The sequence below is a fragment of the Clostridium sp. DL-VIII genome, assembly GCF_000230835.1.
Lineage (GTDB): Bacteria > Bacillota > Clostridia > Clostridiales > Clostridiaceae > Clostridium.
This window is the reverse complement of record NZ_CM001240.1, coordinates 2,366,390-2,424,060: the sequence shown is the minus strand read 5'-3', so window position 1 is coordinate 2,424,060 and position 57,671 is coordinate 2,366,390. Positions and strand designations below refer to the sequence as shown.

56 protein-coding genes (1 of these 56 cut by a window edge) are annotated in these 57,671 nt (G+C 28.9%); 9 read left to right on the top strand and 47 right to left on the bottom strand.

Annotated elements, in window-relative coordinates; translation table 11 throughout:
• Positions 1-450 precede the first annotated feature (450 nt).
• Entirely contained in the window at positions 451-1,275 is an 825-nt protein-coding gene (locus CDLVIII_RS11070) for a RelA/SpoT domain-containing protein (protein WP_009169544.1), read from the bottom strand.
• A gap of 301 nt (positions 1,276-1,576) precedes the next feature.
• The gene (locus CDLVIII_RS11065; RefSeq protein ID WP_009169543.1) at positions 1,577-3,028 is read right to left on the bottom strand and encodes a UDP-N-acetylmuramoyl-L-alanyl-D-glutamate--2,6-diaminopimelate ligase; all 1,452 of its coding nucleotides are present in this window, start codon (positions 3,026-3,028) and stop codon (positions 1,577-1,579) included.
• A 187-nt stretch (positions 3,029-3,215) separates the two neighbouring features.
• Here CDLVIII_RS11065 and CDLVIII_RS11060 point away from each other — a divergent pair, with 187 nt between their 5' ends.
• A complete protein-coding gene (locus tag CDLVIII_RS11060; protein ID WP_009169542.1) occupies positions 3,216-4,088 on the top strand; it encodes an AraC family transcriptional regulator in 873 nt (290 codons plus the stop codon).
• 32 nt (positions 4,089-4,120) lie between these two features.
• Here the strand turns inward: CDLVIII_RS11060 and msrA are convergent, their stop codons facing one another.
• The 9 genes from msrA to CDLVIII_RS11020 all read right to left on the bottom strand — a co-directional run bounded on the left by msrA (position 4,121) and on the right by CDLVIII_RS11020 (position 12,435).
• Complete coding sequence (msrA, locus tag CDLVIII_RS11055; protein WP_009169541.1) at positions 4,121-4,594, bottom strand: peptide-methionine (S)-S-oxide reductase MsrA; 474 nt, start codon at positions 4,592-4,594, stop codon at positions 4,121-4,123.
• A 373-nt stretch (positions 4,595-4,967) separates the two neighbouring features.
• On the bottom strand, positions 4,968-5,108 hold the full coding sequence (locus CDLVIII_RS31225; protein ID WP_009169540.1) for a hypothetical protein: 141 nt from the start codon (positions 5,106-5,108) through the stop codon (positions 4,968-4,970).
• Positions 5,109-5,193: 85 nt separating this feature from the next.
• Positions 5,194-6,438, bottom strand: a complete 1,245-nt coding sequence (locus CDLVIII_RS11050) for an MFS transporter (RefSeq protein ID WP_009169539.1) — start codon at positions 6,436-6,438, stop codon at positions 5,194-5,196.
• A 193-nt stretch (positions 6,439-6,631) separates the two neighbouring features.
• A complete protein-coding gene (locus CDLVIII_RS11045; RefSeq protein ID WP_009169538.1) occupies positions 6,632-7,672 on the bottom strand; it encodes a galactose ABC transporter substrate-binding protein in 1,041 nt (346 codons plus the stop codon).
• 409 nt (positions 7,673-8,081) lie between these two features.
• Positions 8,082-8,387 (bottom strand): hypothetical protein, encoded by a 306-nt coding sequence (locus CDLVIII_RS11040; protein ID WP_009169537.1) that lies wholly within the window; start codon positions 8,385-8,387, stop codon positions 8,082-8,084.
• A gap of 144 nt (positions 8,388-8,531) precedes the next feature.
• Complete coding sequence (locus tag CDLVIII_RS11035) at positions 8,532-8,969, bottom strand: ACT domain-containing protein (RefSeq protein ID WP_009169536.1); 438 nt, start codon at positions 8,967-8,969, stop codon at positions 8,532-8,534.
• A complete protein-coding gene (gene thrB, locus CDLVIII_RS11030; RefSeq protein WP_035301736.1) occupies positions 8,969-9,865 on the bottom strand; it encodes a homoserine kinase in 897 nt (298 codons plus the stop codon). The genes CDLVIII_RS11035 and thrB overlap by 1 nt, the downstream gene beginning before the upstream one ends.
• 12 nt (positions 9,866-9,877) lie before the next feature.
• Entirely contained in the window at positions 9,878-11,335 is a 1,458-nt protein-coding gene (gene thrC / locus CDLVIII_RS11025; protein ID WP_009169534.1) for a threonine synthase, read from the bottom strand.
• Positions 11,336-11,496: 161 nt separating this feature from the next.
• A complete protein-coding gene (locus CDLVIII_RS11020; RefSeq protein WP_009169533.1) occupies positions 11,497-12,435 on the bottom strand; it encodes a hypothetical protein in 939 nt (312 codons plus the stop codon).
• 383 nt (positions 12,436-12,818) lie between these two features.
• Between CDLVIII_RS11020 and CDLVIII_RS11015 the strand changes: the two genes are divergently transcribed.
• Positions 12,819-13,793 carry an alpha/beta hydrolase gene (locus CDLVIII_RS11015; protein ID WP_009169532.1) on the top strand — a complete coding sequence of 325 codons (975 nt, stop codon included), beginning with the start codon at positions 12,819-12,821 and terminating at the stop codon, positions 13,791-13,793.
• 82 nt (positions 13,794-13,875) lie between these two features.
• On the opposite strand, the gene CDLVIII_RS11010 is transcribed toward CDLVIII_RS11015, so the two are convergent.
• From CDLVIII_RS11010 to hemA, 8 genes are all read right to left on the bottom strand, one after another.
• The gene (locus CDLVIII_RS11010) at positions 13,876-14,427 is read right to left on the bottom strand and encodes a DUF3867 domain-containing protein (protein ID WP_009169531.1); all 552 of its coding nucleotides are present in this window, start codon (positions 14,425-14,427) and stop codon (positions 13,876-13,878) included.
• 101 nt (positions 14,428-14,528) lie between these two features.
• Positions 14,529-15,161, bottom strand: a complete 633-nt coding sequence (locus tag CDLVIII_RS11005; protein ID WP_035301735.1) for an epoxyqueuosine reductase QueH — start codon at positions 15,159-15,161, stop codon at positions 14,529-14,531.
• A 95-nt stretch (positions 15,162-15,256) separates the two neighbouring features.
• Entirely contained in the window at positions 15,257-16,549 is a 1,293-nt protein-coding gene (gene hemL / locus CDLVIII_RS11000; protein WP_009169529.1) for a glutamate-1-semialdehyde 2,1-aminomutase, read from the bottom strand.
• Positions 16,550-16,586: 37 nt separating this feature from the next.
• Positions 16,587-17,555, bottom strand: a complete 969-nt coding sequence (hemB, locus tag CDLVIII_RS10995) for a porphobilinogen synthase (protein WP_009169528.1) — start codon at positions 17,553-17,555, stop codon at positions 16,587-16,589.
• A 218-nt stretch (positions 17,556-17,773) separates the two neighbouring features.
• Positions 17,774-19,234, bottom strand: a complete 1,461-nt coding sequence (gene cobA, locus CDLVIII_RS10990) for a uroporphyrinogen-III C-methyltransferase (protein WP_009169527.1) — start codon at positions 19,232-19,234, stop codon at positions 17,774-17,776.
• Positions 19,235-19,288: 54 nt separating this feature from the next.
• Complete coding sequence (gene hemC / locus CDLVIII_RS10985) at positions 19,289-20,167, bottom strand: hydroxymethylbilane synthase (RefSeq protein ID WP_009169526.1); 879 nt, start codon at positions 20,165-20,167, stop codon at positions 19,289-19,291.
• 36 nt (positions 20,168-20,203) lie between these two features.
• A complete protein-coding gene (locus tag CDLVIII_RS10980) occupies positions 20,204-20,887 on the bottom strand; it encodes an NAD(P)-dependent oxidoreductase (protein ID WP_009169525.1) in 684 nt (227 codons plus the stop codon).
• Positions 20,845-22,056, bottom strand: coding sequence for a glutamyl-tRNA reductase (gene hemA, locus CDLVIII_RS10975; RefSeq protein WP_009169524.1), 1,212 nt, complete (start codon positions 22,054-22,056; stop codon positions 20,845-20,847). The genes CDLVIII_RS10980 and hemA overlap by 43 nt, the downstream gene beginning before the upstream one ends.
• A 721-nt stretch (positions 22,057-22,777) precedes the next feature.
• Here hemA and CDLVIII_RS10970 point away from each other — a divergent pair.
• Both CDLVIII_RS10970 and CDLVIII_RS10965 read left to right on the top strand, forming a co-directional pair.
• Complete coding sequence (locus tag CDLVIII_RS10970; protein ID WP_009169523.1) at positions 22,778-23,419, top strand: undecaprenyl diphosphate synthase family protein; 642 nt, start codon at positions 22,778-22,780, stop codon at positions 23,417-23,419.
• A gap of 183 nt (positions 23,420-23,602) precedes the next feature.
• Positions 23,603-23,875, top strand: a complete 273-nt coding sequence (locus tag CDLVIII_RS10965; RefSeq protein ID WP_009169522.1) for a DUF1294 domain-containing protein — start codon at positions 23,603-23,605, stop codon at positions 23,873-23,875.
• Here the strand turns inward: CDLVIII_RS10965 and metA are convergent.
• A complete protein-coding gene (metA, locus tag CDLVIII_RS10960) occupies positions 23,862-24,776 on the bottom strand; it encodes a homoserine O-succinyltransferase (protein ID WP_009169521.1) in 915 nt (304 codons plus the stop codon). The genes CDLVIII_RS10965 and metA overlap by 14 nt on opposite strands.
• A gap of 349 nt (positions 24,777-25,125) precedes the next feature.
• Here metA and CDLVIII_RS10955 point away from each other — a divergent pair, with 349 nt between their 5' ends.
• Together CDLVIII_RS10955 and ade are read left to right on the top strand one after the other, a co-directional pair.
• Complete coding sequence (locus CDLVIII_RS10955; protein ID WP_009169520.1) at positions 25,126-26,184, top strand: beta-propeller fold lactonase family protein; 1,059 nt, start codon at positions 25,126-25,128, stop codon at positions 26,182-26,184.
• A gap of 199 nt (positions 26,185-26,383) precedes the next feature.
• The gene (gene ade, locus CDLVIII_RS10950; RefSeq protein ID WP_009169519.1) at positions 26,384-28,153 is read left to right on the top strand and encodes an adenine deaminase; all 1,770 of its coding nucleotides are present in this window, start codon (positions 26,384-26,386) and stop codon (positions 28,151-28,153) included.
• Between the two features lie 138 nt (positions 28,154-28,291).
• On the opposite strand, the gene CDLVIII_RS10945 is transcribed toward ade, so the two are convergent.
• Together CDLVIII_RS10945 and yidA are read right to left on the bottom strand one after the other, a co-directional pair.
• Entirely contained in the window at positions 28,292-29,410 is a 1,119-nt protein-coding gene (locus CDLVIII_RS10945) for an HD domain-containing phosphohydrolase (RefSeq protein WP_009169518.1), read from the bottom strand.
• Positions 29,411-29,508: 98 nt separating this feature from the next.
• On the bottom strand, positions 29,509-30,324 hold the full coding sequence (yidA, locus tag CDLVIII_RS10940; RefSeq protein ID WP_009169517.1) for a sugar-phosphatase: 816 nt from the start codon (positions 30,322-30,324) through the stop codon (positions 29,509-29,511).
• A gap of 262 nt (positions 30,325-30,586) precedes the next feature.
• Between yidA and ytaF the strand changes: the two genes are divergently transcribed.
• Both ytaF and CDLVIII_RS10930 read left to right on the top strand, forming a co-directional pair.
• On the top strand, positions 30,587-31,213 hold the full coding sequence (ytaF, locus tag CDLVIII_RS10935; protein ID WP_009169516.1) for a sporulation membrane protein YtaF: 627 nt from the start codon (positions 30,587-30,589) through the stop codon (positions 31,211-31,213).
• Between the two features lie 407 nt (positions 31,214-31,620).
• Positions 31,621-32,679 (top strand): HD domain-containing phosphohydrolase, encoded by a 1,059-nt coding sequence (locus tag CDLVIII_RS10930; RefSeq protein WP_009169515.1) that lies wholly within the window; start codon positions 31,621-31,623, stop codon positions 32,677-32,679.
• Positions 32,680-32,784: 105 nt separating this feature from the next.
• On the opposite strand, the gene CDLVIII_RS10925 is transcribed toward CDLVIII_RS10930, so the two are convergent.
• The 23 genes from CDLVIII_RS10925 to CDLVIII_RS10815 form a co-directional block, all read right to left on the bottom strand.
• Positions 32,785-33,300, bottom strand: a complete 516-nt coding sequence (locus CDLVIII_RS10925) for a hypothetical protein (protein ID WP_009169514.1) — start codon at positions 33,298-33,300, stop codon at positions 32,785-32,787.
• Between the two features lie 16 nt (positions 33,301-33,316).
• Complete coding sequence (locus CDLVIII_RS10920) at positions 33,317-34,816, bottom strand: cobyric acid synthase (protein WP_009169513.1); 1,500 nt, start codon at positions 34,814-34,816, stop codon at positions 33,317-33,319.
• 105 nt (positions 34,817-34,921) lie between these two features.
• A complete protein-coding gene (gene cobD / locus CDLVIII_RS10915; RefSeq protein ID WP_009169512.1) occupies positions 34,922-36,007 on the bottom strand; it encodes a threonine-phosphate decarboxylase CobD in 1,086 nt (361 codons plus the stop codon).
• 51 nt (positions 36,008-36,058) lie between these two features.
• A complete protein-coding gene (locus CDLVIII_RS10910; RefSeq protein WP_009169511.1) occupies positions 36,059-37,003 on the bottom strand; it encodes a cobalamin biosynthesis protein in 945 nt (314 codons plus the stop codon).
• A gap of 12 nt (positions 37,004-37,015) precedes the next feature.
• On the bottom strand, positions 37,016-37,624 hold the full coding sequence (locus CDLVIII_RS10905; protein WP_009169510.1) for a phosphoglycerate mutase family protein: 609 nt from the start codon (positions 37,622-37,624) through the stop codon (positions 37,016-37,018).
• Positions 37,625-37,640: 16 nt separating this feature from the next.
• Positions 37,641-38,015, bottom strand: a complete 375-nt coding sequence (locus CDLVIII_RS10900) for a bifunctional adenosylcobinamide kinase/adenosylcobinamide-phosphate guanylyltransferase (RefSeq protein WP_009169509.1) — start codon at positions 38,013-38,015, stop codon at positions 37,641-37,643.
• A 48-nt stretch (positions 38,016-38,063) separates the two neighbouring features.
• Positions 38,064-38,822: an adenosylcobinamide-GDP ribazoletransferase gene (locus CDLVIII_RS10895; protein ID WP_009169508.1), complete on the bottom strand. Its 759-nt coding sequence runs from the start codon at positions 38,820-38,822 to the stop codon at positions 38,064-38,066.
• Positions 38,806-39,348 carry a bifunctional adenosylcobinamide kinase/adenosylcobinamide-phosphate guanylyltransferase gene (locus CDLVIII_RS10890; protein ID WP_009169507.1) on the bottom strand — a complete coding sequence of 181 codons (543 nt, stop codon included), beginning with the start codon at positions 39,346-39,348 and terminating at the stop codon, positions 38,806-38,808. The genes CDLVIII_RS10895 and CDLVIII_RS10890 overlap by 17 nt, the downstream gene beginning before the upstream one ends.
• Before the next feature lie 7 nt (positions 39,349-39,355).
• Positions 39,356-39,886 (bottom strand): cob(I)yrinic acid a,c-diamide adenosyltransferase, encoded by a 531-nt coding sequence (locus CDLVIII_RS10885; protein ID WP_009169506.1) that lies wholly within the window; start codon positions 39,884-39,886, stop codon positions 39,356-39,358.
• Between the two features lie 14 nt (positions 39,887-39,900).
• Positions 39,901-40,992 (bottom strand): nicotinate-nucleotide--dimethylbenzimidazole phosphoribosyltransferase, encoded by a 1,092-nt coding sequence (cobT, locus tag CDLVIII_RS10880; protein ID WP_035301734.1) that lies wholly within the window; start codon positions 40,990-40,992, stop codon positions 39,901-39,903.
• A 31-nt stretch (positions 40,993-41,023) separates the two neighbouring features.
• Positions 41,024-41,986, bottom strand: a complete 963-nt coding sequence (locus CDLVIII_RS10875; RefSeq protein WP_009169504.1) for a glycoside hydrolase family 73 protein — start codon at positions 41,984-41,986, stop codon at positions 41,024-41,026.
• Positions 41,987-42,335: 349 nt separating this feature from the next.
• Positions 42,336-42,515 carry a transcriptional regulator gene (locus CDLVIII_RS10870; RefSeq protein ID WP_009169503.1) on the bottom strand — a complete coding sequence of 60 codons (180 nt, stop codon included), beginning with the start codon at positions 42,513-42,515 and terminating at the stop codon, positions 42,336-42,338.
• Positions 42,516-42,683: 168 nt separating this feature from the next.
• Positions 42,684-43,445, bottom strand: coding sequence for a cobalt-precorrin-6A reductase (locus CDLVIII_RS10865; RefSeq protein WP_009169502.1), 762 nt, complete (start codon positions 43,443-43,445; stop codon positions 42,684-42,686).
• 40 nt (positions 43,446-43,485) lie between these two features.
• A complete protein-coding gene (locus tag CDLVIII_RS10860) occupies positions 43,486-44,055 on the bottom strand; it encodes a GNAT family protein (RefSeq protein WP_009169501.1) in 570 nt (189 codons plus the stop codon).
• Positions 44,056-44,083: 28 nt separating this feature from the next.
• Complete coding sequence (gene cobJ / locus CDLVIII_RS10855) at positions 44,084-44,818, bottom strand: precorrin-3B C(17)-methyltransferase (RefSeq protein WP_009169500.1); 735 nt, start codon at positions 44,816-44,818, stop codon at positions 44,084-44,086.
• A 279-nt stretch (positions 44,819-45,097) separates the two neighbouring features.
• The gene (gene lon / locus CDLVIII_RS10850; RefSeq protein WP_009169499.1) at positions 45,098-47,488 is read right to left on the bottom strand and encodes an endopeptidase La; all 2,391 of its coding nucleotides are present in this window, start codon (positions 47,486-47,488) and stop codon (positions 45,098-45,100) included.
• A 119-nt stretch (positions 47,489-47,607) separates the two neighbouring features.
• Positions 47,608-48,174: a TetR/AcrR family transcriptional regulator gene (locus CDLVIII_RS10845; RefSeq protein ID WP_009169498.1), complete on the bottom strand. Its 567-nt coding sequence runs from the start codon at positions 48,172-48,174 to the stop codon at positions 47,608-47,610.
• Between the two features lie 142 nt (positions 48,175-48,316).
• The gene (locus tag CDLVIII_RS10840) at positions 48,317-48,688 is read right to left on the bottom strand and encodes a four-helix bundle copper-binding protein (RefSeq protein WP_009169497.1); all 372 of its coding nucleotides are present in this window, start codon (positions 48,686-48,688) and stop codon (positions 48,317-48,319) included.
• Positions 48,689-48,828: 140 nt separating this feature from the next.
• A complete protein-coding gene (locus CDLVIII_RS10835; RefSeq protein WP_009169496.1) occupies positions 48,829-50,091 on the bottom strand; it encodes a S8 family peptidase in 1,263 nt (420 codons plus the stop codon).
• Positions 50,092-50,337: 246 nt separating this feature from the next.
• The gene (locus tag CDLVIII_RS10830) at positions 50,338-50,715 is read right to left on the bottom strand and encodes a hypothetical protein (protein WP_009169495.1); all 378 of its coding nucleotides are present in this window, start codon (positions 50,713-50,715) and stop codon (positions 50,338-50,340) included.
• A 322-nt stretch (positions 50,716-51,037) separates the two neighbouring features.
• Complete coding sequence (locus tag CDLVIII_RS10825; protein WP_009169494.1) at positions 51,038-51,568, bottom strand: hypothetical protein; 531 nt, start codon at positions 51,566-51,568, stop codon at positions 51,038-51,040.
• Between the two features lie 41 nt (positions 51,569-51,609).
• On the bottom strand, positions 51,610-52,611 hold the full coding sequence (locus tag CDLVIII_RS10820; protein WP_009169493.1) for an acyltransferase: 1,002 nt from the start codon (positions 52,609-52,611) through the stop codon (positions 51,610-51,612).
• Between the two features lie 233 nt (positions 52,612-52,844).
• Positions 52,845-54,320, bottom strand: coding sequence for a methyl-accepting chemotaxis protein (locus CDLVIII_RS10815; protein WP_009169492.1), 1,476 nt, complete (start codon positions 54,318-54,320; stop codon positions 52,845-52,847).
• Between the two features lie 310 nt (positions 54,321-54,630).
• On the opposite strand from CDLVIII_RS10815, the gene CDLVIII_RS10810 reads away from it, so the two are divergent.
• Entirely contained in the window at positions 54,631-55,629 is a 999-nt protein-coding gene (locus CDLVIII_RS10810; protein ID WP_009169491.1) for a 3-oxoacyl-ACP synthase III family protein, read from the top strand.
• Between the two features lie 151 nt (positions 55,630-55,780).
• Here CDLVIII_RS10810 and amrS read toward each other — a convergent pair whose 3' ends face one another.
• Positions 55,781-56,767, bottom strand: coding sequence for an AmmeMemoRadiSam system radical SAM enzyme (gene amrS / locus CDLVIII_RS10805; RefSeq protein ID WP_009169490.1), 987 nt, complete (start codon positions 56,765-56,767; stop codon positions 55,781-55,783).
• Between the two features lie 65 nt (positions 56,768-56,832).
• On the bottom strand, positions 56,833-57,671 hold the 3' portion of the coding sequence (gene amrA, locus CDLVIII_RS10800) for an AmmeMemoRadiSam system protein A (RefSeq protein ID WP_009169489.1). Its footprint extends 577 nt past the window's final position; the window shows 839 of its 1,416 coding nt (coding positions 578-1,416); the start codon falls outside the window, past its right edge — the gene reads right to left on this strand; it ends in the stop codon at positions 56,833-56,835.

The following is a 57,671-nucleotide window of genomic DNA, read 5'->3' as shown; positions in this document are numbered from 1 at the left end:
CCTTAATTATAAAAAACTATCCAGTTAAGCATATTAAAGAAAATAATATCTCAAGGATACAATTTGCACCAGAATTTAAATGCGCTGATAACTTATTATTAATTTTAATATAACTTATCACTTTCGCACTTTTCTTATAAAATTACTATGTAATATACATGTTTTATTATAACAAAAAAATATTATCTGCATAGTCTTTTTTAGACATGCAAAAGAAAATATTAATTTACTTTTTTTAATTGTGCCTAAATAAAGCAGCAAATAAGGATTTCTTATTTACTGCTTTTACGAGAGAGAGAGAAAATTATTAAAGGGTAATCATTGAATATTTATTAGGGTTACCATTAGTATATCATATTTTGACAAAATCAAACATGTTTTTTATTGAAAAAAACACTTTTTAATGGAAAATTTATTATTGTTTTTTAGTATTACATTTAAATTTATATTTTAAGAATTATTTTCAAGATCTATCCATGTCATTTTACTTTTTAATCTATTTATTTCAGCTTCCTGCTCTTGTATTAATTTCTTATAATTCACTTCCTTTTCACCCCATTCCTTGCTTATATTATTTATCAATGATGCCATTTCATCTGCACTTCCTACTATTCTATTAAACAGCAATAAATTCGATTTAAGAATCTCTGGAATTTCATCATGCGAATATCTTAACCTATGATCTATCTCTCCATACCCTTCTTCAAAAATAGTCCTAACTTGTATTTCTGCAATAACTTTTTTATTGGTTGGATAAAATTCTACTAAATAGTGAACCGAACGATACCCAGAAGCTTTTGATCTTACTTCAATGTTTGGATCATCAAAAACCTCAATATTATCACCTTCTCTAACATTAGCAGTAATCTCGATAACCTTCCATGTTTTTAAAATAAATTCATGTATTCCCTGCCATTGATCTTTAAATATATGTATCACTCTAATTCCAATTAAATCATTTATTTCGTTCTTATAATTATCTACTGTAAATTCAAAATCATTCCCATATTTATTTTTTCTGTCTTCAGTTTTTCTTATTATCTTTTCTATCAATCTCTCTGGATCTTTAATTCTTGATTTAACCGAATGTACATTTTTTTGCGAACGTAAAATATTTGCTATAAATCCTGCCTGGTTTTCATAAGAATTCTTATAATCTATATAATCTTCATAGATTTCTTTCAAATTATCGCTATCAATACTATTTTTTAAAATCATTTCTTTCGTCTGAGGATATTTTCCTAAAAACTCATCTATGTTGAAACCTTTTCTCATTCAGCCAATTCCTCCATGCAACTCTATTAATTTTATTATTATCTAAATTATACTACATTAACTTAAAATCATAATTCAAAAACATTATTTTTTATAATTTTATATTCTCTAATATTATAGACATACTAATTTTTTATATAAAAATAAACTGCACAAATTGGATACGATACTTTGTCTTCTATATCTATATTCCTAGTACAGCTTAAAAAAATTCATCTAAACAAACATTACTTTAATATCCTTATTAACTTCAAAATAAGCATCTCACTTATATCAAATGACCTCTTCCAATAAGAATTACTTATCTTAAAAGTTCTTTAACTACTTCTCTATCATCAAAATGTATTCTCTCTTTTCCTATTATTTGATAATTTTCATGTCCTTTTCCTGAAATTATCAATAAATCCTCATCTTTTAATAGTTTTAATCCTCTTTCAATAGCTTTTCTTCTATCAACAATCTTCTCATAAGTTGAATTTATACTAAGCATCCCTTCTTCAATATCTTCTATAATCCTCATGGGCTCTTCACTTCTTGGATTATCTGAGGTTATAATGCAGTAATCAGATAATATTCCTGCTGCCATCCCCATTACTTTTCTCTTGGACTTATCTCTATCTCCTCCACAACCAAATATACTTATAATTCTTCCCCGTGTAGTCTCTCTTGCCATCATCAATAATCTCTCTAGGGCATCTGGTGTATGAGCATAATCTACTATTACGCTTTTATTCGCACTGTTTTTTATCATTTCAAGCCTTCCGGAAACATATTTGATATTTGGCATTGCTTTTACAATATCAGAAATACTCACTCCAAGGCCAATACACCCTCCTATAGCCGCCAAAACGTTATAGACTGTTACTTTTCCTGGAATGTTTACTTCTACTTCTTTCGTTACATCCTTAAAGTTAACTTTAAATAAAACTGAATCATTTGTATACTTGATATCCGTAGCTTTAATATCTGCCTCTTTATTTATTCCATAAGTTAAAATTTTACACGTAGCTTTTTTTATAGTTTCTTCAGAGATTTTATCGTCTAAATTTATAATTCCTATTGAGCATTTTTTAAACAATTTTATTTTCTCATTTTTATAGTTTTCCATTGTGCCATGTTCGTCAAGGTGGTCTTGAGATAAATTTGTAAATACCCCAACATTAAAATTACAATTCTCCACTCTATATTTTGCTAGAGCTGAAGATGTTACCTCCATGATAACATTCTCCGCACCTTTATTCTTAAATTCTCTAAATAATCCTTGTAGTTCTAATGCTTCAGGTGTCGTCGGATTAACTTTTTCTATATTTGCCTCTTTTTCTTCAAATTCATACCCTAAAGTTCCAATTATAGCCGTTCTCTTTTTATTAGCTTCTAGTATATCTTTAATATAATGTATTACTGTAGTTTTCCCATTAGTTCCTGTAACTCCAACTAAATTAATTTCTTTAGATGGCTTATTATAGAATGAACTAGCTAAACTTGCTAACGCTATCTTTGAATTTTCAACCTTTATCAGTGTTATATTTCTACTTTTAAGTTCTAATTCTTCATCAATCACTATTGCTAAAGCGCCTTTCTTAATCGCCTCTTTTATATAATCATGTCCATCTACATTAGCCCCTTTTATGCATACAAACATCGAACTCTCTATTACCTTCCTGGAATCATAACTTATATTAGCAACATCTATATCAACATTTCCACTAATCAACTCATATTTCATATCCTTTAACAACTCATATAGCTTCATTTTACTTCCTCCAATCATTTTATTAATTTCGCTATATTCTCATTATATACAACATTTCCACAGTAAGTAGTGTATATATTGCTTGATATGTTGCAAAAAGTGCTTTATCATATAATTAAATAGTATGTGTTCTAAATGCAGTGCTACATAGAATTAACTACATTCATGACCAAAGGGGATTTTATTTATGAATAATGATTATATCAAAAATAAATCAGGTTATTTAAATAAAGATTTTCAATTGTTTCATTTGAAAGATAAGAAAAATCAGGAATTTGAATTTCATTATCATGATTTTAATAAAATAATAATATTTTTATCTGGGAAAGTGACTTATTTGATTGAGGGTAAAGCTTATAATTTGAAACCTTGGGATATTTTGCTTGTGAATAATAATGATGTTCATAAGCCAATTATCGATCCTTCAGAAATTTATGAACGTATAATAATTTGGGCTGATTCCAATTTCATCAAAAATCATAACTATGATAATTGTGACCTTTTGACATGTTTTAAATTAGCAAATGAAAAGAGCTTTAATCTCATTAGACTTGAAAGCAAATTACAGAATAATATAAAGTTTATAATAGAATCTCTTAAGACTTCTTTTAATTCAAATGAATTTGGCAGCAAACTTTTAAGCAACTCATTATTTATTCAACTGCTTATATATTTAAATAGAGTTCATTTGAGTAATATGTATATAACTGAAGAAGATTCTCTTAAATATGACAAACAAATTGAGAAGATTTTAAAATATATAAATAATAATTTAGCTGAAAATTTGTCTACAGAAGCTTTATCTCAAATATTCTATATAAGTAAATATTATCTTATGCATAAATTTAAGAAAGAAACCGGCTATACGCTCCACAATTACGTAAACCAAAAAAGATTATTAATGGCAAAAGATTTAATATCAACTGGAGAACCTATTACCAAAGTCTGTATGCAATGCGGCTTTAATGATTACTCATGTTTTCTCCGCTCATTTAGAAAACTATTTTCAAAATCACCTAAAGAATTTTCTCCAAAACAAAATAAGGACCTGTCGCACTAGCGGATTAAAATCTTTAGTGCGACAGCTCCATATTAGTTAAATTTAATATGACAATATCCAGTAGGATTTTTCTCTAAGTAATCTTGATGATATTCTTCTGCTGTATAATATTTTTCTAGTGGTTTAATTTCAGTTACAACTGGTTCTTTATATTTCTCTTGAATTTTCATTTTGCTTTTATTAATTATATCAATATCAGAATCATCAATGTAGTAGATTCCACTTCTATATTGAGTTCCAACATCTCCTGCCTGTTTATTTACTGTTGTAGGATCAATAACACTCCAAAACTTATCTAATAAAGTATCTAACGAAACTGCTTTTTCATTATATGTTATGTAACATACTTCTACAAAATCTGTATCATCTTTGCATACTTCTTCATAAGTTGGATTTTCTGTTTTTCCATTTGCATATCCTACTTCTGTTTCTACTACCCCTGGTGTCATTGAGAAGAGTTTTTCTACTCCCCAGAAGCAACCTCCACCTAAAACTATTTTCTTCATATAGTATCACATCCTTCACTAGAATTATAACCTTATGCAAATATCTATTACAACCAATTTATATAATTTGACATACATTTTTTCGCTGAATTTAAAGTGTCTCGAAAGTTACACATAACAACCTAATCCTCGAGACATTTTAAATCTTTTTTTAATATAGTACAGAGTATCTTTTTATAAGCATATTATCTTAATATCTTTCTTGATATATCCTCTTATCTATTTACCACATAGGTATTGCCTTAACTATTTGTTCTTACCTTTATTATCTTCTACTTTGGATGAATTTTTATTGCCTTGTGAATTTACATTTTTATTTTCCTTTTTATTATTTTACATATATCTTAGATTTCTTCCATATAAAAAAGAGCCTTTATTTAGGCTCTTTCCTTACTGGTTTATATTTTGAATTTGTTTTGTCATTTGGATTTATATAATCATAATCACCATTTTCAGTTTTCTTTAATCCTAAAGAAGCCATTTGTTTTTGAGTAACTTTACGCTTATTAACCATAATTAATCCTCCTTACATATTTTTATATTTACCATGCAAATAGAATTTTATTCTTGATTTTAGCACCCAAAAAATATATTAAAATTTAACAAGCAGCATCTCTTTCACATTCCTCATTTTTCTCATTTTTTGAATCATATATATGTAATATTGTCATAAGACATACTCCTATGCAAACTACAATAAAAACTAATGACCATACTTTATTTATTCCATAAGAATCTATATATTTTCCAACGAGAGAAGTACCTAATGCAGTTGATAATGCGTAAGTTAAATTGCTGGCTGCACTAATTCTTGCTCTAAAATTTTTAGGACTATTATTAGCTATATATACTCCATTATTAGTTGAAGATATTATTTCACCTATTGTCCAAAGTATAGTTGAAACTATATATAAAGGGAAAGAGCTTCCTATAATACCTATCATCCCAAATCCTATAGCATAAAAAATTCCTGAAAAAATTACATTTGTAAGAGTTTTGAATTTTTGAGTTATTGAAATAATCATCACTGTTAAAAATATTACAGTAATAGCATTAATGCTCATTAAATAACCGAATTTTTCAGTTCCTTCAGCTCCAAAAACTTTATTCAGCATCATTGGTGCTGCAAATGAAATTTGAGTATATGCAAAAGCATAGAACATATTAAATATCATAAAAAAAGTAAGCCTCGGCCTCTTTAATAGTATCTGGACTAAATTCCCATGCTCCTCTCTTTCATTCGTATTTTTCTCTTCTTGAGCTCCTGTTTTAGGCTTTGTTTCATCAATGTAAATATAAAAAATTATTATTGCTAAAAAAGACGTTAGAGCATCTAATATAAAAAGAAGAGACAGATAATTATTAAATAAAAATCCTGCTACTATAGGACCTACTGCAACGCCTATATTTATTCCCAAATAAGTTAATGACGATCCAATCTGTCTTTTTTCAGGAGTTAATTCATCTGCTATTATTGCTGAAAGCGTTGGCCTTACAAAGCCATTAAAAAATGCTGAAATAATTACTAGCACAACAATTAGTAATGGATTTCTTATTAACCCACACAAGAAAATAGCTAAAGCAGCAACACCTTGCCCCATAAAATAAGTTTTTCTTCTGCTTACCTGATCTGCAAATTTTCCACCTAAAATTGCTGCAGGCATTGAAACTAATGATGTCACCATTACAATTATTCCTGTCATGGAATAAGAAAAATCGAGTTTTTGCGTTAACAACAAAGATAAAAAAGGAAATACAAAGTCACCAAACCTATTAATTATCTGTACCGCAAATAGTGCATATATACTTTTAGGCAGTCCTTTGTAAGTATTAAAGATATTCAATTTTAGCCCCCCTTAAAATGCCTAATAAAAAATAAAGCTCATATTATATGAGCCAACTTTATTTATGTAATTATACACTAATCCTTACAGTAAAAAAAGAGCTAACATACATTTTTATTCTTTTTATTATAAAAAATACCATAAAATGTTAATCTCTCTAGTTTCATCTTATTATAATTTATCAAATCACTTCTTAGCTTGGATTATACTTTTTATATGGAATTCGAATTACAACTCTTGAATCGTCAAATTTATAATTTGTTCCATCAAGTGGTTTCTTGTTGGATGCCAGGTTCATTCCTGTAACATATAGTGCCTCTGCCATTCCATATGCATCTTGAATAACAGTTCCAGTCATTATTCCTTTATTAACTAGTTCCCTTGCTTCTGGTATTGCATCAACACCTACAACTAGAACTGTTTTTTCCTTTATTCCTGTGTTATAACCTGCTGCCTGCAGCTCTTGTATTGCTCCTATTGCCATATTATCATTAGTTGAAATTATAGCCTCTATTTTATCACCATACCTAAGTAAAAATGATTCTGTTATTCTTTTAGCTTCTTCTCTATCATTCCAATCAGAATAGCTTGATGCAAGCTCCACAGCCTTTATTCCATTATTTTTTATAGTTAATACTGAATATTTCGCTCTTGCAATTGCTTCTAAATTATCTTTGGGTCCATTTAACATAATATATTGCATTGTTTGGTCTTTATTTCTATCTATATGTACTTTATTTTTATTCCATTCATTAACTAGAATTTCACCTTCAAATATTCCTGCCTGCTCTAATTCAGTTCCAACAAATATTGATTTATTATAAGATTGAATAGCACTTTTTTTAGGTGGCTCTCTATTAAATAATATTATCGGAATATTATTTTCTTTTGCAATATTAATTACATCATAGGCTGAATTCACATCAACTAATGCAATAAACAAAATATTAAATTCCTTCTTTTTAACTATTGTATTAACAATTTCATTTTCTTTAGCTTGTTTATTATTACTATCAAAAAATGTAAATTCAACTTTTTCTGCATTTTGTGCTTGAATGTCTTTTAGATTTTTTATAACTTCTGACATATAAGTAGCATTGGTATCATAAACTATCACCGCTGCTTTAATAATTGTTTTATTGTCAGCTAATATTATAACAAAATTACTTTCTATTAGAATGCAACCAGTTAAAGCGATTAAAATAATACTTATTAATCTTTTAACCAGCCTCATAATAATATCCCTACCTTCTAAGATCATCAACAATTTATTAATATAATCCAATTCTTTTACTGTCTAACAAATTTAGTTTATACTCTAATGTAGTATTTATACCAATATGTCTAATTAGAAAATCTTATTCTATTCACTGTAATAAATTATTTATATATATGTTGAATAATAAAATTACATTTAGGATATCTAGGCGCTAAGTAAATATCTGAATGTTAATTGTAGAAAATCAATTGCAACATATATATTAAAAACACCTAACAAAAGTGTACTATACCCATGTTTACTTCACTCAATATTTAAAGTAGACTAAAAAAGTATAAACACACATTCTATTAAGTGTTTTTTATAGATAACTATTTTAAGAAAACGTATATACCTAATTGTCATTTAAATCAATAAATTTGATTTAGAAACAACAACGTCTAGAACATCTTCTTCTGCCTGCAAGATTTAAAACGGCCTGCCTTGTTCTAGCATTAGCATCTTTTACGCCTTGCCTATACCCTTCAATAACCCCCTGGTCTCTCCCACCTGTAAATCCATCATTGTAGCCATCATTATAGCCTTCTCTATATCCTTGATTGTACGTATCTGCTAATGTACCTGCTAGAATGTTGTCCCTTCTGCAATTACGATTAACATTTTCTCCAGCTGTCTCTCCAAACGGATTTGAATTATTACATCTGCATCTTCTATAATTTCTATTTTCCATTTTTTCTCTCCTTTGTATTTTATCAATTTCTATATAGTATATTATGATTATTTATTTTATTTGTTATTGATTTAGGTATTCATAAATATTTATTAATTTACTATTTTATATAAAAAAAATAGCGAGGGCCCCACCTCGCTATTTCTATTCCATACCTACAAAATCAACTTTTTCTACATTTTTAATATTAAGCAATCCATTTGTTAAAGTTTTTATGTCACAATCCACAGTTGAAAGATCTATTGTTATACTTAAATTAGCATAACCATTAAGAGGTATACCTTGATTTATTGTCAAGATATCTCCACCTTTTTCTGAAATATAATTACTAATAATAGATAAAAGTCCTTTTTCATTTCTAAAAATGATATTATAAGTGATTTTTCGCCCCTCTGAAGTTTCTGCAAAATCAAATACAAAATCCTTATACTTATAATATACACTTCTACTTATCCCTGCTATTTTTACAGCTTCTGTTATTTCTTTTACTTTGCCGTCTTTTAAAAGTTTTTTAGCATATAAGACTTTTTCATAAACATCGGGTAATACCCGTTTATCTATAACTAAGTAATCTCCACTCATTAGTTTCTACCTTCTATAATGGTTGCCCCCGCATTATCCAAAGATAACTCTAATATATTCCATTCCAATCCTTTTATTTTTAAAAATTCCCTAAGCTTATTGCTAAAGCGCTCATCCTTTTCGTCGATAATCGCCATGATTGTCGGACCTGCACCACTTAAGTAGCACCCCAATGCTCCTAATTCATAGCTCTTATTATACACCTCTTCAAAACCAGAAATCAATTTGCTTCTGTAATTTTGGTGAAAGGCATCTTTACATGCATACTTAATTAATTCATATTTTCCACTTGAGAAACTTGCTACCATAAGAGCAGCTCTTGAAACATTATAAATCCCATCTTTCAAGCTTATTTCTTTAGGAAGTACACTTCTTGCTTTTGATGTGGATAATCTAAAATCTGGAATTATAGAAATAAACTTAATCCCTTTTTTTACATCTACCTTATCATAAAAAGTTTTATTTTCATCAACTATTGCAACCACCATACCACCAAGTAATGCTGGTGCAACATTATCTGGATGACCTTCAATTTCTACAGCCATCTGTAATAATTCATCTCTTGAAAACCTTCGCCCTAAGATCTCATTTGCTCCTACTAGTCCCCCAACTATACATGTAGAACTGCTCCCAAGACCTCTAGATACTGGTACATCTTGTTTTATTTCACTTATTTCAAGTCCTTTTATTTTATAGCCCGCCTTATCAAAACAATATTTCATTGCTTGATATATTATATTGCTTTCATTACAAAATTCTTCTGGCATTCCACTGAACTTCAAACCATCTTCCAATTCCTTGAATTCAAACTCATTATATAAGTTTAATGCTATTCCTAAAGAGTCAAATCCAGGTCCCATATTAGCTGATGTAGCTGGTATTCTCACTTTTATCATATGCATATTCCCCTATGCATTTAAGTAAGAAAGTAGAGCATTTTTCATCTCATTCTTATCCCATACTTCATCATGAAGTACCTTAGCATTTTCCAAAATACTTAAGCTATCTGGCACTTTATTATCAGTTGCTTTTGATAATTCTTCTAATACCTTAAAATCATTTAATCCTTCTACATCAATATTAAGAGCATTACAAATGCTTCTTGGAAATTTGAATGGACTTGCCGTTGAAAGTATTAAAGCTGGTTTGTCATCCTTAGTTTCTTTTACATACTTCTCTTTAACAACATATGCTACAGCAGTATGAGTATCCATTAAATACTTATCTTTTTCATAAACTTCTTTTATTGCTGCATATACTTCCTCAGTTGTTGCAAAATTTCCATAAAACTCTTTTATAAAGGTTTTTATTTTTTCATTTACTTCATAAATACCTTTTGTATTTAAATCCTTCATTAATTCACTGACAACTGCTGTATCCCTTCCGCTTGCTTCAAATAATAATCTTTCTAGATTTGATGAAACAAGTATATCCATTGATGGTGATTCCGTTAAAACAAGTTCTCTTTTCTTATCATATACTCCTGTTTCAAAGAAATCTGTTAAAACTTTGTTTTCATTTGATGCACAAATAAATTTATCTATTGGTAACCCCATTTGCTTAGCGTAGTATCCTGCTAAGATATTACCAAAATTTCCTGTTGGAACTACTACATTTATTGCATCATCTTTTTTTATTATTCCTTGATTTACTAAATCAAAGTATCCATAAAAATAATACACTATTTGAGGTACTAGTCTTCCAATGTTAATTGAGTTTGCTGATGATAAAATGAATCCCTTTTGAGCTAGCCCTGCTCTAAAATCATCATCTCCAAATATTTCTTTAACTCCAGTCTGAGCATCATCGAAATTGCCCTTTATTCCGATAACTTTAACATTGTTTCCTTCTTGACTTGACATTTGTCTCTCTTGAATTGCACTAACTCCATTTTTAGGATAATAAACTACGACTCTAAAGTCTTCAACATTCTTAAACCCTTCAAGCGCAGCTTTTCCAGTATCTCCTGACGTTGCAGTAAGAATTGTTATATCCTCTTTAACCTCACAAATTTTCTTAGCCCTTTTCATAATTTGTGGTAAAAATAACAATGCTGCATCTTTAAATGCGCATGTAGGTCCATGATACAATTCCAAAAAGTTATTTTTCACTTCTACACTAAACCTATCATTATATGCATCATTAATCGCCCCTATTAATTCCGCATCATCAATGTCAGTGAAATACTCATTGATAATTTTAAATGCTAACTCTTCATATTTGATGTGTGTATCCTGTTTCAGCTCATCATAAACCTTAGGAAATTCATCTGGAACATATAATCCTCCATCTTTAGAAATTCCATTAATTATCGCTTTAGCAGATAGTATGTCTTTTTCTAAACCTCTAGTACTTCTAAACTTCATCTGATCTCACCTCAAAATTGTATTAAATATGAAAATATATTCCTCTTTTACTGACAAATTTAAATATATAAAAACATATTCCACTTGTTATATATATTATCATGTATTTTATAGATATACAAGTGTTTTTCTGTAAAATACATGATAATATATTTATTTTTTTACATGTAAATGTTTAAAGGCATAATTTGAATCGCACATTCATTTATTCTCAAATCTGGACACTTTGGTACAAATATATCATTTTTCTCTAAACACTCTAAAAGAGGTTTACATTTTTCAAAAAAATTTTCATAGAACTCCTCTTGCCCTGTTTTTCTTAAGAGACTTATGGAATCACATTCCTCAGTGCAAGTTTTAATCACTTTTCCAATAACCCTGCAAGGACAGTTTACAGTATCAAATATGTTATACCTATTATTCATAAAGTTTTCTTTATTTACAGTTAAAATTGCTGTTCCTTTTCCACTGTTCATTATTAAATCCAATGTATTGTTATATGTCAAAACACTTTTCACATATGTTAACATCTTCAAGAACATGGTAAAATTAATATTTCCAGGACAATTCTTAGCTAAATCATCTAGATATTCACTTCCAAATATAGATATTAAATTTATCAATGTATCAACAAAAGGCAGAATACCTTGATTTGTAACTGTTCCTCTAAGTTCTATTAAATCTCCTGGATATATATTATTATTCTCTATATCATTTTCAGTCTTATGCTGCAAATGCTTATTTTCATCAAAATAATCAATTAAATTTCTATTTAATACAAAAGTAGTATAAGTAGTTTTAACTTGTCTTTCTTCTCTTATACATTGCTTCGCATCTATGTCTTTATCCATATGATGACTTTCCATATTATTATTAGCATCTAATTTATTTTTATCCCTATATCCTTTTCTTTCAATTCTTGCAATACTTCCCTGATTAGAATTTTCTATTCTATCTCCTTGGTGCAATCCAGCTGATAATGTTCTATCAAAAGCTTTAGTATTAGTTATTGTTTCTATAAATCCTGTTAACACTAAAGAAGATAAATTTCTAACTAAATTTTCGTCTAAATAAACAAGTACATCAAAGGAATTATTCATAAATGCTCCTTCCCTTCAAAAGGATTACTAAATAAATGTTCTTCTTATATATTATTCATATTCATATCACCATAAAATATTATTTCTATTTTTATTCTGATATTTCCTAATTAATTACATAATTCTTACATTTAGAACTTTTTTAATTTCTTATGATATAATTTACTGTATAATTCTTTATTAATGTAGAAATTCTAATATAGTCTTTACTTCACTCTATTACAACTTAACACGTAAACTACTTTGATTTCCACGTTAGTAAATCACTTCTAGTAACACTCACATAAGAAAGGAGGATGCTAAGGCATATTTAAAAATATCAATAGTATGCCTAATTTTTGATAAACTATATAATTTCTAGTTTATTGCTAGCATATGTTTTAATGAAGAAATTTTTTAAAAGATCATTTTTAATTCTTATTGCTGTAACTATTATCTTTTCTATAATATTTCGTACACGAATTATGTTTTGCTACAGAATTGCAGATAAATATATTGCTTTAAAAAATAATCAATGGGACTTACAACTAACTAATCCCCAAAAATTATCAAACTCTGTAACTTATAAAGATGTTGTATATAAGAACACTAATAACGTTCCTCTAAAATTAGATATTTATGAACCAATAAATCAAATATATAAGTCTTCACCTGTACTTTTATATGTTCATGGTGGAAGCTTTGTTTATGGCGATAAAAATATTCCTGATACTTTAAGTCCAATATTAGATACATTAAGAGAACAAGGTTATACAATCATAAGCACTTCCTATGAACTTATGAAAGATAAAGAAAATTTCAACAAACAGATTTGCGATATTAAGGATACCATTAGATGGATCTATAAAAATAAGTCAACTTATAACTTCAATACAAACGAAATAGGAATCATCGGTATTTCATCAGGTGCTCATCTTTCACTTATGGCAAGCTATAGTGATGAGAATAAATTTGTAGATGATAAAGACTTAAGTAATTATCCTTCGAAAATCAAGTATTTAATTGATTTTGCGGGTCCAACTGATTTAAGCCTTTTAAATACTAGTAATTTAAATTATGATCTCTCAAAAATATTTTCTTCAATTTCAAATAAAGAAGAAGTAATCAAAAAATACAATCCTATAAACTATGTTAATAAGTCAATTCCAAATACATTGATAATACATAGCAATTTTGACCCTACAGTTCCTTATGAAAGCTCAAAGGAACTTTATGATGCAGGTGTAAAAGTACATGCTGGCGTTAAGCTAATCACTCTAAATAGCAGTGTTCATGATCTATCAAGTATTTCAAATAACGATATCACTTCAATTTCCAAAGGATTATTGGAATTTGTAATATTCAATTCACCTCTATGATATTTTTTATTGAATTTAAATACTTATATATTAAAATAAAGGATGAAATTTCTTTAAAATTTCATCCTTTACAACTTATCTATTAATATTCATAGTTTTTTATATTTTCGCATAAGACTATATTTATTTTTTTATCCTCTATTACTTTCTTATACGAGCATAAAAATTCATTTAATTCATTATCATTTAAATCTATGCTCTTTTCACTTGCTAATATGACATCACTTTTTTCTATAAGTACTTTCAAATCATTTTTATCATTTTTTATGAAGTACTCAGACATAACCTTATTTGCCATCCTGCTTTTATACTTTTCTTGAAAGCTCATATTTTTCTTCATAGTATCATAATTTGAATTATCAATACTTAATCCTGGAATCTTAAACTGCTCTTCTATCATAGAAGGATCTACTCCATATCTCTCCAAAAACTTCTTTTGTATATTAATTAATTTGTCTTGAGATATATTATTTTCCTCCATATAAGTCATTATATTTTTGGAAAATTCAGCCATATTCATTTTTCCTTCAGCCAATTTATAATACATAGAATATATATAATCTTCAAACTTATCTACATCTTTGTCTTTAACTTTATTCTTTAACTCATTAAAATCTATAATCTTATCAGACATATTAATCCTCTCCTTTATACTATTATATAATAACAAGTATTTATCTGTTGTAAATTTTTTATTACATTGTAATGCATAAGAAAAAATGATCATTGCCTAATTCATTCTTTATTCATTTGTGATCTTTCATTTTTTGAAAATACGCAGCCACAATAATCTTGTCTATATAAATTGTATTCATTTGAAAGTTCTATGGAACGTTTATAGCCTTCTTTTTTTTTGAAATCTGAATACAAATATTTTATATTATATTCTGTACTTAATTTTTGGCCTATTTCATTTAGTTTTTGTGCATTCTTATGAGGACTTATCGATAATGTTGTTGTAAAATAATCATAACCTTTATCTTTAGCTATAGCAGCTGCCTCTTTAAGTCTTAATTCATAGCACTTAAAACATCTCGTGCCACCTTCCCTTTCGTTTTCTAAACCTTTAGATATTTCATAGAAATTTTCAGTATCGTATTTTCCCTCAATAAAATCTATTTCATGCTCAACTTTAAGCTCTGAAATAAATCTTTTTTGTTCTACTACTCTTCTTGAATATTCCTCTAAAGGATAGATATTGGGATTATAAAAGAAAATCGTTATTTTAAAATATTTTGATAAATATTCTAATACGTAGCTGCTACATGGTGCACAGCAGCTATGTAACAATAATCTTGGAACCTTTTTATCATTCACTAACTTTTCTATTAGTAAATCCAATTCCTTTTGGTAATTAATTTTATTCATCATAAGCCATTCCTTTAATATTACGGACCTATCCTTAAAAGGGTATAGTCCACAATCTCTTTAAATATTCTATTCTTAGTCTATATAAATTTTCACTATTTATTACGACTTTCGTTAATTGCAAATTCTTCGAAAGCATTTAAAAATCTATCAATATGTATTTCTTCATGTTTTACACTTAAAAATACTGCTTCAAATTGAGATGGTGCTATATTTATTCCTTTTCTTAGCATGTGCTCAAAATATCTATTAAATCTTTCCACATTACATTTCTTAACATCTTCGTAAGTTCTAACTTCCTCCAAGTCAGTAAAGAATATTGTCATCATACCTCCAACTCTGTTCATTACAATTGGAAGATTGTATTTTTTTGATATCTTTACTACACCTTCTTGAAGCTTTGCTCCTATTTTTTCAATATGATCATAATAATTTAAATTATTTTTTAATTTATTTAAAGTTGCAAGTCCTGCTGCCATGACTATTGGATTTCCAGACATTGTTCCTGCTTGATATACTCCGCCAAGTGGTGATAATTTCTCCATTATCTCTCGTCTTCCGCCATAAGCTCCACATGGAAGTCCACCTCCCATAATCTTAGCGTATGTAATCAAATCTGGTTTAACATTAAACAAAGCCTGAGCACCTTTAAATGTAACTCTAAATCCATTCATTACCTCATCGAATATTAATAACGCTCCATATTGTGTACAAAGATCTCTTAGTGTCTCCATAAAATCATCTTCTGCTTTTATTACTCCCATATTTCCTGCAACTGGTTCAATAATGACACCTGCTATTTCATTTCCATACTTCTCAAATAATTCTGTAATTTGCTTTTTATCATTATATATACCTATTAATGTATTCTCTATGCTTTCATTTGGAACACCAAGTGAACCTGGAATTCCTCCTGTCATTACCCCTGAACCAGCTTCTATTAAAAATCCATCAAAATGCCCATGATAGCATCCTGCAAATTTCACTATTTTCTTTCTATTAGTATATCCTCTTGCCAGCTTTACTGCACTCATAGTTGCCTCTGTACCAGAATTAACCATTCTAATCATTTCAACATTGTCTAAATTAGTGCACATAAACTTAGCCAAGTCTAATTCTAATTTTGTTGGTGCTCCAAAAGCTAGAGCTTCTGAGCTTATTTTTTGAATAGCCTCGACAACATCATCATCGCAATGTCCAAGAATTAGCGGCCCCCAAGCTAAAACAAAATCAATATACTCATTATCATCTTCATCTTTAATTATTACACCTTTTCCAGACTTTATAACTGGAGGGTTTAATTTAACACCTTTAAATGCTCTAACTGGGCTATTAACTCCACCTGGCATATATTTTTCTGATTCTTTAAATATTTCAAGGTTTTTCATGTCTTTTCCTCCTAGGTCTTATATTATTTATATATATTTATCGTCCATTTAAAATCTTTGATGCTTCTAATGCATGATAAGTAATAATTATATCAGCTCCAGCTCTCTTAATTGAAGTTAAGGTTTCCATCATTACTCTTTCCTCATCAATAAGCCCAAGTTTTCCTGCTGCCTTAATCATAGCATATTCTCCACTTACATTATAAGCTGCAAGCGGCATATTAAAGTTTTCTCTACAATCTCTTATTATATCCAAATAAGAAAGTGCTGGCTTAACCATAATGAAATCTGCTCCTTCTTCTATATCCATTTGTGTTTCACGAAGAGCTTCCATTCTATTAGCTGGATCCATTTGATATGTTTTTCTGTCTCCAAATTGTGGTGCAGAATTTGCAGCATCTCTAAATGGTCCATAATATGCAGAACAATATTTTGCTGAATAACTCATTATACTGATATTTTTAAATCCATTTTCATCTAATGCTTTTCTTATAGCTCCAATTCTTCCATCCATCATATCAGATGGTGCAATTATATCTGCTCCTGCTTTAGCATGAGATACAGATATTTTAGCTAGATATTCTAAAGTTTCATCATTATCTACATATTCATCATGAATTATTCCACAGTGGCCATGAGAAGTATACTCACACATACAAACATCTGTTATAACAAGCATGTCTTTGTCTAGCTTTTTAATTTCTCTTATTGCTTGTTGAACAATTCCATTATCATTATAAGCCTCTGATCCACATTCATCTTTATGATCTGGTATTCCAAAAAGCAATACTCCTGCAATATCAGCTTCCTGAATGTCTTTAATTACTTCATGTAATCTATCAATAGAAAAATGATAATTTCCTGGTAATGAAGAAATTTCATTCTTTATATTATTTCCTTCTACAACAAAAATAGGATAAATAAAATCCTTTGAATTTAATATTGTTTCTCTAACCATATCACGAATGGCTGGATTTACTCTAAGTCTTCTTCCTCTTTTAATCATAATAATACATACCTCCACTAATTCAGTTCACAGCTCGCAAATATCAATTAACAGTTTCAAATGAAAATCCATGTTTACAAATATAAACTTATACATTCAGTTTTCTTTTAAAATCTCTAAATTAATCTCTTCCACTTGCATAACTCTTCCAATTTCCATTTATATTTATGATTACTTTCAAGTAATACTTTAATCTTTTTATTATTAACTTCTAATTATTAGATAAATGCTTGTATTTCCTTTAAAAAGCCCTCTTCACTATGTTCTGTGCATACATAAGCCTCTATTCCTAATTTTTCTAATGGCTCATTTGTTTTTGGTCCTATTGCTATAATCTTCTTCTTTTTGATTTCTTCTATACCTAACATCTCTATCATATTATTAACAGTTGATGGACTTGTAAAGAATACTATATCAGCTTCGTCAAAAGACTTTTTATTAACCACAGAACCGCAAACAGTATCATAAATATATACTCTATCAACCTCTATACCACAGCTTGTAAGCTCTTCATATATATACTTTCTGCTCTTAGCTGAGCATGGTAAAAGTAAAGTCTCATTTTTATTTAAATATGGCTTTAATATATTTAATAGACCTTCAGATGCAAATTCCTTTGCTTTTGCAAAACACCTAATTCCTCTTTGCTTTAAAGCTTTCTCTGTTGCATCTCCAATAACTGAAATTTTTGCCTTAATTCCTCTTATATCATAATCTTTTTCTATTAAATAATCAAAGAATACTTCAACACTATTTACCGAAGTAAACACTATATGATCATACTTTCCTAATTTATCTATATAATCTTTTAGATTATCTGCCTCATTTTTTATCTCTATTGCATTGAAGCTTGTAACTTCTGCTCCTAATTCTACTAATTTATTTTTTAAATTTACCGATTGTTTCCTTGAGCGTGTAATACATATATTCTTTCCGAACAAAGGTTTATTCTCATACCAATTTAAATCTTCACTTAAATTTACTACTTCCCCAACTACAATTATACATGGAGATTTTAAATTAGCAGCTTTTACTTTTTGGGAAATATTATCTAGAACTCCTATTACTTTTTTTTGCTTAGCTGAAGTCCCTCTCATTATGACACCACATGGAGTAGCTGAATCTTTTCCATTTTTAATAAGCTCACTAACTATATTATCTAAATTACTTAAACCCATCATAAATACCAAAGTTCCTTCTTCAGATGCTAATGCCTTGAAATTCACCTTTAGATCTTTAGCAGATTTACCTGTTATAACATGAAAGCTTTGAGCTATCCCTCTATGAGTTATTGGAATTCCTGCATAATTCAAAACTGCAATTGGAGATGTTACTCCCGGAATTACTTCAAAGGATATATTTTCTTTTTTTAAAGCTAATACTTCTTCTCCGCCTCTTCCAAACACATATGGATCTCCACCTTTTATTCTTCCAACTATATGTCCTTTCTTAGCTAGCTTTACTAAAAGTTCATTAATTTCATCCTGAGTTTGAGAATGAGCCCCTGGTTCTTTGCCACAATAATAAACCTCACAGTTTTCACTTAAGTAATTTAATATATTATTTGAAACCAATCTATCATAAAGTACAGCCGTACATTTTTTCAACGCTTTAACAGCTTTTAAAGTTAATAACTCTTCATCTCCTGGTCCTGTTCCTATTATATATACTTGCTTCATAACATGCCTCCTAATTAGATCAATTAACGATTATTAATAATAAAACCTATCAATCTATACACTTATTATCTTTTCAGCTAATTTTTTTCCTAAGATAATATGCTCATCTTTATTTCCCAAAATATCTTTTTTTACTATTTTCCCTCCAATATCATATATACCAATCATATATAAATCATTTCCTTGAATTTCTGAATACGCCCCAATAAGGCTGTGACAGTCTCCATTTAGTCTTCTCATAAAACTTCTTTCTGCTTCAACTGTCAATTTAGCATTTGAATCCTCTAACATTTCAAAGTAACTTTTAGCCTTACTTGTTTTTAAACACTCAATTCCAATAGCCCCCTGAGCAACTGCTGGTAGGAACTCCTTAGGATTAAAATATTCAGTTATTAAATTTTCTTCATTTAATCTTTTAAGACCTGCTGCTGCAAGTATTATTCCATCTAAATTTTGATTTTTCATTTTTTCAAGTCTCGTTTGAACATTTCCCCTAATTGAAACTATTTCTATGTCATCTCTTAAGATCTTAAGCTGACAAGCCCTCCTAATGCTGCTGGTCCCTACTATTGCTCCTTTTTTAAGTTCCTTAAAAGGTATATTATCCTTTGAAATAAGGACATCTCTTATATCTTCCCTTTCAGTTATTGCAGCAATTTCAAATTCCTCACTTAATTCATAAGGAACATCTTTCATACTGTGAACTGCTCCATCTGCTCTTTTCTCTAAAAGTGCACGTTCTATATCTTTGACAAATAATCCTTTACCACCAACTTTAGCCAAAGAAACATCTAATTTTCTATCGCCTTCTGTTACTATAAGCAGCTTTTCACTTTCTACATTAAATTTTTCCTTTAAGCTTTTCATTATAATTTCTGTCTGTACCTGAGCCAATCTGCTTTTTCTTGTTGCCACTATTATAAGATTATTCATTAATTAACATTCCTCCGTAATTATATGTAAAAATTATCATTTAAAATCCAATAAGTACTCAACAATTTCTTTTGAAAATTTAGACCTAAGAGCACTTTCACTTTCTCCTTTATCAAATGAGTCTTTAAAAGCTTCATCACCAATAAATTCAAGTATATCTTTTTTGTATTGTGGTACTTTTTTTGCTTTATCTCTAATTCTGCTTGTAAATTCAATAAATTCATCATATTCTTCTAAAAAATTTTTCACTTTATTTGAAAGTAAAATTGTACCTTTTGGATTTCCCTGTTTTGTATTAAGCGCAAAAGTTATATTTTTAGTGCTCCTCTCAATTGGAACTGCTCCCATTCCGTCTTTAAAGCACGCTGAATCTATATAAAGTTTATAATTATCGTCACAATATTTTTTAATTTTATTTCTTAAGCCTTCATCATCTAGCGCGATTATAATAAGATGCTTATCTTCTAAAAATTTAAAATTAAAGTTATCAGTAATTAACTTTAGCTTTTCAGGTTCACATTCTGCTAATTTAATTATATTATTATCAAAAGTCCTCGATAGTATCTCAACATAGCATTTACTATTTACAAAATGTCTAGCTTTTATTTCACCGGCTTTTCCACCACCAATTATTCCAACCCTGAGCTTTCTAGATATTAATGCAATATATGAAAAATCTACTTCGTCATCATAAATATCTTTTCCATTATTTTTGTCCATTCTTCACCACGTCCCTTTAAAGTTTCTTCTTTGATAACTTCAATGGCTCTATTTATATAAAAATCTGATGTACTTTTAATTAGCTTATCAGCTAAGGCAATGTCTTTTTTTTCATTGCTCTTATGTGAAAAAGTTTCAATTCGCTTTTCACTCACTTCGTTACCTAAGTCTCTTAATTTTTTCATTGTAGGTGCAATGCTTCTAATTTTAAGCCAATCTTCATATTCTTTTATGTATTTGGCCATAATATATGTATGCTCTTCCATTCTTTCTTTTCTAAGCTTCTTATTCTTATCATCAATTCGACTTATGGTATCAATGTTATAGACTTCAGTCCTATCTAATAGTGCAACTTCCTTTTCTATATCTCTAGGAACGGATAAATCATATATTATAAGTTTATTTCCATCTTTTTTAATATCTTGTCTTCTAACAACTGGATGAGGTGCTGATGTACAACCAATTATACACTCTACTTCATCTATATAATTGTTTTTTTCTTCAAAATTTATTACTCTGACTCTTTCATCACATATTTCATCTTTGATTCTATTATTCCTAACTACCAAGTAAATGACTTCTACATTATGAGAAAGAAGATATTTCACGATTAATTGTCCAACTTCCCCATATCCTAAAACCATAAATTTAGTACATTTATGATCGATTGCTTCATTTGCTACTATTGACGCTGAGGATACTGGAATTTCAAATAATTTAGCATCCCTTCTAAATTTCTTTCCACAAGTAATGGCTTCTTGAAATAATCTATGCAATTCTAAAGAAACACCTTTAATATTTAATGATTCCTCATAAGCATCTTTAACCTGCCCTAAAATCTGATCCTCACCTAATATTTTAGAATGAAATCCACAACAAACTTCAAATAGATGCCTATAAGCATCTTCATCTGCTTCTATGAATATATGGCTTTTATATTCATAGTCCCAGTCAAAAATTTCAAATATATTTTTTAATAATTCCTCTTCACTTTTATTTGAAGAAAGATTAAAATAAATTTCTGTCCTATTACAAGTCGCCAAAATTACTACTTCTTTCAATTCTTCAAGTAGTTTTTCAACATATTCATTATGTTTTCTAGCTTTTATTATAAATTTTTCTCTAATTTCTAATGGAGTATTTTTCTTAATACCTATTAAGCCTATCATCCATTGTCACCTCACATGTCTTTTCAATTAAAATGCTAACTTCCTTATTTCCTTGATAAACTCTCAGCTTACAAGAATAAGCATAAATTAGGTTTCCAAAGTAAACTTAATTTATTATAGTATATCTTCAGATAAATGCAAAATTTTGAGTCTATAAACCCTGAGTAAGTTCGAGTGGCCAAATACAAGATTTGGACTCTTAGATGAAACTCGACTCGCATTCGCTCACTGAGTAAGTTCGAGCAGCCAAATGCAAGATTTGGACTCTTAGAGGAAACTCGACTCACATTCGCTCCCTGAGTAAGTTCGAGTAGCCAAATGCAAGATTTGGACTCTTAGAGGAAACTCGACTCGCATTCGCTCCCTGAGTAAGTTCGAGCAGCCAAATGCAAGATTTGGACTCCTAGAGGAAACTCGACTCGCATTCGCTCCCTGAGTAAGTTCGAGTGACCAAATACAAGATTTGGACTCTCACTTAAGTTTATCAAATAAGTCGTACTTTTTCCAACAAATAAATTTTATAGTATGATAATATTTACTTATAACACGTATTAATGACATATCATATATCCAATATAAGAACTAGATTTATAACTTAGAATTCAAATATAGACATTCAATCACCATATATAGCTTATTCGCATTTTCAAGAATGTATTTTTTTAAAATTACTTGGTTATACTCTTAATGTCAATACTAATACAAGAGGTGAAATAAAATTATGCGAATTCCAAAACATATCGGCATTATTCCTGATGGTAATAGGCGTTGGGCTTTATCTAATTCATTAAATAAAGAAAATGGCTATGATCATGGAATAAATCCTGGACTTGAAGTATTTAAACTATGTCAAAAAGAAAATATTGAAGAAGTAACCTTCTATGGATTTACAATAGATAATACTAAACGTCCTAGAGAACAAAAAGCAGCCTTTACAAAAGCCTGTATTGACTCAGTTATGCTTTTAACAAAAGAAAACTGTGAAATTTTAGTACTTGGAAACACTGAATCCAGCTGCTTCCCAGAAGAATTATTACCCTTTACTGAAAGAAAAAAATTTGGATTAGGTGGAATAAGAGCAAATTTTCTAATAAACTACGGTTGGGAATGGGATCTAAATTTATTAAAAAACAGTGATGCATCCAAAAAGCACATTCAGCCATATCTACGATCAAAAGATATTTCAAGAGTAGATCTTGTAATAAGATGGGGTGGTCGAAGAAGACTTAGCGGTTTATTACCGGTTCAGTGCGTATATTCAGACTTTTATATTTTAGATAATTATTGGCCTGATTTTAAAGATGAAGATTTTTATAATGCCTTAGCTTGGTATAATGAGCAAGATGTAACTTTAGGCGGCTAAAATCAGTTCAGAATAATATCATCATTTAAATACATATGACAATGAATAAAATTATAATCATAGCTATTATTTCAAATATAAATTTCATGGACTTTAACATATTTATGTTCTAAAATAAATTAGGCACACGAAAATGAACAATGTGCCCTATTATCATAAATAATTTATATTGGAGTGAAATTTATGCTAAAGACCGTTTTGATATATTTACTACTAATTAATTTTATTGGATTTATTATCATGCTTATAGATAAGCAAAGAGCTATTCATAAAGAATGGAGAATACCTGAAAAAACTCTTATTTTACTTTCAATTTTTGGAGGTTCAATAGGAATGCTTGCTGGTATGTCTACATTTAGGCATAAAACAAAGCATAAGAAGTTTACAATTGGAGTGCCATTTATACTTCTTATGCAGATTTGCTTAATAATGATATTATATTTTAAAGCTTATTAAGATCAAACGGTGTATTTTGATATACACAATAATTGAGCCAGTTTCCAAAAACTATACTTGCAGGTCCTCTCCATATATATTGAGGTCTTTCATTTACATCATCATTTTTGAAATAGTTTTTAGGTATTGCTATATCTTCGCCTTTTTCCTTATCTCTTACATATTCATCTTTTAATGTGTCTCTATCATATTCCATATGACCTGTAACAAAAATTTTTCTTCTATCTTTGGTTGCTACAATAAACACTCCAGCTTCTTCAGATTCAGATAAAATTTCAAGCTCTGGAACCTTTTCTATATCTTCACGTCTTACTTCAGTATGTCTGGAATGTGGCGCATAAAATATATCATCCAATCCTCTTGTAAGATCAGCTTTCTCATCATTCACCCAATGGGAAAATACTCCAAACATTTTTTCTTTCAAATCATATTTAGGTATATCATAATGATAATACAATCCTGCTTGCGATGCCCAGCATATATAGAAAGTGGAAAATACGTTAGTCTTACTCCAGTCCATTATTTCAGTAAGCTCGTCCCAATATGTGACTTCTTCAAATTCCATCCTTTCAACTGGAGCTCCAGTAATTATAAGCCCATCAAATTTTTCATTTTTTATATCCTCAAAATAACAATAGAATTTATTTAAGTGCTCCGATGATGTATTATGAGAAATATATGTTTTAGTTTGAATAAGTGTTATTTCTACTTGTAGCGGCGTATTAGATAAATATCTGAGCAATTGATTTTCAGCCACCACCTTTTTAGGCATTAGATTAAGAATTGCTATTTTTAGTGGTCTTATATCTTGTGTATTAGCTCTCTCATTATTCATTACAAATATATTTTCATTTGATAAAACCTGAAATGCAGGTAATTCTATAGGAATTTTTATTGGCATTCCTATGCTCCCCCCTTTATTGTAGTACTTCTTATTGCTATATTTCTTATTAAAAAATTTTTTTCAATCTTATTATTTATAGTTATTATTATATCAAAATTCTATGCCTTAGCAATATCTTAGCTTAATATATATGTTGCAATAATAAAATCACACTTGGACAGCCTATAGGCTAAGTAAATATCCAGATGTAAAATATATAAAACCAATTGCAGCATATATATAATATTTGAATTAATTTTAGCAGTTAAATTCTCATATAATTTATTAGTATAGCATAAATTCAAGAAAAAATTTTCTATAATTTATGCTATACTAATAAATATATTAATACTAGGGGGCATACGTAATGATATTAACAAAAGACACTACAATTGGATTCATTGGAACTTATACAAAAAATAAAAGTAAAGGAATTTATAGAATTAAGTTCAATACTAGCAATGGGCATATTGAAGAAAGCAATCTAGCTTACGAAATCGAGAATCCTACATATTTGTGTATTGATAAGGAAAGACATATACTTTATTCTACTTGTAAAATTGATGAAAAATCTGGGGTATCCTCATTTAAATATTGGAATGAAAAAAGCAAGCTTAATTTAATTAATTATAATCTCTCTGAAGAAAAACAACCTTGTCATGTCAGTCTAAGTGATACTAACAATATATTAATTTCATCAAACTACCATGAAAATAAGATGCTTGTCTACAATACCTTGGATGGTTTTATTTTAAACCCTCCTTTGACTGGAAGCCATTCTGGCCATAGCCTACATACCGAAAGACAAGAGAAACCGCATATTCATTGTTCAATGTTCACAGATGATCAAAAATATATTGTATCAATTGATTTAGGAATTGATAAGATGATGATTTATACTTTAGAAAACGGCAAACTTCTAAAAAAAGATGAAATCAGTCATTCATTTCCTGCTGGAACAGGCCCTAGACATATTACTTATTCAAAACTAAAGCCATTTTATTACGTTTTAAGTGAATTAACTTCAGAAATTTTTGTTTTAAAATATAATTCTGAAGCAGAAACTCCTTTTGAAAATATCCAAACTCTAAGTAGTTTACCTAAAAACTATAATGATAAAAAATCTGGTGCTGCTATTCGTATACATAAAAACAATAAATTCTTATATACTTCAGATAGAGGAAATAATACTTTAAGTTTATTTATTATAAATCAGGAAAATGGAAAACTGACATTTGTAGATGCTTGTTCTTCCGAAGGAAATTCACCCAGGGATTTTCAAATTGATCCAACAGGAAATTTCCTGCTTTGTGCAAACGAAAACTCTGATAATATATCTATATTCTCTATTGATCAAACAACCGGCAGCCTAACCTATATTAAATCTGAAAATATTCCTACACCTACCTGCATAGAATTCGCATAGTATTATATTAACAAGGTTACATTACTTATGTAGCCTTGTTCTATATAAATAATATACTATTCTAAAATAGATATTTATCATTAAGCAAACCTTTTCTATTTTTGTCAATATTAATTTATTTAAATAATGATAAGTAAATATATCTTAAAGAGAGATTATACATATAATAATTTCAACTTTAGAAAAGGAGGATCTTATTTTGAAAAGAGAAAATCTAATTAATCATATTAAGGCTTCGAATAAAAATATTAAATGTGATTTAACAATAAAGAATGTTACTATAATCGATGTTTTTAATAAAGATTTGTTTATAGATAGCATTGGAATTAAAGATGGTTATATTGTTGGTATTGGAGAATATGAGGCATGTAAAATTGTAGATGGTACTAATAAATATATTTGCCCTGGACTTATTGATGCTCACTGTCATATTGAATCAAGCCTTGTAACTCCTGAAGAATATTCTAAATTAGCTTTACTAAATGGAATAACTTCTGTTATTGCTGATCCACATGAAATATCAAATGTATTAGGTACTGATGGAATAAATTTTATGCTTGATTCTTCAAAAAACATTCCTTTTGATATATATTTTATGCTCCCTTCTTGCGTTCCTGGTACCAGTTTTGAAAATTCCGGTGCAATTTTGTTAGCCAAAGACTTAATAAGTTATTATAAAAGCAATAAAGTTTTAGGTTTAGCTGAAATTATGGATTATCCTGCAGTAGTAAATTGTGAAAAAAACATGATAGATAAAATTTACGATGCTATAAATAATAATAAAGTCATTGATGGTCACTGTGCAGGTTTTTCCCCTATGATGACTAATACCTATAGAATCGCTCAAATTTTAACAGATCATGAATGCACTAATGCTGAAGAAGCAATTGAAAAAGTTAAACGAGGGATGTACGTTTTAATGAGAGAGGGCACTGTAGCTAAAAACTTAAAGGAGTTATTGCCTGCTGTTAATGAACGTAATAGCGATAGATTCTGTTTTTGTACTGATGATAAACATATTGATGATATTGCTCATAATGGATCAATTAATAGCTCAATAGTTTATGCAATAAGAAACGGTTTAAGACCTCCAACTGCAATTCAAATGGCTACCATTAATCCAGCCAATATATACAAGCTAACTAATAAAGGGGCAATAGCGCCAGGTTATATAGCTGATTTTATTCTACTTAGTAACTTAGAGCAATTTAAAATCTCTCAAGTTTACAAAGAAGGTAAGCTTGTTGTTGATGATAATAAACTAATGGATTATGATAATGACTCAAATAGATATTTTTATAAAAATATCTATACCAGTAATTCTGTAAACCTTCCAAATATAAATACAGATAATTTTAGAATTGATATAGAAAATAAATCTTCTAACTTATTAAATGTAATCAAAATAATTCCAAACAAGCTTGAAAGCATGCATTTAAAACTTAACATTTCGAATATTGACTCAATAAAAAGTAATAATTCTAAATATTTTACCTCATCTTTAAAAGATGATTTAATAAAAATTTCAGTCATAGAAAGACATAAGGCTTCTGGAAATATAGGACTTGGAATATTGAATGGTTTAGGACTTAAAGAAGGAGCAATTGGAACCACCATTGCCCATGATTCCCATAACTTAATAATTGCTGGAGTAAATGATAATGACATGTTATTTGCAGCTAAAGAGTTAGAGAAAATGCAAGGTGGAATTATAATTGTCAAAAATCAAACTATTCTAGCACAAATAAAACTTGAAATTGGCGGCCTTATGACAAGTAGAAAATATACTGAAATTCAAACAGATTTGCATAATCTTCATTCGGCAATTAAAATAATAGCTCCAGATATTACTTTTAATCCATTTTTAACTTTATCATTCTTATCATTACCTGTAATACCTGAATTAAAAATTACAGATAAAGGACTATTTGATGTTGTTAATTTTAAATTCATAGATATTTGTGAATAATAAGTGTACAAATAAAGCCTGCTTTTAATCTATTAATAAAGAACAGTAGAAATTAATTAAAAATAAAATCTCCTTTTTAAAAGTTCGAAAATATAAAAACTTAGAATTTCGAGCTTTTAAAGGAGATTTATAATGTAATCACTCTAACTGATGTTTTACTCTAGTAATTACAATTGAAATTTCTTTAATCAATTCAGTTTTATCATCAATTCTGCTTACTCTAGAGCTTTCAATTATTCTTACTGTTGGCCTTAAGGGAAAGCCTGGTTTCGTTTCCTCAACTATAGCTGTTTCACCTGTGCTTAGCTCTACTATAGTTCCTTTTGGATATGGGATAACTATTTTGCAAAAAACATTGACAATATCATGGTCAAACATTGTTCCGGCATTAGACATCAAATATTCTAAAACATCACTTGGAAACATTGCCCTCTTTCCTGGCAAATCTGTTGATAAATTATCATAAGCATTTGCAATACTTACAATATTACTTAAATCAACGATATTTTCTTTGCTTAAACCATCTGGGTAACCTTTACCATCAATTCTTTCATGATGCTGCAAAACCACTATCTTGCTTAAACTATTTATGTTATATGTGTTTGATAGATATTTATATCCAAGCCTCGGGTGGTTCTTTACTAGTTCTTCCTCTTCTTCAGTCAGTTCACAGTGACTATTCTGTTTCCACAAAATCTCTTTTGGTAACATTGACTTTCCAATATCATGAATCAAAGCTCCTATGCAAAGTGCCTCTAGCTTCTTCTTTGGAAATTGAAATGCAATTCCTATTGTAAGTGAAATTACAGCAACATTTACTGAGTGTGAATACGTATAATTATTCATACTTCTTATATCCACCAGTGCAAGTAATACGTCTTTGCGTTTCAATATATCTTCAACTATGCTGACTGCCATTTTTCCTATATTATAAAAATAACTTTGCTCCTGCCACGTATAATCGCTCTCTTTATTTCTTAATGCATCACCGCTATTAAGCCTTCCTATATTTGAGAAAGCCTCTTTTATAGTCATAATTGTCTTCTGCCTTATTTCCGGCTTAATGATATCTTCAATTTCTTCATTGCTATATTTATCAACTATATATATAGATAAAATATTTATCTCTTTTATCTTTGCAATTGTATTTTCTCTTAAAACAACTCCAGCTCTAAGTAAAACTCTTCCCTCAACATCATATAATGTTTTGCCTAGCACTGTATTAGGTTTTACGCTTTCAATCGGGACTAATCTCACATTTTTCCTCTCCCTTAAATTGTTACAACTTATCCATTTTTTATAACTTTCAATAATCGTACATACTTTTCTTTAGTATATTTAATTATAATACTTTATTATACAGATTCATTTAAAATAAATTTTTCTATTACATTTGCAATACCATCTTCGTCATTTGATGTAGTAATAAAGTTTGCAGCCTCCTTAACTTCTTTGGTTGCATTCTCCATAGCAACTCCAAGCCCAGCATATTTTACCATTGATAAATCATTTCCTGCATCTCCACAGGCTATAATTTCTTCCTTCTTTATTCCAAGATACTCGCCAAGTTTCTTAAGCCCAAGTCCTTTATCTACTTCTTTATTGGTAAACTCTAAGAAAAATGGTGCACTTTTAAATACACTGTACTTCTCATAAAGTTCAGCTGGTAATTTTTTTATAGCTGGATCTAATATTTCTTGTGGGTCTATCATCATAACTTTTATAATATCTTCTTCATCATCAATTTCATTAAAATCTCTTATATTAATTTCAATTCCATTTATATCTGCCTCATGTTCTGTATATTGACTGATTTTAGGTGTGATCAATCCATCTTTTGCAGAAAATGCATGAATATTAATATTAAGCTCTTTGCTAATCCTATATATATTCTTCAAATCCCTTCCTTTTAATGGAAGTTTAGATACAACTTTCTGAGTCTTCGTATTTTGAACTAATCCTCCATTAAAGCTAAGTACATAATCGTCATCTTTTAATAAATCAAGCTCATTTAAATATTTAGTTATTCCAATTAGAGGTCTCCCTGATGCTAATACTATCTTTACTCCCTTTGCCTCCGCTTCCTTTATCGCTGCTTTGTTTTTTTCTGAAACTCTCTTATCTGTTGTAAGTAGTGTTCCATCCATATCTAGTGCAATTAGTTTATACATATTTTTCCCCCATTTGTTAGTTATTTATTTTATTCTTTCAGTTAATTACAACAAATCTCTGTCTAAATTATAACATGAAATTCATTTTCTTAAATATTAACTTTCATATATTATTATTAATTTGATTTACTAAACTGATTAATTGGCTTAATAACTGTCTCAACATGTATAATTCACTTGTTATATACATACTAATTTTGTAACTAATAATATCTTTTTTTCATATCATGAATTGTATCTAACACTTTATGAGGTAATATTTATGCTCGAATCTCTATTATTAGTATCCTCTTTATGTATAGATTCTTTTGTTGCAAGCATTGCTTATGGTACATCAAAAATTCGTATTCCGCCTCTATGTATACTAATAATTAACTTAGTCTGTACCCTTACTCTTGCTTGTTCCTTATTTATTGGATCTATATTTAAAAACCTTCTTCCAGGTAATATTCCAATGCTTTTAGGTTTTTTTCTTTTAATGCTGCTTGGGATATATAGATTATTTGAATATATTTTTAAAGCATATATTTTTAAATGTTCAAAATCTGACAGGCCTCTCACTTTTAAACTTTTTGATTTTCAATTTGTTTTACAGGTATATGCAGATGAAATTAAGGCTGATTTTGATAACTCTAAATGTTTAAATGTTAAGGAATCTTTTTATTTAGCCTTAGCTTTATCTCTAGATAGTCTTACCGTAGGAATTGGTTCAAGCTTATGCAATATCAATTACATTCAAGTTCTTATTTTATGCTTTATCATGGGAACTCTTTTAGTATCCATCGGCGTTTTTCTCGGAAGAAGATTCGCACAAAAAATTCATTTCGAATTATCCTGGTTATCCGGAGTACTACTCATATTATTAGCAATACTTAGAGTTTTAAAGTAAATTAATTTATAAAAATTTCACTTGTCTCATAATGAGCTTAATACCACTTGTAGTATTAAATACTCTAAAATATTAAATCGATAATTTCTTTATATTAAAGAAATTATCGATTTAATTGCATTAAATTACATTATCTTTTACTTAATACCATTTTTCTGCTAAAATATTACTAGGGTATTGTAAAAATTGTTTATAAAGAATAAATGACATAATTCATAAACTAAATTTAAGATATTATATTAGGGATGTAATCGGTATACCTTATTTAAAATCGTAAAATTTTTTTTACTTTCTATGTATACCAATGCATAATTATATAGCAAAATATTTTCAATAATAACTAGATTGCTATATAAACAAAAAATGTATTATTAAAGTTATATTGCTAAAAATGAGGGGGATAATATATGGATCATATCATAATTGTAGATGATAATGCACTAAATTTGAAGTTTGCAGAGCAAGCTTTGAAACCATATTATAAAATTACTTTGCTTACTTCTGCTGCTCAAACAATGAAATTTTTATCAAAATTCACTCCAGATTTAATATTGCTTGATATTAATATGCCTAATATTAATGGATATGAACTATTTAGCACAATAAAATCGATTGATAGATTAAAGAAAATACCTATAATATTTTTAACGGCTTTAAATGATATCGAAAGTGAGCTAAAATGCCTTAGACTTGGTGCTTTAGATTTTATTAGTAAACCTTTTGTTCCTGAATTAATGCTAAGCAGAATTAGACTTCATTTGGAACTTACAGCTTATAGAAAAAATCTTGAAGTTCTTGCTGCCGAAAAGACAAAAACCATAGAAAAACTTCAAGATAGTATGGTTGTAGGTCTTGCAGAATTAGTTGAATGTAGAGATGGTGAAACAGGTGGTCATATTAAAAGAACTGCTAAGTATCTTGAAATTTTAGTAAATGCCATGCTTAAAGCCGGACTTTATACGGATATTCTGACAGAAGAGTATATTCATAATATCATTCGTTCCGCTCCACTTCATGATATTGGGAAAATAGGAATTTCTGATAGCATTCTTTTAAAGCAAGGTGACTTTGATAAAAATGAACGTGATTATATGAAACAACATACAACATTAGGCGGTATGGCACTTCAGAAAGTTATTGATGCAACGGATGGTGAAAATTTTTTATATGTAGCAAGAGATATGGCCCTTTGCCATCATGAAAAATGGGATGGAACCGGCTATCCATCTGGTATTTCTGGTTACTCCATCCCTCTATGTGCTCGAATTATGGCTGTTGCTGACGTCTATGACGCTCTAACCTCAAAACGTCCTTATAAGAAACCATTTCCTCACTCAAAAGCAGTAGATATAATTATAAATTCTTCAGGAACTCATTTTGAGCCTTGCCTTGTAGAGGTATTTGAATCCGTAAGTAATTCATTTAATAACATCTCACAATTATATAATCAAAAATTAGAGATATAGATACAAAAAAAGATTTAGTTCTAAAATATTTCTTGAACTAAATCCACCAACATAACACTTGGTCTTTCTTTTATTCCTTTACATACAAAATACAATTTAATAGATTTATAAATTCATAAATCTATTAAATTGTTTATCTAACTCTTCAATGTCTGATTCTAAAAATTTATGGAAGGTTTCTTTTTCTAATTTAAATAAAAATAGCGGAGAGTTTAAATAATTTAAATACTTTTCTGTCAATTCCATTATTTCTTCATCTGGAACTTTATAAACTTCTCTTAAAATATCTAAAAATGATCCGCCTCCAAAATTTTTCAATCTTCTCTCTGCAGTATATAACACACCTTGTACTTTATCTCCACCAAATACTTCTACTTGCTCTTGTATTGATCCATATCCTTTTTTTAACATATCAATATATTCATTTATAATCGCTTCTTTAGAATTTCCTATATTTTTTCTTGAAATTATATTCTTTAGTACTTCATATGCTCTATCTTCTGATATCCAAAAAGCTTGTTCTAATACATCAGTCATCTTATAAAAAGTTTTTCCTTTAACATTTTCTCTTGCGCGCTCTTCTATATACTTTAATAATCTTTCTTCTGTAACTGTTAGCATACCTTTCCTCCAAATCCTATATATTCATTATGTCTCTTAATTTATATATATCGATATTTTCTTCAAATACCTTAGCTAATTTATCATATTCGCTATCCTTATATTCATTTATCTTTTGAATGATTACTTCCTCTGAAAGTTTTATGCTACTCTTATCTCTTAACGATTTTACAAACGAAGTCATAAATTTTTCCGAATCAAATATGCCATTAAGATATGTTCCTGCAACCATCTTTTCTTTATCACATACTCCTACGATAGTTCCATCCAAATCAGTTATAAATGGCATCACTTTTTTTCCAACCTTGCTTATTCCATTGTGAATTTCATAACCTTTTATTATAATGCCTTCTATAGATTTTATTAAATTAAGATCACATAAAATTTTTCCCTGAGTCTGCTTTGTAATTTTCGCCTCATTAAATCTTGTCTTTATGTCCAAAAAACCAAAGCCATCCTCCTGGCAAATGTTTCCTTCAACTCCTAACTTATCAAGAATTAAAGTTCCAAGCATTTGATACCCCTCACATATACCAAATATAGGAGTTCCATTTTCTTTAGCTTCTTTTATCTTATCAAAGAGCTTATTTTCCTTTATATTTCTTAAATCTTCAATTGTATTTTTGGTTCCAGGTATTATTATTAAATTCGGATTCTTTAGCTCGTTTGGTTTAGTTATATATCTAACTGTTACTCCTGGCATTCCCTCTAAAACATTAAAATCTGTGAAATTTGACATATGTGAAAGTCTAACGATAGCTATATCTACAATTCCTTCTTCTTGATTATTTCCTATTCTCTCAGTTTCACTATCTTCATCTTCAATATCGAACTTTTCATAGGGCATAACTCCAAGTACAGGAATATTTATAATTTCTTCAAGCTGTTTTATTGCAGGTTTAAATAACTTCATGTCTCCTCTAAACTTATTTATTATTACACCTTGAATCCTTTTTCTTTCTGACTCAGATAATAATTGAATAGTTCCAACAATTGAAGCAAAAACTCCACCCCTATCAATATCTGAGACTAAAATTACTGGTGCATCTGCTATTTCAGCCATAGACATATTGGAAATATCACCATCTTTTAGATTTATTTCAGCACAACTTCCAGAACCTTCTAATACAATTATATCATAGTCTTCACTTAATTTTTCATAAGATTCTTTAACTTGCATTTTTAAAGTCTCAGTAAGTTCTTTATATTTATATGGCTCGATTCTACAAAAGACATTTCCTTTTACAATTACTTGTGTATAATCCCCACTAGGTTTTAATAATATTGGATTCATTAAAGCATTTGGTTCAACTTTACAAGCTTCTGCTTGTACTATTTGTGATTTTCCCATTTCCAATCCATCTTTTGTGACATAGGAATTCACTGAAATATTTAAAGCCTTAAAAGGAGCTACTTTTACACCTAAATTTTTCAAATATCTACATAGGGCTGTTACTAAAGTACTTTTCCCAACAGAAGACGCTGTACCTAAAAACATTATACTTTTTTTATCCATTTATTTACTCCCCTCAAACTTAGGCACCTAAAAATGAACTTTCATCCATTTATTATATGCAATACAGGTCATTTTTTTATGCTGAGTTTTAATATATATCTTATATTACTCTCTTTTTCCATTTCCTTCAAATATTTTCTTTAAATTCTTTATTAATATAAGATTTTCTTCATGGTTTCTTACCGCAATTCTATAATAACTATCATTTAAACCATTATAATTGCTACAACTTCTAATTAAAATATTCTTTTTTAAAAGTTCATTCTTTAAATCAACTTCAATAAGTGTTTTAAGGAGAATAAAGTTTACACTTGGTTCATATACCTTTAATTCATTAATGTGTTTTAATTCTTTATATAAATATTCTCTTTCACTTATTAAGCATTTTCTGGATTGGCTTATATATTCTTTATCATTAAGCCCTGATTTTACAGCTACTTCAGCTAAAACATTTATATTCCAGGCCGGAGTTATCTTCTCTAACTCTTCTTTTAAAATAGAGCTTTTACATAGTCCATAACCAATTCTTAGGCCTGGAAGAGCAAAGAATTTTGTTAATGACTTTATTATAACTAAATTATAATATTCATTTATGTATGAAACCATCGATAAATCTTCTTCTATAAAATCTAAAAAAGATTCATCTATTATAACAATAACATTATTTTGTTTTGCTTTAAATAGAATTTTTGTTAATAAATCTTTTGAAGTTATAACTCCTGTTGGATTATTGGGATTGCATATGAATATTAGATCTAATTTGCTATTTATATAATCTAAAATATCCTCTTGTATATGAAAATCATTTTTTTCCATTAATTTATAATAAGTAATCTCGCCATTTACAGCTCTTATTGCTTCTTCATATTCCGAAAAAGTAGGTGCCAAGACAAGTGCGTTTTTAGGCTTAATTCCTCTAACCACATTAAATAATACTTCTGCCGCACCATTTCCTAATATTATATTCTCTGCATTTACATTTTCAAATTTACTAATTGCAGCCTTAAGTTCAAAGTAAGTTATATCAGGATATTTTTCAATTTTATTCAAATTCTCTATAATTTCTTTTCTTATACTATCCGCCATTCCTAGAGGATTTATATTAGCTGAAAAATCAATTATTTTATCGTATTCTAGCTTATTTTTTCTACTTATTTCTTTTGCATTTCCTCCATGCCCAAAGCTTGCCATAACAGTTCCTCCATCGTAAATTATACATTACTAATTTTACTTATTTGCAACTTAATATATTTTTATTATCACTCTAATTAACAATATAAGAACAAAACATATAAAAGAAGATAAATACAATACTTTAGATGTTTTACTCACATGATCAATATTTATTTCCTTAATTTTATCTCCTATTGTAGGCTTTTCTACAAGTTTTCCAAAGTAGTAATTAGCCCCTCCAAGCTGAACTCCCAAAGCTCCTGCCATTGCTGCCTCCGGATGTGCACTATTTGGACTTGTGTGATTATACCTATCTCTTTTAAAGATCCTATAGCTATTTTTATAATCATATCTTAATATTGCAGCTGACATCACAATTAATATTCCTGTTATTCTAGCCGGAATATAATTAAAAATATCATCTAATTTTGCTGGAAAGTATCCAAATTCCATATATTCATCATTCTTATAACCAAACATTGAATCCATAGTATTTACTGCTTTATAGGCAAAAGCTAAAGGTGCTCCAAAGATTCCTGCATAAAATAAAGGTGCTATTACTCCATCTGCCATATTTTCTGCTATAGTTTCTACAACTGCTCTTATTATACCTTCTTTATCCAAACTTCCAGTATCGCGTCCAACAATAAAGGAAAGCTGCTTTCGTGCACCAACTATATCATCCTTTAATAAAAATTTAATGACTTTATATCCTTCAACTACTAAAGCCTTTGAGGATATGCAGAAGTATATTAAAATTCCTTCTATTATAATTCCAAAATAAATATTAAATTTTTTAGAAATAACACTAATTTCCAAAGTAACTGCAAAGGTAATTGCAATTGTTAAAATCCAAGTTATAAGACCAGCAAGTTTTAATTGCTTTTTTAAAATTTTTCTAAATATCATTTCTAATCTTTTAGTAAGATACCCAATTCCCCTTACAGGGTGAAGTGGATTATTAGGGTCTCCAATTATTAAATCTAGCAAAAACCCTATTGAAAGTTCAATCATATATGCCTCCTCTTAAATATGCCTAACCTCATCTATTGTAAATCTTTCATTATCATCATCCATATAAATGATCATCTTATATCCCTCACCATTCTTAGGCTGCCATTCGTAAAATTTCTTATTATCATCATACAGCATTTCTAGTATCATTCCTATACTTCCACCATGAATTACTCCTAGTGCTGAATGTATCTCCTCTTTAGCTAAATATTTTACAAGGCTTATAAATGCTTCTTTTATTCTTTTTTTAAACTCTCCCCTGCTTTCTCCATTTGGACATTTAATAATTTCTTCCTCATCCTCTATCCAGCTTGTATATTCTTTTAGTAATTTCAACTCTTCATATCCTTTTAACTCAAAATCTCCAAAATCATATTCAAAAAAGTGTTCTAATATATTATATTTTTTTTCAGGACAAATAATCTCTAGAGTTTGATTTGCCCTTTTAGCTCCACTTGTAAAGTAAAAGTCACACTCTGGATATCTAACGTTTTTTAAACTTTCCTTTAAATCCTTAATACCATTTTCACTTAGATCAACATCACTTTTTCCACAATATAATTGTTTTTCATTACAATAGGTTTTTCCATGTCTAATTAAATATAATTCTATTTTTTTCATATATCATCCTTACCAATTACTTAATTTTTTCTTCAATTCCAAAAAATATTCTGTATACTTCTGAAGAATTTTTACTTAAAACCTGTAATATACGTCCTGTTGCTTCTCTCCATTCTCTATCTAACTTTTCCATTGGAACTATCCCTGAATTTATTTCGTCACAGATTATTATCTTGCCCTGTAATAACTTCATATTATTCTTTAGCTGTTCCAAAGGATCTAATTTCTTTAAAATACATGCCCTTGTAAGCATATGCAGACCACATATAACTTTTTTTTCAAATTCTAAATTCTCATCTTCGCAAAAAAATATTTCTTCATTACTTATGTCATATTTCTCTTTCACAAATTCAAGCTTCCCATTATAGGATCCGCCAAAGACTAAGATCATTATTTGCCACCTCAAAACTCAAAATATATAATCTATTACCATATATATTTATAATATTATTGCTAAAGCCAGTATTCCTGTAACTTCTCCTATAACAAGGGCAAACCCTGCAACATCACCTGATATTCCTCCAAATTCTTTTTTACATTTTTCAACTGCCCATGTAACTCCAAGGATTATTAATAATTCTAATATAATGCCCTCATATTTCAAGAAAGCAAATGCTGCTACAAGCATCACTAACAATGCTATAACCATAATAATTCTATCTGTAATATTAGTTCCTTTTTTAAAATATGTTCCTAGGGTACTTTCTTTTATAGTAGTTCTGCTTAATAAAAAATACGCTGTAGTAGACCTGCTTACTATTGGAATCAAGATCAGTATATAAAAATGAATGTTTTTCTCTACAATAGAATATATGCCACCAAATTGCAGAAAAAATAAAATTAATAAAGATATTACTGCAAATGCACCAATCTTTGAATCCTTCAATATTCTAAGTTTTTCTTCTTTATCTCTCCTTGACAAAATTGCATCGCAAACATCCATAAATCCATCTAAATGCAGCATTCCTGTTATTACAAATGGTACTATCATGATTATTGTACTTTTTAATACTACTGAAACCTTCAAAATATTAATTAAATAATATACAACGCTCCATATTCCTCCAACAATTGCTCCAATTATGGGATAAAACTTCATCATATTTTTAACTCCCTCGTCATCCCATTCAACATATGGTGTTGGAAGTACAGTAAACATACTTAATGCCATAATGAATCCTTTATAAAGTTTTTTCATTGATTTTCTCCCTATGATATTTAATATTTCCAAAGCTGCATTCTATAACATTATCACAAATCTTTACTAACTCTCTATTTATTAAAGCTAGTTCTTTTTTAAAGCCTTCAGTTATTTCATCATAATTTATTGCATCGCTAAAAATATAATCACTTATGATAATAGTATTTTTGCTTCCTGCTATTATTTTATTTAATCCTTTTAATATATTAACTGACACATTCGTTATTATTTCATTTTCAAAAAACATTTCATTAGTTAAAAGAGATGTAATGCTGTCAATTAGCACCGTATCCTTAGAATCAATATTGTCTATTATTTCATGCAGATCTCTTTCTTTTTCCAGCGTCATAAAATTTAAGCCTTTTCTGTTTTCTATATGTGCATGTATTCTTTTCTCATCTTCTTTATCATAAGGCTTCATGGTAGCAACATATACTACCTTATCCTTATTTAAACTTAGAGCTATCCTTTCTCCAAATTCTGACTTGCCGCTTTTCGATCCACCAATTATTAAATAATTCATACTCTTATTACTTCTCTATACCAATTCTTGAAGCTATTCCTTTTTCATAAGGATGTTTTATAGCCTTTACTTCCGAAACATAATCTGCAAGCTCAATTAATTTTTCATTTGGATTTCTACCTGTTAATACAACTTCTAATCCTTCAGGTTTATTTTCTAGAAAACTTACTACTTCCTCTAGAGAAACTAAATCTAAATTAGTCGAAGCTATTATTTCATCTAATATCAGTAAATCAATTTTTTCATCAATAGCTTTTTTAGTAACTTCTTTAAATCTATTTTCATGTTCATTTTTAGTTGCGATTTGCTCCTCTTCTGTCATGAATTTAAAGAACTTTTTAACTGGTGCTCCTTTAAATACTTTAAAGTTTTCACCAATCTTTTCAATTGAAATCAGTTCACCTGTATCATTATCCTTTAAAAATTGAGTTAATAGTACCTTTTTATTTCTTCCAGCTGCTCTCATTCCAAGGCCCATAGCTGCTGTAGTCTTACCCTTTCCATCACCACAATAAATGTGAATCAATCCCAATTCCATATTATTCATCCTTTCTATTTTTTCATTGCTTTAAGTTCATCTAAATAGCTGTCATCAATTTCAGCTTCTTCAAAGGTTGCCATATTATTCATTACTGCACATGCAGAATCAAGTATAGAAAATGCTAACGGACAGCCGCTGCCTTCACCAAGTCCCATATCTAAATTTAATATTGGACTTAAACCAAGTTCTTTCATTGCTGCTTTAAATCCCAACTCTTTGGAATCATGTGAAGTAAACATATATTCTTTTACTTTATGATTTAACCTAAAAGCTACAAGAGCTGCAACCGCTGATATAAATCCATCTATTACAACGGGAATTTTATAATAAGCAGCACCTAAAAATACCCCAGCCATAGCTGCTATATCAAAACCTCCAACTTTAGAAACCACATCTATTGGATCTTCTTTTATGGGATTGTTTATTTCTATAGCAATCTTTATAACTTCTTTCTTTTTCTCGAAAGCCTCATCTGTAATTCCAGCTCCTCTTCCAACAACCTCTTCCACATTGATATTAGTTAATGATGAAAGTACTGCACTGCTTGTTGATGTATTACCTATTCCCATTTCTCCAACACCAAGTATTTCATACCCTGAGTTTTTCGCATTCTTTACGCATTCAATTCCAATTAAAATTGCTTTTACAGCTTCATTATAGCTCATGGCAGGTCCCTTAGACATATTATATGTCGATTTCCTTATCTTTTTGTTTATTACCTTTGGATGCTCAAAATCACAATTTATTCCCACATCCACAACCATAAGTTCTGTATTATTTGCTTTTGCAAGTACTGCAACCCCTGTTAATCCTTTTGTAAAATTAATTGTTTGAGCCAATGTTACAGATTGAGGTGATGATGCAACTCCCTCTTCAACCACACCATTATCTGAGCACATTATTATAATTGCCCTTTTATTTATATTATTTTTTATTTTGCCTGTGATTCCAGCTAGTTTTATTGACATTTCTTCCAATTTTCCTAAACTTTTTAGCGGTTTTGCAAGGGAGGTCATTCTTTTATCTGCCTCTATTATTATTTCTTTATTAACATCTTTTATTTCATTTATAATACTATTTAATTGTTCTAAATTATACTCCATCATAATTATCCCCTTTTTCGTAAAAAACTTATTAGTTTTTATTAAAATATTTCATCTCGCATTCATAATCTAAAAGCTGAAGATTTTGTTCTTGAATAATTCCAATTAATAACTCTGCATAAATATCTTCACCTTTGTCATTTTGTACAGTACTATAACCTGCATTTTCTATTGCCTTTGCTTGCTTTAAATACTGAGTGGCTTCAAAGACCCCACTTTGTTTATATCTTTTATTATTATTAAGAAATTCTCCATAGTCCTTCATTGAATCTTCATGACTATCATAAGCACGAAAATCATCAACAATTTTTTTATTATAGTATTCTGAAGTATTCATTTTAACCTTTTTCCCTTTCCAGCTAGGGTCTGCTTTTATTCCAAATAAATTGTTACTTTTTGCACTAAGCTCTGATTTTCCCCATCCACTTTCCAATATTGCCTGAGAAATTGATATTGAAGGAAGTACTCCATATTTATCATATATTTCTGATGCCTGAGGATATAATTCCTGAATAAAATCCTGCTTCGAAGAATCATTTAACGTATTTTTTTGAGTTCCTGTATATTTCAGATTTTCTATGTAATGCTGTACCTTTTCCTTTTCTGTTTCATTTAATGATAACTTACTTAATACTTCATCCAGCTCAACTAATCTATACTCATTATTTTTAATTTTAGAGCTTGTACTATTTTTTTCTATAAACATATTTGCGAGATCATTTAAACTTTCATCTGTAATCTTAGAAAAATCATTTTTATATCTAACACCATCAATTGCCGCCATATACTGCCAGTTAACCTGAAGTTTATCTGCACTAGCACCATCTGCAGCTTGTATGTACCTTTTTGTATCTAGTCCATCCAAATTAATATCCCTATATTTTTCATTATATCCTTCATATAATCGCAGTCCAATAATTCCTGTAAACATAATAAAAATTATTAGCAATACTTCTCTGCTTTTCTTCTTAAAATTATTCCTTTTTTTCCCCATGTTATTAAGTAACTCCCTTATATACTACATATCTTTTTTATTATAACTTATAAAGACTAATTAATATAAACTTATAGTTTTATTTACATATTAAATATATCAAAAAATGAAAAACTATGCTATTTTTTAACTAAACTTTAAAGCCTATATATTATAAACATACTATTAATTAAGCTACATAATCCATAGAAACTTCTACCTAATAACTTTATAAATTCTTTAAAATAAAAAGTGAAAAACCATAAATCAAGGAGAAAATTACAAGATAAATTCTAACAATCTAATCTCTAACTTTCATACTCAATTTACGACTTTTCACTTTAAACTTATAAATTACCTAATCATATTTCTAATTTGCTGGTTCCCATTTACAACGTACTGGTGATACAATGGCACTTTCTTTTTTTAATTCTTTAAATGCATTATCAATCTCTTTACGATCTAAGCCAGATAATTTTTCAACCTCACCGGCACTTACAGGTTTCCCTGCTTCTTTCATAACTTCTAATACCTTTTCCTTAACGCTCATTAAATCCAACTCCCTTTATCAATCAAATTGTTTTTCTCTATTATAATACATTAATATTTTTTAATCAATAATTATTATCCATTAAAATCCATTGCTTAAAATTGTCATATAAATCTTCATAATTTTTACACCTCAGCTTGTAAAAATAAGTTTATATAAAACTATTTATTAAATTACCTTTACTAAATAGTTAATCAATTCCTCTTCATCTTTAAAGATCAATTCTCCTGTAAACTTTGGTTTCTCAATCACGATTAACTTAATATGAGCGTTCTTAGCAGCCTTATATTTTTCTAATACTCCGCCTTCAATTCCACTATCCTTCGTTAATATTGCTTTAACTTTATACTGCTCAATAAATCCATTTTCAAGCTCATACGATATTGGTCCCTGCATTGCAATAATATCTTTTATACTTATTCCAGCTTCTACTATTTTATTTAAAACTTTAGGTGATGGTAAAATTCTATGTATAATCCTATAGTTAAAATCTAAATCCAAAAATTTAACAACATTATTTCCGCCTGTTGTATTTAAAACATTCCCATTTATTTTTTTTATTATTTCAATAGCTTCATCATAACCATTAACTCTTATTATATCTTCATCAGTTATGTTTTCTAGGGCACCTTCTCTTTCGTACCTTATGAATTTAATATTAAGCTCTTTTGTACATTGTAAGGCCGTTTTTGTTACTTCCTGGGCATATGGATGTGAAGCATCTACTAAAACTTGAATTTCATTTACCTTAATCCAGCTTAACATTTCTTCCTTATTTAGTGGCTTTGTATTTAAAACTTTTATATCGAATTCCTTAAGAAGCTCTCCACCATATGTTGTTGCCGTAGAAACCGCAATATTATTTGTATATTTATTTATTAATTCTAAAATCTTTCTTCCTTCAGATGTTCCTAATATAAATCCAATCATATGTCCTCCATTTCTATTTCATCTAAATATTTTGATTCTATTATAACTTATCTTGTATAACTTCCCATTCTTCTTTTAATATTCCATAGCTGATAGAATCATAATATTGATTGTTAACAATTCTTGCTTTCCTATATACTGCTTCTTTTTTTAACTGAAGCTTTTCTGCAAGCTTCATCATTCTTGTATTTCCGGACCAAGTTGATAATCCAATTCTAATAAGTCCCGGATTCTCATCAAATATTTCATTAATCCACATTTTTAAAGCTAAATGGCCTATCCCTTTTCCCCAATAATTTTCATTAAAAATAACAATTCCAACTTCCATCCACAAGGTTTCTATTGACTTCCAATACCAATTCACTTGTCCAATTATCTCATCAGTATCCTTGTTTGATATAATCTTTTTATTTTGAAGAACATTTTTTTCTCCATTTAATAAACGAACTCTATATTCTTCTATATCTCGTTTTAATTCTTTTTCTGTGCTTTGTGCATAATAAGGCCCATTATATTTACGGAATTCACGCGAAGGAAGATTCCAATATAAATAGTTCTCTAAATCCTTTATTTCTAATTCTCGTAAATATAAATTTATTAAATTACTCATTTATTCTCCCTACCTTTTGATTTATATATTATATAGACTTTTCTTTTTTATTTTCATAGCCTCTTGGTGTTATAAATTTCTCATCTTTATAATAACTCTTTGAATTTCCTACTATCACTATTGACATCATATCTACTACTTCAGGATCAAAATCTCCAATTGTAAATAATTTATAGCTTTGGCCTTCCCTAAGGGCATGCCTTACTACTGCTACAGGTGTTGAAGCTTTTCTAAATTCTCTTATAATATTTATACATTCTTTTAAGTAATCTGGTCTTCCTTTACTTTTAGGATTATATAGAGATATTATAAAATCACCTTCTGCTGCAAGTTTTACTCTCTTCTTTATATCCTCATAAGGTGTCATAAGATCACTTAAACTAATATTACAATTATCATGCATAAGAGGTGCTCCAATTACAGAACCTGCTGCACTGCTTGCAGTGATTCCTGGAATTATTTCCACCTCTTCATTTTCTCTAAGTTCAAGTATAAGTCCAGCCATACCATAGATTCCTGCATCCCCAGTACTAATTAATGCTACTTCTTTATCCTTACATAGATTTAGAGCCTCTTTGCACCTAGCTTCTTCTCCTTTCATTCCTGTCGAATATAATTCCTTATCTTTAACTAAATCCTTTATCATATCTATATATTTATTGTAACCTACAATAACATTACTTTCTTCTATTGCTTTTAAAGCTCTAAGGCTCATATTTTCAATACTTCCTGGTCCTATACCTATTACTCTTAATTTTCCCATAGATCTTATCAACCTCTTTCGTTTTATTTTTTATATTTCGAATAATCTTAAATTAGTCGTTCTAATTAACCAATAACTGTTATTATATAATTATTTTATATTATAACATTACTATATAATTATTATATATTCAAACTTAAAAGTTATAAAAATTTTATACATTGTTTTAAAAGTTTCTATTATCAATTAATTTCCATAATATAAATCACAACATATATTTTAAGTTCTTATTAAATTGCAGAAAAAAAGGAGTACCTTTTAGATACTCCTCATTTATAACTAAATTTGATTTACATTAAATGCTTCTTGAACAAAACTAGCTTGATTGAAAATATGTTCAACTTTAGGTAATGCTATTCCTAATGTCTCTTTAAGAACTTCCTCTACAGTTTTAACTGGTATAATGTTTAGTTGTTCTCTTACTTCACTTGGAACTTCTTTTAAATCAACCTCATTGTCCTTTGGAATTAACACCTTTGTTATTCCAGCTCTTTGAGCTGCTAATAGCTTTTCCTTAAGTCCTCCTATTGGAAGTACAGCACCCCTTAAAGTAACTTCTCCTGTCATTGCAAGCTTTGAATCTACTTTTATTCCTGTAACAAGTGATGCTAGAGCTGTGAATAATGTTATTCCAGCGGATGGTCCATCCTTTGGAACAGCTCCTGATGGAACATGGATATGAATATCCCTCTCCTTAAAATTCACTGCATTCATTGGCAATCTTGACTTTAGTAAACTCAAGGAGATTTTTGCTGATTCCTTCATAACATCTCCTAATTGACCTGTTAAAGTAACTTGTCCATTTCCTAACATATCAGTTGCTTCAATAAATAAGATTTCTCCTCCCACAGGTGTCCAAGCAAGTCCTGTAACAACTCCTGGTGAATTATCACTTTGAGCTTTATCATGACTTGACACTCTTCTTCCAAGTAAATCCTCTAATTTATCCATTGTAACCTTAAATGGTAATTCAACTTTATTAGATACGATTTTTTCTGATGCAATTCTGGCAAGTGTGGCTAATTGCTTTTTAAGACCTCTCACACCAGCCTCTAATGTATATTCACTTATTACTTTTCTAAGAGCTTCATCTTCTATAACAAACTGTGTAGAATTTAAACCATGCTCTTCAAGAACCGCTGATATTAAGTAGTTTTTACCAATATGGAATTTTTCATTCATAGTGTAACTTGATATCTCAATTATTTCCATTCTGTCTAATAATGGTCTAGGAATTGTATCTAATGAGTTAGCTGTAGCTATAAAAAATACATTTGACAAATCATAAGGTAAATTTAAATAATGATCAGTAAAAGTATCATTTTGCTCTGGATCTAATACTTCTAATAGTGCACTTGCAGGGTCACCATTATAGCCTGTCATAAGTTTATCTATCTCATCTAGAACCATAACTGGATTCATTTCTTCAGCTTTCTTTATGCTTTGAATGATTCTACCTGGCATTGCTCCTACATAAGTTCTCCTGTGACCTCTTATTTCTGCTTCATCACGCACACCACCAAGACTTATTCTTACATATTTTCTTCCAAGAGCTTCAGCAATACTCTTACCTAAGCTGGTTTTTCCTGTTCCAGGAGGTCCAACTAATAGCAATATAGAACCTTTTTTATCCTTTTTAAGCTGCATTACTGCTAAATGTTGAAGTATTCTATCTTTTACTTTTTCAAGACCATAATGCTGTTCATCTAAAATGCGTCTTGCTTCATTTAAATCAACGGCCTTATCTCCATTATCTTTCCAAGGAAGCGAAACCAACAGATCTAAATAATTGCGTATTACATTATACTCTGAACTGTTTGGACCTTGACTTTCTAACTTGTCTAATTCCTCTAATGCAGCCTCTTTTATTTCATCTGGCATCTGAGCTTCTTCAATTCTCTTTAAATAATCTTTATCTTTCTTTGAACTATCACTTTTTCCTTCATTTAATTCCTTTTGAATAGCTCTTAACTGTTCTCTCAATACTGATTCTCTATAATTTTTATTAGCCTTATCAGTAAATTTCTGTGCCAATTCAAATTGTAATTTTAAGGATTCTTTTTGCTTTAATAAATGATCTATAAACTTTAATCCTCTATCCTTTAATGATCTTGTTTCAACTAAATCATATTTTTCTTCATTTGAAAGCGGCATATAAGTAGTTAAATATCCAATAAGCTTATTTAAATCTTTATAGCCTTTAATGCTTACCATAAAGCTTTCCGAACCTTTAAAGTTCTCACTTATTTCACGGGTAACTCTTTTAATGTAACTTATCATCTCTTCTTGATCTTTTTCTGTAATATCAATAACATCTGGTGCTAGCTCGAAGTCTACATTAATTGCATCTTCTTCAAAGATTATTTTTTTTACTTCAACTCTATCTAATACCTTCACTTTAATTTCATAGCCATCTTCTGTTTCATATGTTTCATTTATTTGAAATGAAATACCTACCCGATAAAAATCTTCTTCTTTTAAATTATTCTGATTAAAATTCTGCTTTAAAATCAATGCAACTTTAACTCTATCATCATTAGATAAAACCTCGATTTCGCTTTTACTAAATCTATTTAATCTTAAAGTATCTATCATCCCTGGTAATAAAACAGCACTTGTTGCTACTGGAACTCCAAGTCCTTGATTATATTTTTCTTCTAAATTCATCATATTTATCATCCTTCCTTTAGTTTATTAATAAACGAGCATTCGTTTAAACTTTAGTCTAGTAATAGCGAGATATTTCTGTAATTATACTTTAACAAAATTCTCTCGCCTAGTTTCTGTCACTATTTTATTAATAAAGCATCTTCTATAATCTCAATAAGCTCATCTAATAATTCTGTTTTTTCATCTTCGTCAATGCACGAATTTATTGCAATTGATTTTATCGGGTAAAAAAGTATAGCCATCAGATTATCATTTCTGAAGTTTTTAAAAATCCCTTGTCTTTTCATTGTATCTAAGAAATCATTAAAAATTCTAATGCCTGCTCTTGAGGAACATTGATTAGATAAAGCTGGGCAGCTTGCAAATTGATCTACAAAATGAAAAATTTCATTATTATCTCTAATATAAAGATAGTATTCTGTAACAAGTATTTCTATAAGTTCTTTTCCGCTAGTGAAATCATCAATTTTATCTAGCAGACACTCAAAAATGTCTTCTGAGTACTCCTTATATATATCCTGGAGCATAACCTCTTTATTTTCATAATATATATATACAGTTGCTGGTGATACTCCTGCTTCTCTTGCTATCTTTGAAATAGAAGTTCCATGAAATCCTTCCTTAAGTATTAGCTTAATAACTGCTTCTTTTATATTTCTTTGCTTTTCATCATCTTTCCTTCTCATTTGAACACCTCTATTGTTATATTTCTATAATAAACGAACGTTCTTTTATTGTCAAGAAATTTTTATACTTATAAAAATTAAAAACCGCTACTTATTAAAATAGCGATTCTTAATAAGTAGCGGTTTTTAATTTAATAATACTCTACATATTCAACATGCTTCTACATTCGCTAGCACATTGACGACATATATCTGCACATGTTTGACAATGATTATCACTAAATGTACTGCACTCTTTTGCACAGCTTTCACAAATTGCAGCACATACAGCGGATATTTCTCTTATGTGGCCACTTCCTCTTGACATAAAGCAAGCTGAAGTTGAACAAATTTCAGCGCAATCTTGAAGTGTTTTAATACAATACATTCTTTCTCTCACATTATCTTCTTGCAAGCATAAGTTTATACACTCCTCACAAATCTGTACACATTTGCTGCATGTATCAATACATGATTGCATTGGATTCCCTTCAGATATTAATGAATTTCTTGACTTAGTCATAGTTGCTTCCATATTTATTTCCTCCCTTATGATTTAACATTACAAAGTATATTTTCTTCTAATGGATTTGAAATATACTTAGGAAATTATAGAATATATGCACTACTAAATTTAAAAATATAGGAAGTTATTCTTATTGCAATGTTATATACTTACTTACTTTCCAGTTGTTTAACTTTCTTAATAGCATTATAAGCATCTATGAGGCCATATCCAGACTTCTGATCCTTTCCTTTAGTCATAATATCTTTAGCTGTACTATCTAAAATATTTTCTATCTGGCTTGGAGATAACTTTGGATCTTCTGCCTTAACCATAGCTGCAATACCACTTACTATTGGTGCTGCCATACTTGTTCCATCCCATGCCTCATATCCACCTGGAACTGTACTTAATATTTCTTCACCTGGTGCGGAAACTTCTATACAATTACCATAATCCGAAAAATCAGCAGTTTTATAGTTATAGTCCATTGCAGCTACTGCAAATGCACCATCACTAGCTGGGCTAGAGTTATCATCGCTTCCACCATCATTACCGGCAGCTGCTACCACAAATACTCCTTTGCTTTTAGCATAATTTATTGCCTCTTCAATTGCTTTACTCTTAGCATTAGTTCCAAAGCTCAAATTAATTATATCCGCACCATTATCTACCGCATATTTAATACCTTTAACAATATTAGTTACTTCTCCTTCTCCATCTTCGTCAAGTACTTTTACTGGAATTATTTTTACATTTAAAGTTCCAGTAATTCCTGATATACCTATGTCATTATTTGCACTTGCGGCAATTATTCCCGATACATGAGTTCCATGTCCATTATCATCCATTGTCTCAGAATCATTGTCTACAAAGTTATACCCTTTATCCTTTAACACTCTATCTTTTAAATCTGGATGTGTATAATCTACTCCAGTATCTAAAACAGCAACCTTCACTTCTCTTTTTTGCTTCATCAAAGTCCATGCTTTATCAGCTTCTGTATAACTTATATCCCACTCATACCTATATCCTGGATCATTCACTGCCTTATTATTATTTTCTGTTATTTCACCCAACTGAAAATCTCTTTTTACAGGAGTTTTTTGTATTGGCTTAATTATTTCTATGATTTTAGGTTCATCAATTACATTTATTCCTTTTATATCTTTAATCTTATCTAAAATATATTGTTCTAACTCGTTTGGCGATGTTTCACTATTTTCTCCATTAGGTTTTTTAACAATTATAATATTTCTTAATATAGTTCTAAGATCCTTTCCATCAGTATTCTTCATAGATTTTATAAAATCACTTAAACAACTTAGCTTACTATTATTTAGATTGCTTTTTTCATAGAAATTGATTGATATATAACCTAATGCTAATACTACTGATACTGCTGCTAATATTTTAATAAATTTCCTTGTCATAAAAACCTCCTATACTTATTAGTATTGGTTAACATTAAAATATATAGGTTCCACAAAAGCTAACTATTAATAATGCAACAAAATAATTATGTGTATTTTATTTAAGTTTCCTATTTTACAATTATCTCTTAATAATAAATTTTTAATCATTTTTTATTACATATTATAGTATATAAAAAAGCTGATATCTTGTAATGTGCAAAATATCAACCTTTAGCCAATTTTTTTATCTAAAATGCCTCATTATTATTTTGTATCATAAGGAAAATAATTAGGTACCTTAGATTGATATTCTCTAAGTTTAATAATCTTATTTCTTTCGCTGAATTCAATCCATGAAACACCATTAAAACCATCCAATTTTCCATCATATTCACATTCAAAATACCAATCACATATACTATACCTTTCATTATGAACAAACTCATTTATATTCCAAACTATTACTCTTCCATGTTTATACCATTCTGTAACCCACTTTTTAACTTGTCCAATTCCTTTATAGGCAGGCCCGTAGCACTCAATATACATTATATCTTCTTCAAATACCTTTTCTAAAACAGATTCATCTCTAATAACCCATGAATTAAAATATTCTTTTATAACTTCTTCTCGTTCTTTCACTTTAAATCATCTCCAATTATGAAACTACTTTACTGGATTTCGTGCAGCACAAGGAACACCAATCACACATTTACCACAAATATCTACAAGTCCCATATCCGAATGAAATTTATCATTATACAAGCACTTTCATAGCATTTATGTCTGTCAAAAAAACTATTGTCAGGACATTATTTACACATCTATCAACACACTTTTGCATACACCAGTATGTTTATTTAAGCAATTTTCTTTATCTTTTCTTTTAGTAGGTTCTATTATTATATCAGTTACGAGCCTTCCAATTCTTCCACATGTACTTCTAAATTATTTTGCTATTGTTTTATATAGTTACTTGAAAGCATAAAACTCCATTACTGAATCCTTTTATCTTATTTTCTTCTCTTAAAAGATATACTGGCTTATTTCCATACACAGGATATACATATTTTATTTCTATTTCATCTGCCTTTGTTGTATCACGAAGTTCTTTAAGTATAAATAATCCTTGAACAACTGGATTTTCTACTAAATGAATGGAATTTGTATCTCCTGTAGTATGGCTAAAATCCGAAATTTCTTTATTAGAAAAAGTATGCCATAAGACTCCCTGATTTTCTACTTCTTCTGATTTTCCTACTTCCTTCACCTCAGCATTCATCATTAGATATACTGTCAATTTTTCTATAAGTTCTTCTTTCTCATAACCTTCACACTCAATTATGCAAAGCTTCTTGCTATTTTTTATAATCTTATTTTTATAAGCTTCACTTTCTACTTCCGGTTTAAATCTTTGATATTTTACCTTTGCAATAAATGCACCTTCATAAAAGAAATCTTCTCCTGTTGCGAAAGCTTTAAATAAACTTATCATAGTATAATTCTCCTTAAAATGTCTTTTATTTATTTTTCATTTTAAAATAATAATTTCTTTACAAATGTATTCTCTATAATCTTATAGATCAGCATTGTTATAATAATCGTTAATACTGCTATTATAAATGATTCCACTACTGAATAATAGATCCCATAAACTTTAAAAATATACGATATATCTGTACAGAATATTGGCTCATGTAATAAAAATATATAAAATGAATACTTTCCTAAATATTGCAGTAACTTATTTTCCTTTATTCTTATGATCCAAAAATAATATGCAGCCACTGACATTGGCCATATTATAAATCGCTTTAATATTCCAGATAAGTTTTCTGAAGTATTTAATGTTAATATTAGAGTTACAATTATGTATACAACTATTATTAAAATGTCCCATCTTTTAAATTTGTTCTTTATATCATACTTACAAAAAATCAATCCCATATGGAAAAATAAATAATAATACACAAAATCGAATGGATGGCCAGCCAATAAATCACTATACCAAGATAAAGCATATTGGATTACTATTATTCCTAAAATAAATATTGTTCTAAACCATTCATTATTTATTATTTTATATATTATTGGGTAAGTTAATGATATCAATACATACATTGGAATATACCATAACTGATACGCAGCATTATAACCTATAAATATTTTAAAAAAGCTTTTGCTTAAACCAAATATATCTCCATATTCATTATTAGTAATAATACTTTTTATAAAAAATATAATACTAATTATTAGGAATGGTTTAAATACTTTTGCTATTCTGCTTTTAACAAATTTTTCATATGGTATATTCAAATCATTTAATGCATATTTATAGCCAGCTATAAATATGAAAATTGGTACGGCCCCATGAATAAGGTTATCCACTAGTCGTGTTACATAATCTGTTTCTTCAAAGTAAGTCATATGTAATACGCTTAAAAGATAATATGCTGTAGCATGGATAAGAACTACAAATATGATAGCAAGTCCACTAAAACTTTGCAGCTCTGGGATCCATTTTTTTGGTTCCTTCATAAACTTCCTCAATTCTTTTGATGATTTTAGTTCAAAATAAACTTTCTCTTTGTATTCTCTATTGAAAGTATACCACTTATAAGTCAAATAATTAATATATTAGGATTGAATTTAAAACTTCTCTATACTTCAAGAAAAGCAAAAAGCCTCTAAAATTTCATCCTAATTTTTAGAAGCTTTTACTACATCAAAATATTTCTTATTAAATTTATAAATCAAAAGTAATTTTTTTATTATTCATTTGAAATCTGCAATGAATTTAATTCATCACATATATTATCTATATCATTATAGCTACTAGTTATATTTGACACTCCATTATTAAGTTCATCAATGGCTGCAAAAATTTCTTCTATGGCTGCTGCTGTAGTTTCTACATCTTCACTTATGGTATTTACCGAATGTAATGCACTTGTTACTGATTCTTCTAATGCTGAAGATTGTGAGCTGACATTTTTTGAATGATCTAGTACATTCAAATTATTATTATATACATTAGCAAACAATTCCTTAACATCATTAGTACGTTTGCTACATAATTCAATAGATTTTTGTTCATTTAAAACTTGTTCACATACTGATTTTGTCTTACTTAATATATTATTTGATATTAGTTCTACCTGACTTGTAGAAAACTTAGAGTCCTCTGCGAGTTTTCTAACTTCGTCTGCAACAACCGCAAATCCTTTTCCATGTTCTCCAGCTCTTGCTGCCTCAATTGATGCATTAAGTGCTAGTAAATTTGTTTGCTCTGATATCTCATTTATTGTACTAATTATCTGCATTATTTTTGCATTTTCATCACTTAATTCATTTATCAATTTCACTGCATCCATAATATTGTCATTTACTTTATCCATTTCAGTAGTCAATATTGCAACTGTTTTATTACCTTTTTCTATAACCTCTCCTGTTGAAATAGATAACTGTGACATTAAATTAGTTGCATTTGTAACTTCTTTTACTTTTTCAACACCAAGGCTCATTGATGTTTTCATATCATCCATTATATTAACTTCCCTACTTGCTCTATCTGCGACTTCACTAGTTGAAGTTGTAATATCTTGTGTTATTTGAGCTGTTGAAGAAATTCCGTTTTTAATTTTAATATTAGCAGTAGTTAAAACTTTTATAGTATCGGATATTCTGCCTAATAAAGTCTCCGCTTTACCCTTTGCCTCTTCTATAATTTTATGATTTTGTTCCTGATCCCTATAAATAATTTTCGAAATAATAGCATTAACTGATAATATTGCTGTGCCCGCTAAAACATATAATATATAGAATGCCAGTTCAGTATAATCTACTGATACGAATAATGTAGTTCTATAATTAATAAATGCATATAATATAAAGCATACACTTGCTATTGCCTCTATAATCATAATTTTCAGATCTTGATATACACTTATCGCTATAAGACTATAATAAATAAGTATAAAATTAGCTAAATTGGGCTCAGACATAAACATTATGCAAATTACGATAATGTACATAGGTACAGAATAATACATACCTTGAATTATTAATTTCTTTTTCATCAAAATTAAGCCTATTAAAAGTAATGGAATTGACACCCCTAATAACATAAATATAGCTCTTGCTTCCACTTTTAACAAGACATCAAAAATTGTTCTTAATATTACTGAAAGAAAAAATCCTAAAAGTAATATCTTATTTTTTATTTCTATATTTTTTTTGTAATCCATTTATTTTCCCCCTTATATCTTCCCTATATAACTTGGACTAATCTAAAATATTCTCTTCTAACTTTAATAAATATTTCCCGCTATTTAATTATTATATCATATAATTCTCCATGTTTATCATTTTTTGTTACTAAATAGATCATTTTCAAGCATTTACGTAAACTTATTACACGCTTGCAATTGAATATTTAAATTAAATTATATTTATTATTACTTATTTTTTGATTCTATGTAATCTTTCGCCAATTTTTGTGGTATAATTATCCTTTAATGTATTTTAAAAACTTTTATTGTTAGGGGGCATTATAGGATGAATGTAAAAATAAACAAAATAGAATATTATCATCCAGATACAAAGTATTCAAATGACTATTTCTTAAACCACTTTTCACAGCAAGGCACTGATATCTCAGGGCTACTTAACGTAACAGGACGAAAAAACAGATATATCTCAGATGATTTTCATGAAAATTCATTGACTATGGCTATTGAAGCAGCAAAAAAGGTAGTAAGAAATTCTAATGTCAATATTAACGATATTAATTTAGTGGTCTTCGTTTCCACTACTCCTGAATTTTTATCTCCTACAAATGCTGTAAAAATACATAATGCCTTAGGCTTAAGTAAAAAATCAAATGCATATGATATGAATGGAAATTGCTCAGGTATGATAACTGCAGTAAATCAAGTTAGCAGAGTAATGAAAACTGATTGTAATATACGATATGCCTTAGTTGTGGGATCTGATCAATTAGTAAGGTACTCCAGAAAAAATGAAGCAATAACCTATTCAAATTTTGGAGAATCCGCATGTGCAATTTTACTAGAAAACACAAGCGATACTACCTCAGACTTCATTGATAGTTCTTCTTATGTAGATAGTGCACTATGTGAGTACATAAACTTTCCACCTAGTGGTTTTTCCAAATTTCTTCCTATGGATGAATATGAGGAGAAACATAATCGAATTATTGAATGGATTGACTTTGATACAGATGAGGCTTTTGCTAGCTGTATAGATTCTGTAAATGAAATACTTGCTAGAAATAATTTAAGCAAAAATGATATAAAATTATACTGTTTATCTCAATTTGCGAAGAAAAATATCGAGCTAATTATGCAGGGTCTTGAAGAACCAGCTGAGAAATTCCCTTTTGTAGGGGATAAATTTGGTTATACTGGCGTAACAAGTCCATTTCTTGCTCTATCAGAATCAATATCTCGCAATAAAATTAAACGTGGAGATAATGTCATATTATGGACAGTTGGTGCAGGAGTCGTCGCTTCATGTATTCTTCTTAGATACTAATATTTGAATTAAAATTAATTTATATAATTATCTGTATAAAACCTGTTATGTTTATTAAGTAAAATTAGTCAAATGATAAATTTGGCTAATTTTATTTAAACCTCGAAAATAAAAAGCTCAGTTTAAATTTATAACTTCTAATCTATTATTTCTAAATTATTATGTTTATAATTTCACCACACTTTTCGCATTTATTATCTTTCATGAACACTTTAGTATAATATCCATTTCTCTCAACAAGAAGTTCATTACACTTTGGGCAGTAGGTATTATTATCTACTCCTTGCACATTCCCTATATAAACATATTTTAAGTATTTCTTAGCTTCATCTTGAGCTTCTTTTATAATTTCTACTTTTGTTGCTTCATTTTCCATCTTATATCTTGGAAAATATCTACTTAAATGAAGAGGAATATTTTCATTTACACTGGCTATAAATTCTGCTATCTGCCTAGCTTCTTCTAAGGAGTCATTTTCTTCACTTACAAGTAGGGTTGTTATTTCCACATGGCAATGGTCATTACATCTTTTTATTGTTTCTAGTACTGGTTCTAGCTTTGCACCACAGATATTATTATAGTATCTATTAGTATATCCTTTTAAATCAATATTCATAGCATCAACATATGGAAGTAACTTCATAAGTGGTTCTTCGTTAATATATCCATTAGTCACTACTACAACATTAGTATCAGAATTATTTTCTTTTATATTTTTAGCTGCATCATACATATATTCATACCACATAAACGGCTCGTTATAAGTAAATGCAATTCCAGCATTATTTTCTAACTTTTTAATAATATCAAGCAGCTTTTCTATATTTACGTATTGAGTTTTAGGTTTCCCTTGAGATATTTCATAGTTTTGACAGAAACTACAGGTCATATTACATCCAAAGCTTCCAATAGATAATATTTCTTTTGAAGGTTTATAATGATATAGTGGCTTTTTTTCTATAGGATCAACCGCCATTGAAGTTACTTCACCATAATTTACCGCAACAGGAATATTAGATTTTACTGTTCTTACTCTGCATACTCCAAATTTATTTTCAGCTATAATGCAATTGTGTGGACATATTTTACACCTGATCTTATCTTTTTCCTCTTCATAAAACGGTATTTTAACATCCATAATTTTTCCACCATCCTTAATTAATTCAGTTCCTTCTTTTCTGTTAATTATTATTTATAAAATAATTAGAAATGGTATTCTTCCTTGTATCGTATAACTTCAAATCTTTCTATCTTATACTCCTCATCAAAATCTATATTACCTTTGTCACATGCAATCTCTAATTGTTTCTCTATAGTATCCACACCATCTAAATCTGGAAGTAATAGACCTCTCCTCATACCTGAAGATACAATAACTCCATACTTTTTAGGATCTAAATCTTCTTTGTTACATGTTTCCGAGTCCATAAGTACATCTACAGATATATCTATATCCTCCATTTCCTCTTCAGAAACTGCTGGAAACCTTGGATCATGCATAGCTGCTTCTATAGAATTTCTTATTATTTCTTCTGCTACAGAATTTGTTGTAGGTGCTATTGTTCCTATACATCCTCTGAGATTACCAAATTTTTTTAAAGATACAAAAGCTCCATGTCTCTCCTTTAAAAGCTCTTCTGGTAAATTTGAAGTATTACTTATAATTTTCCCATGAGAGAAATAATAGTTCAAATTTTCTCTAGCAAGCTTAACATAAGGATTACTGTTATCTAATTTCTTTTTAAGATTCTCTTCTTTATGTTTTATTAATTCATTCAAATAGCTTTTATCTGCATTCAGCCTTTTTAGCTTCATTACTCCATATCCTACTCCAAAAGTTCCCTCATAAGATAAGAGTTCTCCTTTTATTTCCTTGCCCTCCATAACTCCAAGAAGTATATAAATAGAATTCAAGACACATTGCCCTGCTTCATTAACCATAGTTTTATTTAAATTAAAAGCTCCAATAACATCACCTTTTTCAAGATCCTCTAATAGTTCACGATCAAACTTTTCTCCATAAGGTGAATAAGAGTATGGAC

Excerpts from the sequence above, each read along its gene's own strand:
- CDLVIII_RS11070 (WP_009169544.1), bottom strand. The coding sequence starts at position 1,275 with ATGAGAAAAGGTTTCAACATAGATGAGTTTTTAGGAAAATATCCTCAG.
- CDLVIII_RS11065 (WP_009169543.1), bottom strand. The coding sequence starts at position 3,028 with ATGAAGCTATATGAGTTGTTAAAGGATATGAAATATGAGTTGATTAGT.
- CDLVIII_RS11060 (WP_009169542.1), top strand. The coding sequence starts at position 3,216 with ATGAATAATGATTATATCAAAAATAAATCAGGTTATTTAAATAAAGAT.
- msrA (WP_009169541.1), bottom strand. The coding sequence starts at position 4,594 with ATGAAGAAAATAGTTTTAGGTGGAGGTTGCTTCTGGGGAGTAGAAAAA.
- CDLVIII_RS31225 (WP_009169540.1), bottom strand. The coding sequence starts at position 5,108 with ATGGTTAATAAGCGTAAAGTTACTCAAAAACAAATGGCTTCTTTAGGA.
- CDLVIII_RS11045 (WP_009169538.1), bottom strand. The coding sequence starts at position 7,672 with ATGAGGCTGGTTAAAAGATTAATAAGTATTATTTTAATCGCTTTAACT.
- CDLVIII_RS11040 (WP_009169537.1), bottom strand. The coding sequence starts at position 8,387 with ATGGAAAATAGAAATTATAGAAGATGCAGATGTAATAATTCAAATCCG.
- CDLVIII_RS11035 (WP_009169536.1), bottom strand. The coding sequence starts at position 8,969 with ATGAGTGGAGATTACTTAGTTATAGATAAACGGGTATTACCCGATGTT.
- thrB (WP_035301736.1), bottom strand. The coding sequence starts at position 9,865 with ATGATAAAAGTGAGAATACCAGCTACATCAGCTAATATGGGACCTGGA.
- thrC (WP_009169534.1), bottom strand. The coding sequence starts at position 11,335 with ATGAAGTTTAGAAGTACTAGAGGTTTAGAAAAAGACATACTATCTGCT.
- CDLVIII_RS11020 (WP_009169533.1), bottom strand. The coding sequence starts at position 12,435 with ATGAATAATTCCTTTGATGTACTTGTTTATTTAGACGAAAATTTAGTT.
- CDLVIII_RS11015 (WP_009169532.1), top strand. The coding sequence starts at position 12,819 with ATGAAGAAATTTTTTAAAAGATCATTTTTAATTCTTATTGCTGTAACT.
- CDLVIII_RS11010 (WP_009169531.1), bottom strand. The coding sequence starts at position 14,427 with ATGTCTGATAAGATTATAGATTTTAATGAGTTAAAGAATAAAGTTAAA.
- CDLVIII_RS11005 (WP_035301735.1), bottom strand. The coding sequence starts at position 15,161 with ATGAATAAAATTAATTACCAAAAGGAATTGGATTTACTAATAGAAAAG.
- hemL (WP_009169529.1), bottom strand. The coding sequence starts at position 16,549 with ATGAAAAACCTTGAAATATTTAAAGAATCAGAAAAATATATGCCAGGT.
- hemB (WP_009169528.1), bottom strand. The coding sequence starts at position 17,555 with ATGATTAAAAGAGGAAGAAGACTTAGAGTAAATCCAGCCATTCGTGAT.
- cobA (WP_009169527.1), bottom strand. The coding sequence starts at position 19,234 with ATGAAGCAAGTATATATAATAGGAACAGGACCAGGAGATGAAGAGTTA.
- hemC (WP_009169526.1), bottom strand. The coding sequence starts at position 20,167 with ATGAATAATCTTATAATAGTGGCAACAAGAAAAAGCAGATTGGCTCAG.
- CDLVIII_RS10980 (WP_009169525.1), bottom strand. The coding sequence starts at position 20,887 with ATGGACAAAAATAATGGAAAAGATATTTATGATGACGAAGTAGATTTT.
- hemA (WP_009169524.1), bottom strand. The coding sequence starts at position 22,056 with ATGATAGGCTTAATAGGTATTAAGAAAAATACTCCATTAGAAATTAGA.
- CDLVIII_RS10970 (WP_009169523.1), top strand. The coding sequence starts at position 22,778 with ATGCGAATTCCAAAACATATCGGCATTATTCCTGATGGTAATAGGCGT.
- CDLVIII_RS10965 (WP_009169522.1), top strand. The coding sequence starts at position 23,603 with ATGCTAAAGACCGTTTTGATATATTTACTACTAATTAATTTTATTGGA.
- metA (WP_009169521.1), bottom strand. The coding sequence starts at position 24,776 with ATGCCAATAAAAATTCCTATAGAATTACCTGCATTTCAGGTTTTATCA.
- CDLVIII_RS10955 (WP_009169520.1), top strand. The coding sequence starts at position 25,126 with ATGATATTAACAAAAGACACTACAATTGGATTCATTGGAACTTATACA.
- yidA (WP_009169517.1), bottom strand. The coding sequence starts at position 30,324 with ATGTATAAACTAATTGCACTAGATATGGATGGAACACTACTTACAACA.
- ytaF (WP_009169516.1), top strand. The coding sequence starts at position 30,587 with ATGCTCGAATCTCTATTATTAGTATCCTCTTTATGTATAGATTCTTTT.
- CDLVIII_RS10930 (WP_009169515.1), top strand. The coding sequence starts at position 31,621 with ATGGATCATATCATAATTGTAGATGATAATGCACTAAATTTGAAGTTT.
- CDLVIII_RS10925 (WP_009169514.1), bottom strand. The coding sequence starts at position 33,300 with ATGCTAACAGTTACAGAAGAAAGATTATTAAAGTATATAGAAGAGCGC.
- CDLVIII_RS10920 (WP_009169513.1), bottom strand. The coding sequence starts at position 34,816 with ATGGATAAAAAAAGTATAATGTTTTTAGGTACAGCGTCTTCTGTTGGG.
- cobD (WP_009169512.1), bottom strand. The coding sequence starts at position 36,007 with ATGGCAAGCTTTGGGCATGGAGGAAATGCAAAAGAAATAAGTAGAAAA.
- CDLVIII_RS10910 (WP_009169511.1), bottom strand. The coding sequence starts at position 37,003 with ATGATTGAACTTTCAATAGGGTTTTTGCTAGATTTAATAATTGGAGAC.
- CDLVIII_RS10905 (WP_009169510.1), bottom strand. The coding sequence starts at position 37,624 with ATGAAAAAAATAGAATTATATTTAATTAGACATGGAAAAACCTATTGT.
- CDLVIII_RS10900 (WP_009169509.1), bottom strand. The coding sequence starts at position 38,015 with ATGATCTTAGTCTTTGGCGGATCCTATAATGGGAAGCTTGAATTTGTG.
- CDLVIII_RS10895 (WP_009169508.1), bottom strand. The coding sequence starts at position 38,822 with ATGAAAAAACTTTATAAAGGATTCATTATGGCATTAAGTATGTTTACT.
- CDLVIII_RS10890 (WP_009169507.1), bottom strand. The coding sequence starts at position 39,348 with ATGAATTATTTAATAATTGGTGGATCGAAAAGCGGCAAGTCAGAATTT.
- CDLVIII_RS10885 (WP_009169506.1), bottom strand. The coding sequence starts at position 39,886 with ATGGAATTGGGATTGATTCACATTTATTGTGGTGATGGAAAGGGTAAG.
- cobT (WP_035301734.1), bottom strand. The coding sequence starts at position 40,992 with ATGGAGTATAATTTAGAACAATTAAATAGTATTATAAATGAAATAAAA.
- CDLVIII_RS10875 (WP_009169504.1), bottom strand. The coding sequence starts at position 41,986 with ATGGGGAAAAAAAGGAATAATTTTAAGAAGAAAAGCAGAGAAGTATTG.
- CDLVIII_RS10870 (WP_009169503.1), bottom strand. The coding sequence starts at position 42,515 with ATGAGCGTTAAGGAAAAGGTATTAGAAGTTATGAAAGAAGCAGGGAAA.
- CDLVIII_RS10865 (WP_009169502.1), bottom strand. The coding sequence starts at position 43,445 with ATGATTGGATTTATATTAGGAACATCTGAAGGAAGAAAGATTTTAGAA.
- CDLVIII_RS10860 (WP_009169501.1), bottom strand. The coding sequence starts at position 44,055 with ATGAGTAATTTAATAAATTTATATTTACGAGAATTAGAAATAAAGGAT.
- cobJ (WP_009169500.1), bottom strand. The coding sequence starts at position 44,818 with ATGGGAAAATTAAGAGTAATAGGTATAGGACCAGGAAGTATTGAAAAT.
- lon (WP_009169499.1), bottom strand. The coding sequence starts at position 47,488 with ATGATGAATTTAGAAGAAAAATATAATCAAGGACTTGGAGTTCCAGTA.
- CDLVIII_RS10845 (WP_009169498.1), bottom strand. The coding sequence starts at position 48,174 with ATGAGAAGGAAAGATGATGAAAAGCAAAGAAATATAAAAGAAGCAGTT.
- CDLVIII_RS10840 (WP_009169497.1), bottom strand. The coding sequence starts at position 48,688 with ATGGAAGCAACTATGACTAAGTCAAGAAATTCATTAATATCTGAAGGG.
- CDLVIII_RS10835 (WP_009169496.1), bottom strand. The coding sequence starts at position 50,091 with ATGACAAGGAAATTTATTAAAATATTAGCAGCAGTATCAGTAGTATTA.
- CDLVIII_RS10825 (WP_009169494.1), bottom strand. The coding sequence starts at position 51,568 with ATGATAAGTTTATTTAAAGCTTTCGCAACAGGAGAAGATTTCTTTTAT.
- CDLVIII_RS10820 (WP_009169493.1), bottom strand. The coding sequence starts at position 52,611 with ATGAAGGAACCAAAAAAATGGATCCCAGAGCTGCAAAGTTTTAGTGGA.
- CDLVIII_RS10815 (WP_009169492.1), bottom strand. The coding sequence starts at position 54,320 with ATGGATTACAAAAAAAATATAGAAATAAAAAATAAGATATTACTTTTA.
- CDLVIII_RS10810 (WP_009169491.1), top strand. The coding sequence starts at position 54,631 with ATGAATGTAAAAATAAACAAAATAGAATATTATCATCCAGATACAAAG.
- amrS (WP_009169490.1), bottom strand. The coding sequence starts at position 56,767 with ATGGATGTTAAAATACCGTTTTATGAAGAGGAAAAAGATAAGATCAGG.